Source organism: Allobosea sp. P2_A10, assembly GCF_056405115.1.
Genome location: NZ_JBFUCS010000002.1, coordinates 55,047 through 109,906, shown reverse-complemented (window position 1 = coordinate 109,906; position 54,860 = coordinate 55,047). Strand labels below are relative to the sequence as shown.

The following is a 54,860-nucleotide window of genomic DNA, read 5'->3' as shown; positions in this document are numbered from 1 at the left end:
GGCGGTCATGGCCAGCCAGAGCGCATAGGGCTTGCCGCCGAGGAAGCGGACACGCGGATTGGCCCGCACGATCGCCGCCGAGAGCGCTGCAACGAAGGCGTGATAGCCGGGGTCGTCGCGCTCCATGTCGGTCAGCGAGCGCCAGGACAGGTTGCCGAGCGTGATGACCTTGCCGTCGCTCAGCTGCAGCTGTGTCTTGAAACCCTTGGTCGAGATGTTGTTGGGCGCATAGAGAAAGCGAACCTGCTCGATCGCCGAGAGCCGGACCCGCTCGACCTTGCGCGTCGTGTCGATCTCCAGCGTTTCGCCATCGAGTTTGTAGGCGACCTCGAAACCGATCGGTTTCGGGCGCTGGCGCCAGGAGGGCAGGGGCGTGTCGTCTTCAGGAGGTCGCTGCATGCGGCAGCCTTAGCGGCTTGCCCGGTACTTGTCGCGGGCCGTGAAATCCGCGCTTCAGCGTGTCGCCAAGAGGGGGCCGACGAGACAGCCATGAGTGCGATGAACGATGCCGGCGAGGCCTTACTGACCTTGCTGAAGGCACAAGAAGATTATCTCCTCAGCGCGGATCATCGAGCCTCGCCCGAAAAGGTCGCTGCATTGCTGGCCGATGATTTCGTCGAATTCGCCCGATCCGGTGGCGTCTATGACCGCGACCAGACGATCGCCGCTCTCGCCTCGGAAACTGCGGGTTCTATTAGGCGGGCGTTTGATTTTCAGGTCAGCATGCTTGGCGATGCGGCCGCGCTTCTGACCTATCGGTCTTCACGGCAATCAGCGTCTGGTGCGCGGGAGCAGCACTCGCTGCGGAGCTCGATCTGGGTGCGAGTTCACGGGCACTGGCGGATGCGCTTCCACCAGGGCACGCCGATCCGCTAGCCGATCGGGCAATGGGCTGTCCGGGCTGATCAGCGGATTACCGAGCAGGCGTCGATGGCAGTTCGTGCCACATTCAGGTCTTGGAGCTTTCCATTTTTTCCGACAGCCAGACTTTGATCAGGGATTGATAAGGGACATCGCGTTTGTTGGCCGCGATCTTGATTCCTTCCAGAAGCGAGTTCGGCAGCCGGATCGAGATCGAGGTCGATGATGGCTTCAGATTTGGCAGCCTGACCGGCTTCGCCTTGCTCCAATCGATGTAGTCGGTCGAATCATGGGCTTCCCGGAAGGCGCGCTCTTCCGCCTCGCTTCGAAAGGTAGGCATAGGCTTAAGCGCTTTGGTCATAGATCACGCGCTCCTTACGGCTCATATCGCGGGCGGAAATCACTCTGATCAATGTCTCGTCGCCTCTCAGCGTGAAAGTGACCTGAAGACGTCGGCCGTCATTGGCGCGACCCAATGCATGCAGCCTGTTCTCGGCCAGGCTGTGGCGATCGTCCGACGCCAGCACGAGCGGCTCGTTGAAGAAAATCTGCTCGGCTTCGGATTGGCTGACATCATGGGCATCGGCGCTCTTGCGACTGTTTCCGTGGTCCCAATCAAATCCGGTGATGCGATCAAGATCGATCATGGATGTATATTCTCATAGTATACGCCTCGCAAGGCGATACGTCTCTGCGCCGACAGCCGGTCGCAATCCTGTCTCAGCGCGCCAGCACCTTCATCGCGCCGTCGAGTCCGTCGAGCGTCAGCGGGAACATCCGCCCGCCCATCAACCCGCCGATCTGGCGGATCGACTGGGTGTAGCTCCAGAGGTGCTGCTGCACCGGATTGAGCCAGACCGATTTCTGGAAGCGCCCGGTCAGCCGCTCCATCCAGACCGACCCGGCCTCCTCGTTCCAGTGCTCGACCGAGCCTCCGGCCATCGCGACCTCGTAAGGGCTCATCGAGGCGTCGCCGACGAAGACCACGCGATAATCGGCTGGGTAAGTGCGCAGGATGTCCCAGGTCGGGATGACCTGATCGTGTCGGCGGCGGTTCTCGCGCCAGACCCGCTCATAGGGGCAGTTATGGAAGTAGAAATGCTCGAAATGCTTGAACTCGGCCCGCGCCGCCGAGAACAGCTCCTCGGCCAGTTCGATATGCCAGTCCATCGAGCCGCCGACATCGAGGAACAGGAGCACCTTCACGGCATTGCGCCGCTCGGGCCGCAGCTTCACGTCGAGATAGCCGTGCCGCGCCGTCTCGGAGATGGTCGTGTCGAGGTCGAGTTCCTCGGCCGCGCCGGTGCGGGCGAATTTGCGCAGGCGGCGTAGCGCAATCCGCAGATTTCGGACGCCGAGTTCGCGGGTGTCGTCGAAATCCTTGAACTCGCGCTTGTCCCAGACCTTCACCGCGCGGAAATTGCGGTTCTTGTCCTGGCCGATACGGACGCCTTCGGGATTGTAGCCATGGGCGCCATAGGGCGAGGTCCCGGCGGTGCCGATCCATTTCGAGCCGCCCTGGTGGCGGCCTTTCTGCTCTTCCAGGCGCTGCTTCAACGTCTCCCAGAGCTTGTCCCAGCCGAGCGCCTCGATCTGGGCTTTTTCTTCCGGCGTCAGATATTTTTCGGCGAGCTTGCGCAGCCATTCCTCGGGAATGCCGGTCTGCTCGATCGCCTGGCCGAGCGTCTCCATGCCCTTGAAGACCTTGGCGAAGACGGTGTCGAAACGGTCGAGATGGCGCTCGTCTTTTACGAGGCAGGTGCGCGCCAGATAGTAGAACTCGTCGACGCGGTGCTCGGCGAGATCGGCCTCGACGCCTTCGAGCAGCGCGAGATATTCCCGCAGCGTGACGGGAACTTTGGCGGCTCGCAGGTCGGTGAAAAGGCGGAGGAACATCGCTCTACTGTGGCGCGTCCGCTCCGCCGGTCAAGCAGCACCGGCGCAAAGGCCAGATGCTGCTTGAAGGCGTGCTGCTTGAAAGCGGGCATCCCCGGTCAGGGGAGGCAGGATCAGGCGACGGCGTCGGCCAGATCCTTGGTGACCTTGAACTTGACGACGGTCTTGGCCGGAACCTTGATCATCGCGCCGGTCGAGGGGTTGCGGGCCTCGCGAGCCTCGCGCTTGGCGGCCGAGAGCTTGCCAACGCCGCCGAGCGTGACGTCGTCGCCGGACTTCAGTGTCTTGGCGACAACAGCGCCGAGCGAGGCGAGAACCGCCGAAACGTCGGTCTTGGCCTTGCCGGTCTCGTCGGCGATGGCGGCAATCAATTCATTCTTGGTCATGAAATCCTCCTTATGAAGGCTGTTGGATAGTAACACGCGACGATCAGGCGTTTCAGCTCTGCCGCATCTCCACAACCGCTGGTATCGCGGGAATGATTCGCGTGAACACGCCAAGTGGCACGGTTGTCGCGCAAACACGACCACCGTGGCCGTAGATACGCACAGAATTCAGCTTCGTTCCGTGCAGGCGCGCGGTAAAATGCCGTCTCCGCAGCGGCGCGGACGTGGCGATTGACAAAACGCGAGCAGTTATTTCAAGCTTAAAATAATTCGGCTGGAGTGGGATTGAGCGCATGAAGGTCATCATCGTCGGCGGCGGAATCGGGGGCCTGACGCTTGCCCTGATGCTGCATGCGCGCGGCATCGCGGCGACCGTCTACGAGCAATCAGGCGAGATCCGCGAGGTCGGCGTGGGCATCAACACGCTGCCGCATGCGATCAAGGAACTGGCCGATCTCGGGCTGCTGCCGGCTCTGGACGCGGTCGCGATCCGCACCCGCGAACTCGTCTACATGAACCGCTTCGGCCAGACCGTCTGGCGCGAGCCGCGCGGCATCCATGCCGGCCTGGCCGTGCCGCAATTCTCGATCCATCGCGGCCGCCTGCAGGGCGTGATCCGCGACGCGGTCGTCGCGCGGCTTGGGGCCGATGCGTTGCGCACCGGCCGCAGGCTGCTCGGGTTCTCGCAGGATGAGGGCGGCGTCACCGCTCATTTCAGCGATTCACGTCGCGGCGAGGCCGGCGAGACGGCGCGCGGCGACGTGCTGATCGCCGCCGATGGCATCCACTCGGCGGTGCGCAGTCACTTCTTTCCCGATCAGGGCCCGCCGCGCTGGAACGGCGTGCAGATGTGGCGCGGCGCCTGCGACTGGCCGAATTTCCTCGACGGCGAAAGCATGATCATCGCCGGCGGGATGAAGGGCAAACTGGTGTTGTACCCGATCGCGCCGGGCGCGACGCCGGGCACGCGGCTGACCAACTGGGTCGTCAACATCCGTACCGGCGATCCCGCGAAGCCGCCGCCGAAGGAGGCCTGGTCGAAGCCCGGCCGGCTCGAGGACGTGCTGCCCTTTGCGCGCCGCTTCACCATTCCCGGCGTCGATATCCTCGCGCTGATCCAGGCGACGCCGGGTTTCTGGGACTATCCGATGTGCGACCGCGACCCGCTGCCGCGCTGGACCCATGGCCGCGTCACGCTGCTCGGCGACGCCGCCCATCCGATGTATCCGGTCGGCTCGAACGGGGCCTCGCAGGCGATCCTCGATGCGCGCTGCCTCGCCGATCTGCTGCTGCGCGCCGACCATCCGCGCCAGGCGCTTGCCGCCTATGAGGCGGTCCGCCTCCCGGCGACCGCCGAGATCGTCGCGATGAACCGGCTCGGCGGCCCCGAGCGCGTCATCGACGCGGTCGAGGAACTCGCTCCCAACGGCTTCGACGATGTCGAGCGTGTCCTGAGCTACGCCAAACGCGAGGCGATCGCAAAGGCCTATGCCGGGAAGGCCGGCTTCTCGGCCGAGCAACTGGCGAAGCGCGGCTGAGCCGGCTCAGCCGGCTTCGGTGAGTTGCCGGATACGGCTCTTCAGACGGGCATTGTCCTGTTCGCAATGCTTCAGCCGGCGCGCCATGTCGAGCGGCACGACCTCGCCGGATGAGCCGCCCTGCGTCTCGAATACGATCCCGACAAGCTGCCCTTTGCGCCAGCAGACGCGGGCATTGTAGGAACGCTGGCGCTGCTGGATCTCCAGATCGAAGCCGCTCGGCAGCGCGACCGCGTCAGACAGCACCAGCAGTGCACCCGCGTCGGACATGTTGCGGACGAGACAGTCGAGCGTCGAGCGCTTCTGGTTGAAACTCACGACCCCGCCCAAAAGGGTGCGCGAACGCGGGGCTTTTCGACGTTCTTCGATCATTGTAAGGCCTGTTTGCCGCTCGTGCGTTGCAAATTGCAATCTGGAGGCGGTTATCGCCTGTTTCCGGAGAGGGCGCAGCCTTAAGCTTTCATCAAGGTTAACAGGTCGCAAACGCAGGATCATCGCCGCCGTTCGACGCGCGCGATGACCGGCGCATGCCCTGATTGCAGCGCGCGGACGTGAACGCCGGAGGTTCGATTCGGGACCGGACGGAGAGCTTATCCAGCGGCCTTGGCCAACCGTTCCGCCCTGAGCGCACGAGCCAGATCAAACGAAATCGGCTCCGGGGGAGCACTTTCCGCTTCGCTCATGAAGGCGACGCCGACATCGTCGCCATGGCGCCAGCACTGGCGGACGCGGACACTCTCGCCCCGGCTGGCGATATCGAGCTCGAAGGTCTTGGGTAAGGCGATCCAGTCGCTCATGCGCACCAGCGCGCCGGTCTCCGACCAGTTGCGCACGGTGCAGTCGAGCACCGACTGGCGTCCGTTGAAGACGACGCTCGCGCCCTGATAGATTCGGTTGCGCGGCGTTTGACGACGTTCGATCCTCATGGCGCGGCTCCCTGTCAGGCGTTCGAAGCGCGTTCTGCGTCTGTACGGCCTGTCTCAGGATGGCACGTCGGCCGCTCCCGCGCATCATGAAGCGTGGCTTAGCCTTAACGCCGGGGCAGCCGCTGGCCGAAGCCGACGCGACGATGTAGGTCTTGACCTGTCGTAACGGCAGCCTTCGCTCGCGCGAGCCGATCCGCGTCTTGCGTCATCGCAGCGATGAGCCGTCGACCGGCCAGGGGAGGCCACGATGAAAGCCTTGATGCTGATCGCAATCGTTCTCGGTGGCGTCTCCACCGCGCAGGCCCAAAACGCCGGCGACTGGGTGCTGGCCCGCTACAGGAACGGCAACTACTGGTTCCCGGGCGTGCTCCAGAGCGTGTCGGGCGATCGCCTGACCATCGCCTATGACGATGGCGACCGCGAAACCCTGCATGTCAGCGCCGTCAGGCCCTACAACTGGCGGATCGGCAGCCGCGTCCAGTGCAATTTCCGCGGCGGCGGCCAGTGGTATTCCGGCCGTATCAGCGCGCTCGGCGGCAGTTCGCTGTCGATCAACTATGACGACGGCGATTTCGAGCGGACGAGCACCGGCCGCTGTCGCTCGAGCTGAATGGCAGCATCGCCGGCTGTCACGCGCCTTCGGGCGGCGGCGGCAGGAAATCGACCTCGTGCCGGGCCGAGAGCGCCACGACCTCGGCCGGATTCTGCTGCGCCATCGAATGGATGCCCCAGAACAGATCGTAGAGCCGCCCCGTCGGCGCGACCCAAAACAGGCACTTCACCGTGGCGTCGCTCTTGTTGAACAGGCCGTGCGGCACATTGCGCGGCAGGCGCACGAGATCGCCGGCGGTCGCCACGCTCTCCTGACCGTCGAGCACGAGGTCGAGCCGGCCTTCGAGCATGTAGACGAACTCGTCCTGCGTCGGGTGGATATGCGGCGGCACGAAGGTGCCGGGCGGGAAGGTCGCATGCCAGGAAAACGAATCCTCGCTCAGCGACTTCGGCACATAGGTCTGGCCGAGGATGTTCCAGGAGATGGCGTCGAGGCCGTCATTGGCCTTGGTCACGCCGGCTGTCAGCGGCTTCATGGTCTCTGTCTCCCCTTTAGAAGTGCAGGAAGCGGTCTTTGACCGCGGTGTCGCTGCGCAGATCGTCGCTGTTGCCGCGCCAGACGACGCGGCCCTTTTCCAGCACGATATGCCGGTCGGCGAACTTCACCAGCGCATCGACGTTCTTGTCGATCACCAGAATGGATTCGCCCTCGGCCTTCAGCGCCGCCAGGCAGGACCAGATTTCCTGCCGGATGATCGGGGCCAGTCCCTCGGTCGCCTCGTCGAGGATGGTCAGCTTGGGGTTCGTCATCAGCGCGCGGCCGATCGCAAGCATCTGCTGTTCGCCGCCCGAGAGCTGGTTGCCGCGATTGGCGCGACGCTCCTTCAGGCGCGGAAAGAAATCGTAGATCCGCGCGATGTCCCAGCGGGGCTTGCCGAAGCGGCTGGCGGAGGTGGCGATCAGATTCTCCTCCACGCTCAGCGTCGGGAAGATCATCCGGCCCTCGGGAACGAGCCCGATACCGGCTTGCGCGATGCGGAAGGGAGCAGCGCCGGTCAGATCGGTCCCCGCCACGCTGATGCGTCCGGCCTTGGCGGGGATCAGCCCCATTATGGCGCGCACCGTCGTGGTTTTGCCCATGCCGTTGCGGCCGAGCAGCGTCACGACCTCACCTTGCCCGATCGCAAGATCGATCCCGAACAGGATCTGCGCCTCGCCATAGCCGGCATCCAGCCCCTCGACGGACAGCATGGTCAGCCCTCCTCGCCGAGATAAGCTTCGCGCACGGCGGGGTCTGCCCGCACCGTCGCCGGATCGCCCGACGCGATGACGCGGCCATAGACCAGCACGGTGACGGTGTCGGCGAGCGCGAAGACGGCCTCCATGTCGTGCTCGACCAGCAGCATCGCGTAACGGCCCTTGAGGCTCCTGAGCAGGCCGATCAGGCGCTCGCCCTCCTCGCGGCCGACGCCGGCCAGCGGTTCGTCGAGCAGGATCGCGGCCGGCTCCAGCGTCAGCGCCATGGCGATTTCGAGCGCGCGCTTCTCGCCATGCGAAAGCCGGCCGGCAAGTACATGAGCGCGCCCGGTCAGGCCGACGGATTCGAGCGCGGCCCAGGCCGGGCGGTTCAGCGCCTCGTCGCGGGCGGCGTTGCGGAAGAGCGCGAGCGGATGCTTCGCCCGCGCCTGCACGCTCAGCGCGACGTTCTCCAGAACCGAGAGCGAGGCGATCGTCGAGGTGATCTGGAAGGTCCGGGCAAGCCCTACGCTGGCGCGCTTCTCCGGTGTAAAGCGGGTGATATCCTCTCCGCGAAAGCTCACGCTGCCGGCGTCGGGCGTCAGCATGCCGGATATCTGATGCACGAGAGTGGTCTTGCCTGCGCCATTGGGGCCGATCAGCGCATGCAGTTCGCCGGGCGCGACCGACAATGTCACTCCATCGGTGACCTTCAGCGCGCCGAAGGCCTTGGCGAGGCGTGACAGCGCCAGCACCGGCTCAGTCATGGCGGCCGCCGAGCTTCGTCATGATGCCGACGATGCCGCCGCGCGTGAACAGCACGAACAGCACGATCATCGGCCCGAAGATCACGCGCCAGTGCTCGGTGAAGCCCGAAAGCACCTCCTCGGCGAAGAGATAGGCCAGCGCGCCGATGATTGCGCCGTGCAGGGAGCCGACGCCGCCGAGCACGACCATGAAGATCAGTTCGCCCGAGCGCTGCCAGGACATGAAGGCCGGGCTGACGAACTCGGTCTGGTTGGCGAGCAGGAAGCCCGACAACCCCGCGATCATGCCGGAGATGACATAGGCGAGCAGGCGGATGCGGCCGACATCGAAGCCCGTGACGGTGACGCGCGTCGCGTTCTCGCGCGCCGCCCGCAGCGCGCGGCCGAAGCGCGAAGCGACGATGACGCTGATCAGCGCATAGCAGGCGACGAGCATCGCCAGCACGACGTAATAGAAACTCGTGCGGGTGGCGAACACCTTGAAGCCGAGAAGAGTGCTGCGGTCGGCCAACGTCAGCCCGTCATCGCCGCCATAGGCCGAGAGCGCCTGCGCGAGGAAGAACGCCATCTGCCCGAAGGCGAGCGTGATCATGATGAAGGCGACGCCCTTGGTCCTGAGCGAGACCGCGCCCGTCACCGCCGCAAACAGCGCACACAGCGCCAGGATGGCTGGCAGCGCCAGCAGCGCCTCGACATGGCCCTCGGTGATCAGGATGCCGGTGACATAGGCGCCGATGCCGATGAAGGCGGCGTGGCCGAATGAGACCAGCCCGCCGACGCCCAGGATCAGGTCGAGCGAGAGCGCCGCGATGGCGAAGATCATCGCCCGCGTCACCAGCGTCAGCCAATGCGAGGGCAGCCCAAGCGAGGTCGCAAGCGGCATTGCCGCGAGCGCCAGGAACAGCGCGATCGCGATGACCGGCCTGCGGCGCGGCGGCGCGGCGGGCAGCGTCGCGTCGGTGAGGACAGGCGTCGCGCTCATGCCCGGCCCTTGGCCGGCAGCAGGCCCTCGGGCCGCACGAACAGCACCATCGCCATGACGAGGTAGATCAGCATGGAGGACAGCGCAGCGCCTGTCGCCCGGGCAGAGGGTGCGCTCATGAACAGGCGCAGCAGGTCGTTCATGAAGGAGCGGCCGAGCGTGTCGACGAGGCCGACGATCAGGGCCCCGACGAAGGCGCCCCGGATCGAGCCGATGCCGCCGACGACGATGACGACGAAAGCGAGGATCAAAACCGTGTCGCCCATGCCGGGTTCGACCGAAAGGATCGGCGCGGCCATCGCGCCGGCAAAACCCGCCAGCATCGTCCCGAAGGCGAAGACGATCATGAACAGCTTGCGAATGTCGACGCCGAGCGCCGAGACCATGGACGCGTTGGACGCGCCCGCCCGCAGCAGCATGCCGGTGCGGGTCTTCTCGACGATGAACCAGAGCAGGCCGCCGACAGCCAGCCCCGAGCCGATCAGCGCGAAGCGATAGACCGGGTAGAGGATGCCGTCCATCAGCGGAACCGAGCCGGACAGGAACACCGGAACCGGGACCGAGAGCGGGGCCGCGCCCCATATCATCTTGACGCCCTGGTTGAGCAGCAGGATCAGCCCGAAGGTCGCCAGCACCTGGTCGAGATGGTCGCGCTCATAGAGATGGCGGAAGACCAGGAATTCCAGCGCGAGCCCGATCAGAAGCGCCGCCGCCAGCGCCAGCGCCAGCCCCAGCACGAAATTGCCAGTCAGCCCGACGAAGGTCACGGMGAGATACGCCCCGAGCATGTACTGCACGCCATGGGCCAGGTTGATGAAGTCCATCACGCCGAACACGAGCGTCAGCCCCGCCGCGACCAGGAACAGCAGGATGCCGAACTGGAGCCCGTTGAGAACCTGGACGATGAGGAGGCTGGTGGTCATGAAACGGAGGGCTCGCTCTGCCTACGCGGCCACGCTCCGCCGTCATCCCGGACGCAGCGAAGCGGAGATCCGGGATCCATCCTAGAGCGCGGCGGTGCCTTACGATGGAACCCGGATCGGCGCGGCTTCCGCCGCTTGTCCGGGATGACGACGTCTTTGGAACGTGTCCTTATTTCAGCCCGCAATCCTTGGCGTGCGGATCGGCATAGTCCGTGAACACCTTCTGGGCGATCTCGGTCTGGAACTTGCCGTCGGCGCGCTTGGCGACCTTGACCAGGTAGAAGTCCTGGATCGGGAAGCCGTTGGTGTTGAACTTGAACTTGCCACGCAGCGAGGTGAAGTCGGCCTTCTTGATCGCGGCGCGCAGCTTGTCCTTGTCGCCCGTGCCGCCGGCGGCTTTGACGGCCGAGTCGATCAGCATTGCGGCGTCATAGGCCTGCTGGGCGTAGGAGCCGGGCACGATCTTGTAGGCCGCCTCATAGGCCGCGACGAAAGTCTTGGTCTGCGGGTTGTCCATGTTGGGGGCCCAGGTCATGCCGCCATACATGCCGACCGCCGCGTCCTGCTGCGCCGGCAGCGTCGATTCATCGACGGTGAAGGCCGAGAGGAACGGGATCTTGCCGGTTAGCCCTGCCTGCGACCACTGCTTGACGAAGTTGACGCCCAGCCCGCCCGGAAGGAAGGCGAAGACGACGTCCGGCTTGGCCGCGGCGATCTTGGCGAGGTCCGCCGAGAAATCGAGCGAGGTCAGCGGCGCATAGACCTCGTCGACGATTTCGCCCTTGAAGTAGTTCTTGAAGCCGGCGAGCGAATCCTTGCCGGCCTGGTAGTTCGGCGCGATGATATAGGCCTTCTTGTACCCCTGATCCTGCGCGTATTTGCCCAGCACCTCATGGACCTGATCGTTCTGGTAGGAGGTCACGAAGAAATTCTGGTTGCAGGCCTTGCCGGCCATGGTCGAGGGGCCGGCATTGGGCGAGATCAGGAAGGCGCCGGAATCCAGCACCGGCTTGGCGATCGCGCCGAGGATGTTGGAGAACACCGGCCCGACCACGAAATCGACCTTGCCGCTCTCGATGAACGTGCGGACCTTGCCGACCGCGACATCGGGCTTCAGCTCGTCGTCGATCACGGTGATCTGCACCGGCACGCCGCCGAGCTTGCCGCCGTTCTTGTCGACCGCGAGCTGGAAGCCGTCGCGGACCTGCTGTCCGAGCGCGGCGGCGGGGCCGGTCAGCACGGAGACGACGCCGATCTTCATCGGCTCCTGGGCCTGCGCGGCGGTCACGGCAGCGAGCGCGACGAGGCCCGCGCCGAGGCAAAGCGGGCTCGCGCCCAGCGAAAAGATGGATTTGGCTGTCATGTCATGTCCTCCCGGGACGAACGAGAAAGCGGTTGCGCGGCAGGGGTCCCTCAACCTCCTGGAGCCGTGCGGCGAGGGCATATTGTTTCAAGCTTAAAATATCTGCAAGGGGGTTCTTGTGGATGGGTTCTCAACCCTTCGATCAACCCCAACGTCATCCCGGACAAGCGGCGAAGCCGCGCCGATCCGGGATCCATCGCAACGCGCGCCGGCAATCTGCGATGGATCCCGGATATTCGCTTCGCTACGTCCGGGATGACGGAGAGGGTGTCATCATGGCCGATTTGAACTCACGCCTGCACGCCGTCGATGTACCAGTCCATCTTGGACATCATCTCGTCGGAGGCCTTTTCGCCGGCTTTCACGCGGACCTCGCCCTTGAGGTCCTTGAGTTCGCCGGTGAAGGGGTGGAGCGTGCCCGCCGCAATGCCCTTCATGACCTCGTCGGCGGCAGCCTTGGCGGCCGGCGTCACCGCGTCGTTATAGGGAGCGATCTTGACGAAGCCGTCCTTGATGCCGCCCCAGACGTCGCCGGACTTCCAGCTGCCGTCCATCGCTGCCTTGACGCGGGCGATGTAGTATCCCGACCAGTCGTCGACGATCGCCGAGAGATGCGCCTTGGGCGCGAAGGCCTTCATGTCGGAGGCCTGTCCGAAGGCGAAGACGCCGCGCTGCTCGGCGGCCTGCAGGGCCGCGGCGGAATCGGTGTGCTGGGTGATCATGTCGCAGCCCTGGTCGATCAGCGCCTTGGCGGCGTCGGCCTCCTTGGCAGGGTCGTACCAGGTCGAGGCCCAGATCACCTTGGTCTTGAAATTGGGGTTCACCTTCTTCGCGGCCAGCGTGAAGGCATTGATGCCCATCACCACCTCGGGGATCGGGAAGGAGGCGATGTAGCCGGCGGTGCCGGATTTCGACATATGCCCGGCGATCGTTCCGATCACGGCACGCCCCTCATAGAAGCGGGCATTGTAGGTCGCGACGTTGTCGGCGCGCTGATAGCCGGTCGCATGCTCGAAATGGATTTTCGGGAACTGCTTGGCGACCTGGATGGTCGGGTTCATGAAGCCAAACGAGGTCGTGAAGATGATCTGGTTGCCGGCCTGCGCGAGCTGCCGGATCGCGCGCGCGGCGTCGGGGCCCTCGGCGACGTTCTCGATGAAGCTCGTCTTGATCTTGGCGCCGAACTCCTTCTCCAGCGCCTTGCGGCCCTGATCATGCGTCCAGGTCCAGCCGTGGTCGCCGACCGGGCCGACATAGATGAAGCCTACGCCGAGCGGGGCCTGCGCCGAGGCGCTGCCGATCAGCGGCAGGGCGGCGGCGGCCGCGCCCGCGCCGAAATTGAATCTGCGGCGGGTGATGATGGAGGTCATGGTTCTGGTCTCCCCGTTTATGGTTGGCGGCGTCACGACGCCGAGAAGGGTTTGCCGAGGCAGGCCGGCGCATCGAGCCGGCCGCTCTTTCGTCCAAGCGACATCATGGTCAGAACCGCGATCGTCGCAAGATAGGGGGCCATCGCCAGCACCTCGGGAGAGAGCCAGGTCACGCCGGCGGCCTTGGCCTGAAGCTCCAGCGTCATCACCGCGCCGAACAGATAGGCCCCGAGCAGGAGCCGCCCGGGCTTCCAGGCCGCGAAGACGACGAGCGCGAGCGCGATCCAGCCTCTGCCGGCAGTGAGCCGGTCGGCCCACATCGGCGTCAGCGCCAGCGAGAAATAGGCCCCGCCCAGCCCCGCCAATGCGCCGCCGAAGCCGATCGCGGCATAGCGGATGCCAATGACAGGATAGCCGATGGCATGGGCCGAGCCGTCATTCTCGCCGACCGCGCGCAAGATCAGGCCGGCGCGCGTCTTGCGTAGGAACAGGCTGACGGCCAGCACCAGCGCCAGCGAGAGATAGACCACGACGTCGTGGCCGAAGATCGCGCGACCCAGCGGATCGGTGGAAAGCGCCTCCGGAAACACCGGCCCGAGCCGCGTGATCGTGCGCCCGACGAAGCCGGCCCCGATCAGCGAAGAGGCGCCGATGCCGAAGATCGTCAGAGCCAGACCCGTCGCGACCTGATTGGCTGTCAGCGACAGCGTCAGAACGGCGAAGACCATCGCGGTCGCGATGCCGGCAATCAGCGCCGCGATGAGGCCGAGCGCGGTGCTGCCGGTGCTGTAGGCGACGGCGAAACCCGCGACCGCGCCGCACAGCATCATGCCCTCGACGCCGAGATTGAGGACCCCGGCCTTCTCCGTGACCAGTTCCCCCAGCGCCGCCAGCAGGATCGGCGTCGAGGCGGCGACCAGCGTCATGAAGATCGAGACGAGGATGGCGCTGGTCATCGCCGTTCTACTCGCTTTGCCGTGCCCCATCTTATAAAGCGCGCCGTCATTCCGGACGCAGCGAAGCGGAGATCCGGGATCCATCGTAGAGCGCCGTCGTGCCCTATGATGGATCCCGGATCGGCGCGGCTGACGCCGCTTGTCCGGGATGACGGCGGTGTGGTGCGTAGGTCGAGGCAGACGGAGAACGCGCTCATGCCGCCCGCACCTTCCAGCCGATGCGGTACTTCACCAGCACATCGGTCGCGAGCAGCACGAACAGCAGCAGCGCCTGGAACATCCCGGTCGCCGCCTGCGGCAGCTTGACCGTCGTTTGCGCGACCTCGCCGCCGACATAGGTCGCCGCCAGCACGACGCCGCCGAAGACGATGCCGAGCGGGTTCAGCCGGCCCAGAAACGCGACGATGATCGCGGTGAAGCCATAGCCGGTCGGGAATTGCGGCGTGAGTTGGCCGAAGGGACCTGCCGCCTCGAACAGCCCGGCAAGGCCGGCAAGCCCGCCGCCGGCCAGCAGCGAGGCCCAGGTCACGGCATCCGCGCTGAAGCCGCCATGGCGCGCGGCGGCAGGCGCGAGACCGACGACCTTCACGGCATAGCCCGCCGTGGTCTTCTCCATCATCAACCAGGCGATGACCGCGATGACGACGGCCATGGGAATGCCAAGATGGACGAGCGAGCCCTCAGTCATGGCCGGCAGGGTCTGGTCTGCGGTGAACATGCGCGTCTGCGGGAAATTGAAGCCGTCCGGGTCCTTCCATGGACCGCGCACGAGGTAGTACAGCACCTGCACCGCGACATAGGTCAGCATCAGGCTGGTCAGGATCTCGCTGACCTGGAGTTTGACACGCAGGAAGGCGGGGATGGCCGCCCAGGCCATGCCGCCGAGCACGCCTGCGATCGCCATGGCCGGCAAAATCCACCAGCCGGTCATGCCGTAGGTCGCCAGCGCGACGCCGGTGCCCGCGACCGCGCCCATGACGTATTGCCCCTCAGCCCCGATATTCCAGACATTGGCGCGAAAGCCGATCGCGAGGCCTAGCGCGATCATGACGAGCGGCGCGGCCTTGACGCCGAGATCGGGCCAGCGCTGCGGTTCGAGGAAGGGCGTCAGGAAGATGTCGCGGACCGCGTGGAAGCCGTCATAGCCCATCGCCGTGAAGACGATCATGCCGATCAGCATGGTCAGCGCGACCGCGATCAGCGGGCTCGCATAGAGCATCGCGGTACTCGGCTCGCGCCGGCGGCGCCATTCAAGCATGGGCATTGGCCTCCGCAGGCTGATGCTCGCCATGGACGCCGCCCATCATCAGGCCGATCTCGTCGATGCCGAGCGTCGCGACGTCGCGCGGGGCCGAGAGCCTGCCCTCGTTGATGACGCAGAGCCGGTCGGCCAGCTCCAGCAATTCGTCGAGGTCCTGCGAGATCACCACCACGGCAGAACCTTTGGCCGCGAGGTCGACCAGTTCCTGCCGGATCGCGGCTGCCGCGCCGGCGTCGACCCCCCAGGTCGGCTGGCAGACCACGAGCACCGCTGGCGTCTGGCCGATCTCGCGACCCATGATGAACTTCTGCAGGTTGCCGCCCGACAGCGAGCGTGCGAGCGCGCCCGGCCCGGTGGTGCGGACATCGAAGCGCTGGATCACACTCGTCGCGAAACGTGCGACATCGCCCTTCGCGATAAAGCCGAGCGGGGCCAGCGGCAGGCGGTGGCGGGCTGTCAGCACGGCGTTGTCGGCCAGCGAGAAATCCGGCACGGCGGCATGGCCGTTGCGCTCCTCGGGCACGCAGGCAAGGCCAAGCGCCCGGCGTTGGCCCGCCCCTTCCAGCCCGATCGGCTTGCCGTCGAGCCGGATCGCGTGCGCCTCATGGCTAAGCCGCTCCCCCGACAGCGCGGTCAGAAGTTCGCTCTGGCCGTTGCCCGCGACGCCGGCGATGCCGAGAATCTCGCCGGCGCGCGCCGCGAAGGTCACATCCTCCAGATCAGTGCCGAAGGGCGGTTCGCCTGCAAGCGTAAGCCCCTTGATCTCTAGCCGGACCGCGCCCTGGCCTCCGCCGGGCTTGCGCTCGATCTGGCGCAGCTCCGCGCCGATCATCAGCTCGGCCATCCGCTTGGTCGTCTCGACCTTGGGATCGCAGGTCGCGACCACCTTGCCGCCCCGCAGGATGGTGGCGGCCTCGCACAGCGCTTTGATTTCATGTAGTTTGTGCGAGATGTAGAGGATCGCGCAGCCCTCGGACGCGATCTGGCGCAGCGTCAGAAACAGCTTCTCGACCTCCTGCGGCGTCAGCACCGAGGTCGGTTCGTCCATGATCAGCAGCTGCGGCTTCTGCAGCAGGCAGCGCACGATCTCGATGCGCTGGCGCTCGCCGACCGAGAGCGTGTGAACCTCGCGCTCGGGGTCGAGCGGCAGCGAATAGCTGTCGAGGATCGCGGCGACGCGGGCTTTCAGCTCGTCGCGGTCGACCGCCTCGTCGAGACCGAGCGCGATGTTCTCGATCACCGTCATCGCGTCGAACAGCGAGAAGTGCTGGAAGACCATGCCGATGCCGAGTTTTCGCGCGGCCTTGGGGGAGGGTATCGCGACGGGCTTTCCGTCCCAGGTGATCGTGCCCTCGTCAGCCTGCTGCACGCCGTAGATGATCTTGACCAGCGTCGACTTGCCGGCGCCGTTCTCGCCCAGCAGCGCGTGGATTTCGCCTGGCCTGACGCTGAGGCTGATGTCCTCGTTGGCCTTCACGCCGGGAAAGCTCTTGGAGATATGCGCGAGCGCCAGCCGGGGCGGGTTCACCGAACGGTCCCTGCTTGAGAGGCGAGCCTGCTCCCACTCACAGCCCTCATCCTGAGGAGCGCCGCAGGCGCGTCTCGAAGGATGCTCCAGAGGTCTCCGGTACGAACTGGAGCATCCTTCGAGACGCCGCTGACGCGGCTCATCAGGATGAGGGCTGTGGGTGGGAGTGTCGCCGTGCTCATCGGGAATCTTCGATCTGTCGGACGGGGATCGCCTTGCGCTCGCCTAGCAAGCTCCGCACCAGCTCGGCTGCCGTCAAGGTGGCGATGATCTCCGGGCGCTTGTCGTCCACATCCCCGCCGCCGATCGGGCAGATCAGCTGGGCCAGCGCCTGGCGCCGCCCGCCGGCGCGCAGAAAACCCGACTCGAAGCGGGCCCGCTTGGTCGCCGAGCCGATCATGCCGACATAGGCCGCATCGCCACGCGCAAGGGCGGCTTCGGTCAGGCGATAGTCGAGCGCGTGGCTGTGGCTGAGGATGACGAAGGCCGAGCCGTTGCGCGCTGCCGCGACCGCTTCCACGGGATCGGCCATCCGGATGCAGGTGACGGAGGCGGGCAGGCTGTCGAGCACACCGTCACGATCGTCGATCAGTGTGATCGCGAAGGGCAGGAGGCTGAGCGCCTGCGCCAGAGCGCGGCCGGTATGGCCGGCGCCGAAAATCAGTACGGTTGGCCTGGCCGCCGCTTCGGCCTGCTCCCGGGCGCGCAGCATCGCGAGATCGGCCTGCGTCGCGCGCTTGAGCGCAACCTGCACCCGCCCGCCGCAGCACTGCCCCATCTGCGGCCCGAGCGGGATGTCGAGGACGCGCTCCCTTTCGCCGCCGGCGAGCATCGCGCGGGCGATATCGAGGCAATGGAACTCGAGTTGCCCCCCGCCGATCGTGCCGGCGGCGTCGCTGGAGCTGACGGCCATTGTCGCGCCGGTTTCGCGTGGCGTGGAGCCTTCGGCGCGTGTCACTGCGACGAGAATGGCACCGTCGGCGAGATGTCGGCCGAGGAAGAGGGCCTGCGTCATGACGCCTCCGCCCGCACCCGCTCGACCGCCGCGAGCACGCGCTCGGGCGTCGCCGGCGCATCGAGCCTCGGGCAGATGCGATGCCCGCCGACGCTTGCGACCGCGTCCGACAGCGCATGCAACACCGAGATCGCCAGCATCAGCGGCGGTTCGCCCACCGCCTTGGAGCGGTGGATCGTCGGCTCGCGGTTGGGCGCATTCTCGAGCAGGTCGACATTGAAGATACGCGGCCGGTCGGAGGCGACCGGGATTTTGTAGGTCGAGGGCGCATGCGTCTTCAGCACGCCCTTTTCGTCCCAGACCAGCTCCTCCGTGGTCAGCCAGCCCATGCCCTGGACGAAGCCGCCCTCGATCTGGCCCTTGTCGATCGCCGGATTCAGCGATGTTCCGCAATCATGCAGGATGTCGACGCGCTCGACCTTGTACTCACCAGTCAGCGTGTCGATCGCGACTTCGGCTGCCGCCGCGCCATACGCGAAATAATAAAATGGGTGGCCACGCCCGCTCTTGCGATCCCAGTGGATTTTTGGCGTGGCGTAGAAACCCGTCGCCGAAAGCTGGGTGCGGGCCATGTAGGCGGCCGCGACCAGCTCCGCGAAGCTCATCTCCAGCGTGCCGACCCGAACGCGGCCTTGCAAGAAGGCGACCTCGCTCTCCGTGACGCCCCACTTCTTCGCGGCAAACCCGGCAAGCCTCGCCTTGATCGTCTCGCAGGCGTCGAGCGCGGCCATGCCGTTGAGGTCTGAGCCCGAGGAGGCGGCGGTCGCCGAGGTGTTGGGCACCTTGCCCGTGGTGGTCGCGGTGATCTTGACCTTGTCGAGTCCGATCCCGAAGGCGTTGGCCGCGACCTGCGCGACCTTGACGTAGAGGCCCTGGCCCATCTCGGTGCCGCCATGGTTCAGCATCACCGTGCCGTCGGTGTAGACATGCACCAGCGCGCCGGCCTGATTGTACCAGGTCGCGGTGAAGGAGATGCCGAACTTGACCGGCGTCAGCGCGATGCCGCGTTTGACGATGGGGCTTTTCGCATTTGCCTCCCGGATAGCGGCCTGCCTCGCGCGATAGTCGCAGCGCCGCTCGAGCTCCGCCATCACCTCGCCGGCAATCATGTCCTCGACGCGCTGGTGATAGGGCGTGACGTCCCGGCCCGCGCCGCCATAGAGGTTGCGCCTGCGCACCTCCAGCGGATCCAGCCCGGTCGCGAACGCCACCTCCTCGATGAAGCGTTCGGCCCCGACCATGCCTTGCGGCCCGCCGAAGCCGCGAAAGGCGGTGTTGGAGACCGTGTTGGTGCGCAATGGCTCCGAGCGGCCGCGCACCGCCGGGTAGAAATAGCAATTGTCCATGTGGAACAGCGCGCGGTCCGTCACCGGCCCCGACAGATCGGCATTCCAGCCACAGCGCGCGCCATAGACCGCGTCGACCGCCAGGATATGGCCGTCATCGTCGAAGCCGATCTCGTAATCGCAGATGAAATCATGGCGTTTGCCGGTGATGACCATGTCATCGTCGCGGTCCGGCCTGAGCTTGACCGGGCGCTTCAGCTTGCGCGCCGCCAGCGCCGCGACCACCGCAAACAGGTTCGACTGCGTCTCCTTGCCGCCAAAGCCGCCGCCCATGCGCCTGATCTCGACGGTCACCGCATGCGAGCCGACGCCGAGCACGGCGGCGACCATGTGCTGGACTTCGGAAGGATGCTGCGTCGAGGAGAACACCAGCATGTCCTCGTCCTCGCCGGGAACGGCGAGCGCGATCTGGCTCTCCAGATAGAAATGGTCCTGCCCGCCGATCTCCATCGTCCCCTTGAGCCGGCGCGGGCTTGCCGCCATCGCGCCGGCGACATCGCCGCGTTCGAGCTTCAGGGGCTCGGTGACGAGGTCGCCGCCGGCAGCACGCGCTGCGGCGACGTCGAGCAGTGGCTTTGCCTCCTCATAGGTCGCCTTCGCCAGCAGCGCGGCACGGCGTGCCTGGTCGCGCGTCGTGGCGACGACGGCGAACATGGGCTGGCCGTGATGCAGGATCGTCTGCGTCGCGAATACCGGCTCGTCATGGCGATGCGTCGAGGAGATGTCGTTGGCGCCGGGAATGTCGGCGGCGGTCAAGACCGCGAGCACGCCGGGCGCGGCGGCGACAGCGTCGAGATCGAGCGAGACGAGCCTGCCATGCGCGATTCCACTTAGCCCGATATAGGCGTGGACGAGCCCGGCCGGCTCGGCGATGTCGTCGATATAGACGGCCTCGCCGGCGACATGCTTCCCGGCGGAATCATGCGCGACTGTGCTGCCGACGAGGCCGGCCATGCYTTCCGGTTCGAGCCGCTTGCGCGCGTCAGCCATGACCGGCCTCCGCCAGCAGGCCGGCGACGCGGGTCTCGACATCGGCCTGCGTCGTCTCGATCAGGAAACGCCGCAGCAGATTGCCGGCGACCTTGAGCCGATACCCGGCCGAGGCGCGCATGTCGGTGAGCGGCTGGAAATCGCGCGCAAGCGCTGCGATGGCCGAGGCGACCGCGGCCTCGTCCCATGACGCGCCGATCAGCGTCGCTTCCGCCGCCTTGGCGCGCTTGGGCGTGCCGGCCATGCCGCCGAAGGCGAGGCGTGCCTCGACGATTGTTCCGCCCGCATCGCGGCGCAGGAAAAACGCGGCGCAGACGGCGGAAATGTCCTCGTCGAAGCGCTTCGAGATTTTCGAGATGTGGAACAGCGCATCTTCCGGCAATTTCGGCACGAGGACCGCCTCGACGAATTCGTCCGGCCGCCTGTCCTGTTTGCGGTAATCGAGGAAGAAGGCTTCCAGCGCGATCTCGCGGCGTTCGTCTCCGCGACGCAGCACTAGCCGCGCCCCCAGCGCGATCAGCGCGGGCGGCAGATCGCCGATCGGCGAGCCGTTGGCGATGTTGCCGCCGATCGTGCCGGCATTGCGCACCTGCTCGCCGCCGAAGCGGCGCATCAGCTCGTCGAGCTGCGGCGACAGGGCTGCCAGCGCCGTACGAACGTCGATGTGGTTGACCATCGCGCCGAGGCGCAGATGGCCGCCCACGTCGGAGATATCGCGAAGCTCCGCGATGCGGCCAAGATAGATCACCGTCGCCGGCTGCTGCATGCCCTTGGTCACCCACAAGCCGACATCGGTCGCGCCGGCGACGAGCGTGGCGTCGGGGTTCGCGATCACGAGGTCGGCCAAGGCCGCGACACTGGCCGGCGCGAGGAAGCGGCGCGCGCCGTCGCTGAGCGCGAGCGTGTCCTCGTCGGCGAAGGCGCCGAGTTGTCCGGTGATGTCCGCCACTGCCGATGCAAAGCGATCATGCGCCCGCTCGCCATGCTGATACATCGCCTGCGCCGCCTTGATGATCGGCTCGTAGCCGGTGCAGCGGCAGAGATTGCCGGCGAGCGCATCCTCGATGCGCGCGACGGATGGCGCATCTTCGTTGAGCCAGAGTGCAAACAGCGACATCACAAATCCCGGCGTGCAGAAGCCGCATTGCGAGCCGTGATGCTCGACCATCGCCTGCTGCACGGGATGCAGCGCGCCGTCCGCGCCCTTGAGATGCTCGACCGTGAGCAGGTGGCAGCCATCCAGCGTCGGCAGGAAACGGATGCAGGCGTTGATCGCCTCGTAGCGAAGCCCGCCCCGGTCGAGCCGCCCGACGACGACGGTGCAGGCCCCGCAATCGCCTTCGGCGCAGCCTTCCTTGCTGCCGGTCATGCGCTGGTCGAGCCTGAGCCAGTCGAGCAGCGTCAGCGTCGGATCGCAGGACGCGATCTCGACCAGCCTGTCGCCGAAGAGAAAACGCAGGACGCTACGCATGAGACGAGCGACTCGCCATGCCCACGCCAGCCACCGCCGTCATTCCGGACAAGCGGCGCAGCCGCGCCGATCCGGAATCCATCGTAAGGCGCTGTCGGCGCTCTACGATGGATTCCGGGTCTCCGCTGCGCTGCGCCCGGAATGACGGCAGCGGTTCCAGCGCAAGAGCATCAGGTCGGACTAGGGCATTCATCCAGATCATGCCCGCAGATTAGGCACGTTCCAGGCTTGGCCGGAAGCGCTGATTTGGTGCAGATATGGCGTGAATTTGGGCCGGAGCCGGAAAGCCGTGAGCGATATGAAAGCCTTGCGCGGTCGCCTGCTCTGGTTCGTGGGCGATCCCGAAACGGATGGCGACGCCGCGCATCGCTTCATCGAGGACGGGCTTCTGGTGATCGAGAACGGCCTGATCGCGGCCGTGGGCGAGGCTGACGCTCTCCTTGCCATGTTACCGTCCGGGACGGAGATCATCGACCACCAGCCGCATCTCATCATGCCAGGCTTCATCGACGCGCATCTGCACATGCCGCAGACGCAGGTGATCGCTTCCTATGGCGCGCAATTGATGGACTGGCTCAATAAATACACCTTCGTCGAGGAGCAGCGCTGTGCGCAGCAGGGCCATCCCGAAAAGCTCGCCGCCTTCCTGCTCGACACGCTGCTGGCCAACGGCACGACGACGGCGGTCGCCTATTGCTCGGTCCATCCGCAATCGGCTGAGGCGCTGTTTGCGGAATCCGAGCGGCGCAACACCCGCATGCTCGCCGGCAAGGTCATGATGGACCGCAACGCCCCGCTCGCGCTGACCGATACTGCCGAGTCGGGCTATGCGCAGAGCAAGGCGCTGATCGAGCGCTGGCATGGCCGGGGCCGGCAGCGTTACGTCATCAGCCCGCGTTTCGCGATCACCTCGACGCCGGAGCAGCTTGCGGCGGCGGGCAGGCTCGCAGCCGAGCATCCCGACTGCCACATCCAGACGCATATCAACGAGAACAAAGCCGAGATCGCCTTCACGGCTGAGCTTTATCCCGATGCGAAGGACTATGCCGGGGTCTACGAGGACGCCGGCCTGTTGCGGCATAACAGCCTCCTGGGCCACTGCATTCATATGACCGGCCGCGAGTGGCGCGCTTTCGCGCAGGCCGGTGCGGTTGCGGTGTTCTGCCCGACCTCGAACCTCTTTCTCGGCTCGGGGCTGTTCGACTGGGCGCGTGCTCGGGCCGAGGGTGTGCGCGTCGCAGTCGCAACCGATATTGGCGGCGGCACCTCCTATTCGATGCTGCGCACCATGGCCGAGGCCTACAAGGTGCTGCAGCTTCAGGGGCAATCGCTCTCGGCTTTTGCGGCGCTGCACGCCATCACACGCGGCAATGCGGTTGCGCTCGGGCTCGACCATCTGATCGGTTCGCTGGAGCCGGGCCATGAGGCCGATGTCGTGGTGCTCGACCCCGCCGCGGTTCCGGCGATGGCGCACCGTCTGGAGACGGCGCGCGATCTGGCCGAGGAACTCTTCGTGCTGGTCACGCTCGGCGACGAGCGCAACGTCACCGCGACCTATGTGATGGGGGAGCGCAGGGTCGAGGCGTGTTCAACAAAATAAAAGTTTGTTGAACACGAGCTCTGCGCGTCGCGCGCTTTGACTAGCCCAGCACGCCACCCTTGCGCGCAAAATCGAGATAAATCTCACGCAGCCTGAGCGCCGAGGGTCCCGGCGCGCCGTTGTGGATCGTGTGCCCGTCGATCTGGACCACCGGCATGACGAAGCTGTTGGCCGAGGTGATGAAGGCTTCCTCCGCATCCAGCACTTCGCTCAGGGTGAAGGCGCGTTCCTCGAAGGTGAAGCCGGTCTCGGTGAGAAAGGCCAGCAGCGCCTTGCGGGTGATGCCCGGCAGCACCTTGTTGGAGAGCGGGCGCGAGATCAGTGTCTTGCCCTTGACGATCCATGCGGTCGAGGACGCGCCTTCGGTGACGACGTCGTCCTCCAGCATCCAGGTCTCGGCCGCGCCGCTTTCGGCGGCGAACTGCTTAGCCAGCACCTGCGCCAGCAGCGCCACGCTCTTGATGTCGCGCCGCGCCCAGCGGATGTCGGGGCAGGTCACGACCTTGATCCCGGTCTTCGCGGCAGGCGCATCGCTGAGATTGCGCGCCTGGGTGAACATCACCAGCGTCGGCTTGATGTCCTTGGGGAAGGCGAAGTCGCGGTCGGCCGCGCCGCGCGTCACCTGCAGGTAGACGCCGCCTTCCTCGACCTTGTTGCGCGCGATCAGCTCCTCGTGAATCGCGACAAGCTCGGCGGTCGACCAGGGCAGCGCCAGGCTGATCTCGCCGCAGGAGCGGGCGAGCCTTGCCAGATGCGCCTCGCAATCGACGAGCTTGCCGCCGAGCACCGCCGAAACCTCGTAGATGCCGTCCGCGAAGATGAAGCCGCGGTCGAAGATCGAGATGCGGGCGTCTTCCTCGGGGAGGTATTCGCCATTGACGTAGACGATGCGGCTCATGGGTGCGGGCTCGTTGTCGGATGGGGCAGGACGGGGAGGGCTTTCTTCCTAGCCGAGCCGCCGCGATGAGGCGAGCCCCGAAGCCGGCTTGCGGATGAGCGCGGCACGCAACACTGTCGCGGCCTCGTTCGATGGGGATTCGCCATGACAGCCGCGCCCGACCGCATGCCGCCTCTCGCCGAGGCCGACCAGACGCCAGAACAGCGCAAGGCCGCGGAAGTCTTCAAGACGATCCGCGACCAGCCGGTGTTCGGCCCGTTCGTGCCGCTGCATCGCAGCCCGGACCTGATGCTGCGGCTCGCCCCGGTCGGTGATTTCATGCGCAAGGAGCTCTGCTTCGGCGTCAGGCTGGCGGAGATCGCGATCCTGTTCACGGCGCGGCGCTACGACCAGCCGGTCGAATGGGCGATCCATAGCGCCATCGCGGCCAAGGCTGGTCTGCCCGGGCACGTCATCGCGGCTTTGAGCGAGGACCGGCGACCCGACGACATGACCGACGACGAGGCGCTGATCTGGAACGCTGTCGCCGAGATCGATCGCGCCAGACGTCTCTCCGACACGACCTACGCCGCCTTGTCTTCCCGCTTCGGCGAGAAGGGCGTCGTCGAGCTCGCGGCGCTGATGGGCTACTACCAGTTGCTCGCCACCGTGATGAACTGCGCCCGGACGGCTGCGCCGGCCGGGCCGGAATTGCCGCCCGTGCGGTGAAACTCCTGTGCCGGGGCGCTACGCGCTGCAGGCTGGCCAAGCCCTGCGCCACGCCCTAGCTTCGCCGATGGGAAACGAAGCCGGACGAGCAGAGCCGCACACCAAGCGCGCCATGTCCGGCAAGGGAGGATATCGGATCATGACGGATAGGGGATTTCGCCGCCGCGAGGTCGTGCTCGGCCTTGCGGCGATGGCGGCCGCGCCGACGCGCGCGGAAGCGCAAAGTGGCTTGGTCAAGCTGGTCGCGCCATTTCCGCCCGGCGGTTCGGTCGATGCGATCTCGCGGTTGCTCCAGCCCGGTCTGCAGCAGCGGCTCGGCGGCACGGTGCTGGTCGAGAACCGGCCGGGCGGCTCGGGCTCGATCGGAGCGAACGCCGTCGCCAAATCGCCGCCCGACGGCCAGGCCTGGCTCGTCGTCTTCGACACCCATGCGGTCAATCCCGCGCTGCTGCCGAGCATGCCCTTCGACTCCGTCAAGGATCTCGATCCGGTCGAGTTGATCGGCACCGCGCCGATGGTGCTCGCCTGCCACCCGTCGCGCCCGTTCAAGACGCTGGCCGATGTGCTGGCCGCCGCCAAGGCTGCGCCGGGCAAGCTGACCTATGCGACGATCGGCAATGGCAGCCTCGGGCATCTCGCCATGGTGCTTCTCGGCAAGCGCGCTGGCGTTGAACTGACCCATGTGCCCTATCGCGGCGGCGGGCCTGCCATGAACGACGCCGTAGGCGGCCATGTCGATCTGATCATCGGCTCGGCCGCGCTGGTTGCGCCGCAGGTCAGCGGCGGTTTGATCCGGCCGCTCGTCCAGACGGCGGCCAAGCGCATCAGCACGATGCCGGAGGTGCCGACCGTGGTCGAAAGCGGCTTTGACGGTTTCACGGCCGACGCCTGGTGGGGCATCTTCGCGCCGGCGGGTACGCCCAAGCCGATCGTCGACAAATTCCGCGCCGCGCTGATCGAGACGGTACGCGACCCGGCGATCAACCAGCGGCTGGTCGAGCAGCAGCAGGTCGCGATATCGCTGCAGGGCCCTGACGCCTTCCGCGGCTTCTTCGCTGAGCAGATGAAGATTTGGGGCGCGGTCGTACGCGACAACGCCATCAAGCCAGACTGAATGGAGACCGCATGAGCCGCCCGATCGTCGTCGTTCTTGACGACAGCCAGAATGTCGCCCGCGCCAGTGCCGACTGGTCGCCCTTGCAGGCGCGAGCAGACGTCCGCTTTCTGCGCGAAGCCTTTGCCAGCGAGGAAGCGGTCGCCGCTGCTCTGGCGGATGCCGAGATCATCATCCCGATGCGCGAGCGGACGCCGTTCGGAGCCTCGCTGGTCGGAAAGCTGCCGAAGCTGCGGATGCTCGCCCAGACTGGTCCCCGGACGCAGTCTCTCGATCTCGCCGCCTGCACCGCCCATGGCGTCGTCGTCAGCAACACCGGCGGCACACAGGTCGGCGCTGCGACCTCCGAACTCGCCTTCGGCCTGATCCTCGCCAATGCGCGCAGCCTGCCGCAGGCCGGCGCGCTGATGCATGGCGGCGGCTGGCATGACGGGCTGGCTCTGGGCGAGGTCGTCGCCGGCAAGCGGCTCGGCATCGTCGGACTCGGCAAGCTCGGCCAGCGCGTCGCGCGTTATGCAAAGGCCTTCGACATGGAGGTCGTCGCCTGGAGCCAGAACCTGACGGCGGAGGCGGCCGAGGCCGTCGGCGTCAGGCGCGTCGAGAAGGCCGAGCTGTTTGCGACTTCGGACGTGATTTCGCTGCATCTCGTTCTCTCGGATCGCACACGCGGCATCGTCGGCGCGAGCGAGCTTGCGGCGATGAAGCCGGGCGCCTGCCTCGTCAACACGGCGCGGGGTCCGCTGGTCGATGAGGCGGCTCTGCTGGCGCGGCTCCAGACCGGCGCGATCCGCGCCGCGCTTGACGTCTACGGCCAGGAGCCTCTGCCGGCCGATCACCCGATCCGCTCGCTGTCCAACGTCGTGCTGACGCCCCATCTCGGCTATTCGGCTGCGCCGGTTTTCGCGGAATATTACGGCGAGAGCATCGAGAACATTCTTGCGTTCCTCGATGGCAAACCGATCCGGGTGATGAACCCCGACGTCCTCGCCAAAGCGGGCTGACCATCGCGCCTCAGGATGGGGGCTGGTGCTTGATGGCCGCCAGCAGGAGCCGCTTCGTATAATCCTGGCGCGGAGCCTCGAAGATAGCCTCGGTCGGGCCGCTTTCGACGACCCGGCCGTCCTTCATCACCATCACCCAGTCGGCCATGGCGCGAATGACGGCGAGGTCGTGGCTGATGAAAAGATAGGACAGCTCGTGCCGCGACTGCATGTCCTTGAGCAGCGCCACGATGCTGGCCTGCACCGTCCGGTCGAGCGCCGAGGTCGGCTCGTCCAGCACGACGAACTGGGGATGCAGGATCATGGCGCGGGCGATCGCGATGCGCTGGCGCTGGCCGCCGGAGAACTCATGCGGATAGCGGTTGCGCAGGGCAGGCTCGAGCGAGACCTCGGCAAGAGCGTGGGCGGCGCGGGCATCGCGCTGCGCCCGGCTGAGATGCGGCGCGTGCACCAGCAGACCCTCGCTGACGATCTCGCCGACGGTGAGCCTCGGCGAGAGCGAGCCGAACGGATCCTGAAAGACCACCTGCAGGCCCTTTCGCAAGGGCCGCATCGCGGCGCGATCGAGCGGGGCGAGCGAACGGTCCTCGAAACGCAAGCTGCCCGATGATGGCACCAGCTTCAGCACTGCCTTGCCGAGCGTCGACTTGCCCGAGCCGGATTCGCCGACGATGCCGATGGTCTGCCCGCGCCGGAGCACGAGATCGACGCCGTCGACGGCATGCAGCATCGCTCGCTCGCGCCTGAAGAAGCCGCGCGACAGATCATAGCTGACGCGGATGTCGCGGGCTTCCAGCAGCACCGGGGCGTCGGGCGGCGGCGCGGCCTTGCGGCCGGCGGGCTCGGCTGCGAGCAGCATTCGCGTATACGGGTGAGCAGGGGCCGAAAAGACGCGCTCGATCGCGCCGCTCTCGACGATCTCGCCGGCCTTCATGACATGGACATGGCTGGCATAGCGCCGCACCAGCCCGAGATCATGACTGATCAGGATCACCGCCATGCCCAGCCGCTGGCGAAGCTCTGCGATCAGGGCGAGAATTTCGGCTTCGATCGTGACGTCGAGCGCCGTCGTCGGCTCGTCGGCGATCAGGATGTCGGGATCGTTGGCGAGCGCCATCGCGATCATGACGCGCTGGCGCTGTCCGCCGGAGAGTTCGTGGGGATAGGATGCGAGGCGGGCTTCAGGCTGAGGTATCCGGACCAGCCTGAGCAGCTCAAGCGCCCGCGCGCGCGCCGCCTTGCGCGACAGGCCCTGATGCCGGCGCAAAGGGGCGGCGATCTGGCCGCCGATCGGGAACAGCGGGTCGAGCGAGGTCATCGGCTCCTGAAAGATCATCGCGAGCTTCCTGCCGCGATAGGCGTTCAGCGCCGCGGGCTTCATGCCCAGCAGTTCGGTTCCGCGATAGCGGATCGAGCCCGTGACCTGCCCGTTGCTGGCCAGCAGCCCCATCGCCGCCATCACGCTCTGGCTCTTGCCCGAGCCGGATTCGCCGACGATGGCGACGAATTCTCCGGGATTCACGTCGAGATCGATGTCGCGCACCGCCTCGACGATACCGTCCTGGGTGCGGAAGCTGACGCGGAGGTCGCGGATCGAGAGGATGGGCGCTTCGCCGGCCACCTCAGCGATCCCGCGGATCGAGCGCGTCGCGCAGGCCGTCGCCGAGGAAGTTCAGCGCAAACAGCGTGGTCACCAGAAAGGTCGCCGGAAAGGCCAGCATCCACCACGCGCCTTGCAGCGCGCGCGCCCCGTCCGAGATCAGCACGCCCCAGCTTGTCATCGGCTCCTGCACGCCAAGCCCCAGGAAAGACAGGAAGCTCTCCAGCAGGATGACCTTGGGCACCAGCAGGGTGACGTAGACGATGACGGGGCCGAGCGTGTTGGGGATGATGTGGCGGGCCACGATGCCGCCGGTCGAGACGCCCAGCGCTTCGGCCGCAAGCACATAGTCCTGCCGCTTGATCGAGAGCGTCTGGCCCCGCACGATGCGGGCCATGTCGAGCCATTCGATCGCGCCGACCGCCAGGAACATCAGCACGAAGTTGCGGCCGAAGAACACCACCAGCAGGATGACGAAGAAGATGAAGGGCAGGGCGTAGAGCACGTCGACGATCCGCATCATCAGCATGTCGATGCGCCCGCCGAGATAGCCCGCCGTCGCGCCATAGGCGACGCCGATCAGGAGCGCCACGCCTGTCGCCAGCAGCCCTATGGCGAGCGAGACGCGGCCGGCGATCAGCGTGCGGGTCAGGAGATCGCGGCCATTGCCATCCGTTCCGAACAGGAAGCGCAGACGCTTGATCGGCGCGTCGATCACGAGTCTGCGGCCGTCCTGCTCACTGGCGACGATTTTGGGCGCGCCGAACTGGTCGGAACGGTCGAAATAGACCAGCAGGCGCTGGTCGATGGGCCTGGCCGCGGTCAGCGTCAGGCGCACGCTGCCCGGCTCGACGGCGACATCGCTGGCCGTGGCGCGGATGCGGCTGGCGATGCGCCTGACCGCCTCGGGGATCGCCTCGGCCTTCGGATAGCTCTCGAGGCTCGCAGGCGCGCGGACATAGTCCGGATAGACCTTGTCATAGGCGTGCCCGGTCACGAGCGGGCCGACCAGGCAGGCGAGCGCGATCGCGGCGAGGACAATCAGGCTGAACTTCGCCGCGCGGTTGCGCATCAGCCGGATGCGGGCATCCTGCCAGAGCGAGCGGCCGGGCGCGGGCAGGGGAGTGAGGGTCGCGTCGCTCATGGCGTCATTCGAGCCGCACGCGCGGATCGAGCAGCGCGTAGAGAACGTCCACCAGCAGGTTGAAGACCAGCACGAAGATCGCGACGACGACGACCGTGCCCATCACCAGCGTGTAGTCGCGGTTGAGCGCGCCCTCGACGAAATAACGGCCGATGCCGGGGATCGAGAAGATCGTCTCGACGACCACCGAGCCGGTCAGGAGCGCGGCGGCCGTGGGGCCGAGATAGGAGACGACCGGCAGCGCCGACGCCCGCAGCGCATGCAGCGCGACGGTCGTATTCGACAGCCCCAGCGCCCGCAGCGTCCGGATATGGTTGGCGCGCAAAGTCTCGATCATGGCCGCGCGGGTCATCCATGCGATCACCGCGATCTGCGGCAGGGCGAGCGTCAGGATCGGCAGGATGGTGTTGCGAAAGGCGCCGCCATTCCAGCCGCCGACCGGCAGCCAGGCGAGCGTGAGGCCGAAGACGATCTGCAGCACCGGCGCGACGACGAAATTCGGGATGGTGATACCTGCCGCCGCAAAGCCCATCACGGCATGGTCGGCGCCGCCGTTCTGGCGGAAGGCTGCGAGCGTTCCCAGCGGCCCGCCCACCAGCAGCGCCAGCGCCAGCGCCGATGCGCCCAGTCGCATCGAGACCGGCAGCCCTTGGGCGAACAATTCGCTGATCGAGAAATCGCGAAAGTAGAAGGATGGACCGAAATCGCCACGCAACAGCGCGCCAAGATAGGTCAGGTATTGCCGGTAGAGCGGCTGTTCTAGCTGGTAGATGCGCCGCAGATTCTCCATCACCTTCGCTTCGAGCGGCCGTTCGAGGTCGAACGGCCCGCCCGGCGCCACGCGCATCAGCACGAAGGACAGTGTGACGACGACGAAAAGGGTGGGGATCGCGGTTGCGAGGCGGCGCAGGATGAAGGGAAGCATCAGCGGCACGCCTTGCCCGAGATGGTCGGGTCAAGCCCGACCATGACGCGCCCTTCGATCAAGGCTTCAGGCTCAGAAACCGTGTCGGGATCGCGCCGCGCAAGTTCTGCTGGAAGCCCATGAGCTTGGGCGAGACCAGGTTCTTGGTCGAATAATACAGCACCGGAATCCACGGAATTTCCGCTGCGAGAATGCTGTCGGCCTCGCGCAGGATCGCGGCGCGCTTGGCGAGGTCGGTCTCGTTCTCGCCCGCCTTCAGCAACGCATCGAATTGCGGGTTGTTGTACTTGCCCGAGTTGAAGCCGGTGTTGTCGCTCAGGAACAGGAACAGGAAGTTCTGCGGATCGGAATAGTCGCCGATCCAGCCATAGCGGGCGATGTCGAAATCGCCACCGTCGCGCAGGAATGCGAAATGCGTCTTGCCGTCGGTGTTGATGAAGGAGGTCTCGACGCCGATCGCTTTCCACTGTTCGGCGATGGCGATCATGGTGCGGCGGTTGTTGTCGGTGGTGTTGTAGCGGAGTTGCACCCGCAGCGGCACGCCGGGACCGAAGCCGGCGGACGCCAGGAGGCGCTTCGCCTCGTCCTCGCGGTCGAGTGGCGAGGCGTTCTTGAAATCGGCCTCGGCGCGCTCGCCGTAATTGCCGATATTGGGCGGGATCACGCCATAGGCCGGCAACATCGTGCCGCCCCAGATCTCGTCGGCGATGAATTCGCGGTCGATCACCAGCGACAGCGCGCGGCGCACGCGCTGGTCGTTGAACGGTGCTTTGGCCGTGTTGATGATCAGGAAATAGGTGCCCAGATAAGGCGCGACCTTGACCTGGTCGCCGAGCTTCTCGCGCAACTGCTTGATCTGGTCTGCCGGAATATCGGTCGTCATGTGCAGTTCGCCGGCCTGGAAGCGGCGGGCGGCGGCGGCAAGATCCGACGAGGGGTAGTAGATCACCGTGTCGATCTGGACATGGGCCGCGTCGTGGAAGGCCTTGTTGCGGTCGAGCCGGATATGCGAGTTCGGCACGAACTCCTTCAGCACATAGGCGCCGTTCGAGACCCAGTTCTCCGGCTTGACGAAATCCTTGCCGAATTTCTCCACCGATGCCGGATGGACCGGCAAACCGGTCTGGTGCGTCAGCAGTTCGAGGAAGTAGGGCGTCGGCCGTTCCAGCGTGATTTCGAGCGTCGTGTCGTCGATGGCCTTCACGCCGAGATCGTCGAGTTTCGAGTTGGCGGCGGCCTTGTTGATCTTCTCTGCATTCAGGATCGGATAGAGGATGTTGGCGTATTTCGCGCCGGTCTCCGGGTTGATCATCCGCCGCAGCGAGAAGACGAAGTCGCCAGCCTTGACCGGGTCGCCATTCGACCATTTGGCGTTGCCGCGCAGTTTGAAGAGATAGGTCTTGCCGTCGGGGCTCATCGTCCAGCTCTCGGCGACGCCGGGCACGACTTCGCCGCGCATGTTGTGGATCACCAGCCCTTCCGAGAGATCGCGCAGGAGATGTGCCTCGGTGACCGTGGAGGTCTTCGCGGCGTCCAGCGTCTCGGGGTCGCCGTCATTGCCGCGATGGAACACGACTTGCGCGAATGCTGCTCCGGCCATCGAAAGCGACAGCAGCACGGCGATCAGGACGGCCGCGGCGCGGCGCGTGATCTCGATCATGGAAGCCTCCCCTGGCGATGGCCGACTCTGCGGCGCACAGGCATCGTTGCGAGAGTAGAGCCCGGCTTCAAGCGCATGCCAAGGCGGAAAAATGCGCGGTTACCAGCCGATTGCGCAGGGTTGCAGACGGACGCCGCCGCTCAGTTCGGCAGCACCGATCTGTCGTTCTCGAAGGCGATGACGCAGTCGCTCGCGCCCTTGGCGCATTGGCGCAGCGCACCCTCGCGCGCATCGATCAGGGTATTGGCCCCGAACCAATAGCGGAAATTCTTCTTCGACCGGCTGACTGCCATCGCCTTTTCGCCGGGTGCGGAAAAATAGCGTTCGAAGGTGTCGGCGCGCGTCGTCAGACCGAGCCTGGCGTAGCTCGCGCGCGCCGTCGCGGGGGACCATGTCGGCAGCCCCCAGGCGCGCAGCGAGGCGTCCATTTCGCGCAGCCAGATATAGCGCGCCGGCCCGTTGCGAAAAATCAGGTGGCCGCTCGGTTTGATCTCGGGCAGCTCGACGAAGCGCACGTCGCCGCCGGCGTCGAGCGCAGCCGAGCGCATCCTGTCGACGAGGCCGGGCGGGAATAGATCGTCGTTCCTGGCGTAGATCCAGAGCTGCGGTGCGGCGCCCGCGACCTGCCAGCCCTTGACCGAGGCGACGAGGGCATCGCGGCCCTTCTCGGTACAGACTTCGAGAGCAAGGCCGCCGGCCACGTTGACGACGCCGCGCAGACCTTCCGGCTTCCGGTAGGCCAGCGCCATCACCGCGGCGCCGCCAGCCGACTCGCCGATCGCGATAGCGCGGGCGGGATCGACGTCCGGACGTTGCTGCAATGCCTTCAGCGCGCCGTCGAGTTCGTCGGCATCATTGCCGAAGCGCAGGCCGAGATCGAGGTCGTCGCAGGAGGACGAGGCTGGGAAGGGTCCGTCGGACTGGCCGAAGCCGCGTCGCATCACCACCGCCGCGATCCAGCCGCGCCGTGCCAGATCGCGCGCCACGCTGGCATACGAGATGGCGCGCAGATCGCCCATGCTGATCGTGCTGGCGGCCTTGCCATGGGTGATCAGCGCAAGGGGCAGCCGGCCAGCAGCGGCTTCCGGCCGGACGATCAGCGTCTCCAGCCTGACATCGCGCCCGCCGATTTTCGTCCGCAGAAAGCCGTTTTCCTCGCGCAGCGGCTCCTGTGCCCACACCGGCGTGAGGTCGCCCAGCAGGATCAGGCAAAGCGCGACAAGGCGCAGTGCAAATGACAGGGATCGCTCTCTCGGGACGTTCATGCCGGAATGATGGCAGAGCCGCCCCGGGGACCGCAATGGCGCGCTCAGGCGCTCGCCGTCGCAGCCCGCTCCTGCGCCTCCACCACCGCGACCGCCGTCATGTTGACCACGCCGCGCGCGGTCGCCGATCCGGTCAGGATATGGGCGGGCCTGGCCGCGCCGATCAGGATCGGCCCGACGGGCAGCGCATCGGCCAGAACCTTGGCGAACTGGTAGGCGATGTTGGCGGCGTCGAGATTGGGGAAGATCAGCACGTTCGCCACGCCTTTCAGCCGTGACGACGGCAGCACGCGCTCGCGCACCATCGCCACGAGCGCGGTGTCGGCCTCCATCTCGCCGTCGCATTCAAGCTCCGGCGCACGCTCGCGGATCAGGCCGAGCGCCTTGCGCATCTTGAGCGAGGACGGCGTGTCGGCCGCGCCGAAATCCGAATGCGACAGCAGCGCGATCTTGGGCTCGATGCCGAAGCGCGAGACGTGGCTCGCCGCCAGCACCGTCATGTCGGCGATTTCCTCGGCGCTTGGGTTGGACTTTACATGGGTGTCGGCAAGGAAGAACGCGCCCTTGTTGGTCACGATCAGGGTCATCGCCGAGATGTCGCAGACGCCGGGCTGGAGGCCGATGATGTCCTTGATATGCCGAAGCCGCGACAGGAAGCGCCCCTCGAGGCCGGCGATCATCGCGTCGGCCTCGCCGCGCGCCACCGCTAGCGCCGCGATGACGGTGTTGTTGGTGCGCACCAGCGAGCGCGCGGCCTCGGGCGTGACGCCGCGCCGTCCGGCGATGTCGAGATAGGTTTGGACGTAATCGCGATAGCGCGGGTCGTCTTCCGGGTTGATCAGCTCGAAATCCTTGCCCGGCCGGATCGACAGGCCGAAGCGCTTGACGCGGGTCTCGATCACGCTCGGACGGCCGATCAGGATCGGGATCGCCAGACCCTCCTCCAGCGCGACCTGGGCGGCGCGCAGCACGCGCTCATCCTCGCCTTCGGCATAGATCACGCGCTTGGGGTCGGCCTTCGCCTTGGCGAAGAGCGGCTTCATGATGAAGCCCGAGCGGAAGATGAAGCGCGACAGGTCCTCGCGATAGGCCTCGATGTCGATCAGCGGCTTGCGCGCCACGCCGGTCGCCATGGCGGCTTCCGCGACGGCCGGGGCGATGCGCAGGATCAGGCGGGGATCGAACGGGTTGGGGATCAGCGAGGTCGCTCCAAAGGTCGAGGCCTCGCCGCCATAGGCGCGCGCCGCGATGTCCGACGTCGCCTCGCGGGCGAGCGCCGCGATGGCTCTGACAGCTGCGAGCTTCATCGCCTCGTTGATCGTGGTCGCCTGCACGTCGAGCGCGCCGCGGAAGATGTAGGGGAAGCAGAGGACGTTGTTGACCTGGTTGGGATAGTCCGAGCGCCCGGTGCAGATCATCGCGTCGGGACGCACGGCGAGTGCATCCTCTGGTGTGATCTCGGGATTCGGGTTGGCCAGCGCCAGGATCAGCGGCTTCTCCGCCATCTGCTTGGCCATCTCGGGCTTGAGCACGCCCGCGGCCGAGAGGCCAAGAAAGATGTCGGCTCCACCGATCACATCGTTGAGCGTCCGCGCATCGGTCTCCTGCGCGTAGATCTCCTTCCAGCGATCCATCAGCGTGTTGCGGCCCTTGTGGACCACGCCTTCGAGATCGGTGACCCAAATGTTCTCGCGCTTGGCCCCGAGCGAAACCAGCAGGTTGAGGCAGGCGAGCGCGGCCGCGCCAGCGCCCGAGACGACGATCTTGACGTTGCCGATATGCTTGCCGGAAAGGTCGAGCCCGTTCAGAACGGCGGCCGAGACGATGATCGCCGTGCCGTGCTGGTCGTCATGGAAGACCGGGATTTGCATCCGGGCCTTGAGCTGCTCCTCGATCTCGAAGCATTCGGGACCCTTGATGTCCTCGAGATTGATGCCGCCGAAGGTCGGCTCCAGCGCCGCGACGACCTCGACGAATTTTTCGATGTTCTTCTGCTCGACCTCGATGTCGAAGCAGTCGATCCCGGCGAATTTTTTGAACAGGACCGCCTTGCCCTCCATCACCGGCTTGGAGGCGAGCGGCCCGATGTCGCCGAGACCCAGCACGGCGGTGCCGTTGGTGATGACCGCGACGAGGTTCTGGCGCGAGGTCAGCTCGGCCGCCTGGCCGGGATCGTCGACGATCGCCTCGCAGGCGGCCGCCACGCCCGGCGAATAGGCGAGCGCGAGGTCGCGCTGGTTGCCGAGCGGTTTGGTCGCCTGGATCTCGATCTTACCGGGGCGGGGAAGGCGATGGTAGACCAGCGCGCCTGAACGCAGATCCGCCGACAAGGTGCTCTTAGCCATCCCCACGCTTCCTTCGCGCCGCCAACCCAAGGGCAACGAGGTCGCGCGTTAAGCGCCGGGCGTCAAGCGCCCGCGCGGCGAAGCGCCTGCGGCGCGCGGAAAACAGCGCGCTGGTATTGCCTCTTCAGCCTGATGAAATGCAAGCGGAGGTCGCCATGCGACCAAGCTGAACCGCCGCTTAACAGATTCGGCATTCCCGAAAAATAAGGGCTTCGAGGCCCGGTTGCGCGCTGAACCGGCCTCCCCACATGCCTGCCGCCGTCCTGTTGGCCGGCTATTCTCGGGAGGGGATCATGGAAGCAACGCGATCTGCGTTCGACGAAGTCGTCACGCTGCGACAGGCCAAGCAACTCATCCAGTGCATGGCCCATGAGCAGAGCTTCCTGCTGCTTTCTGCGCCGGGGCTGGGCAAGTCCGAGCTGGTCTACGAAGCGGCGCGCGAGGCTGGCTTGCCCTGCCGGTCGCTGCTCGGCACCCAGATCGCGCCCGAGGATGTCAGCGGTATTCCGCGCATCGTCGGCGAGCGCTCGGTGTTCTGCCCGCCGCGCGTGCTGCTGCCCGAGAAGCCCGAGCCGTTCTGCCTGTTTCTCGACGAACTGCCGGCCTGCTCGCCCGATGTCCAGAAGGCGTTCTATTCGCTGCTGCTCGAACGCCGGCTCGGCGAGCATGCGTTGCCGAAGGGCACCTGGGTCGTCGCCGCCGGCAACCGCCTGCAGGATCGAGCGCTGGTGCGCGCCATGAGTTCGGCGCTGGTCAACCGCGTCACCATCCTGCAATTGCGGGTCGATGTCGCCGAATGGCTGGCATGGGCGCAGCGCGCCGGCGTGAGAAGCGAGATCCGCAGTTTCATCTCGACGATCCCCGATGCGCTGATGCGGCCGGTGCCGGCCGAGCCGATGCCGTTCTCGACGCCGCGCGCCTGGTCGCTTTTGTCACGCGCGCTCGACATGGCGCAGAAGGCCGGGCTGCTGAGCAACGAGACCCGGCGCGCGCTGGCCTTCGGCCGGCTCTCGCCGGAAGACGCCGTCGTGTTCTGCGCGCTGGCGGAGGATTCGATCGGCGCGGTCCGTCCGCTGGAGGAGTATCTGCGCAAGCCCGAGCTTCTGCCCAGGGGCGATTCCGCGCGCTGGTTCATCCTCGACTGCATCCGCCAGTTCGTCCGCGACGGCCGTGCTGTCGATATCAGGCCGCAGGCGATCAACCGCTTTTTGCGCGCGCTGTCGCCGGAGCATCAGCTCCTTGTGCTGAACGACATGGTCGAGATCTGGGGTGCGCTCGGGGCCGACCGCGCCATGTACGATCTCCTGCGCAAGGTCACCTCGACATGAGCGCGGTTCCAGACAACGACGCCGCCGGGCGGGCCACCCGCGCCCGCATCATGAAGGGCTTGCGGCTGGTGACCGCGCCGTTCCCGCACCTGGCCGGTCTTGCGGCGGCAGTGCGGGTCGAGATCGATGCGCGCGTGCCGACCATGGGCGTCTTCGCCTCGGGCCGGATGCTGGTGAACCCCGATTTCACCGCGAGACTGTCGGCCGACGATCTCGTCTTCGTGCTCGCGCATGAACTCCTGCATCTGGCGCTGCGCACCCATGACCGGGCGCGCGGCAGCGCCACGCTCGAGTTCAACTACGCGCATGACTACATCATCAACGACATGCTCAGGCATGCGCTGGGCACGACGACGATTCCCGCGGGCGGGCTCGACATGCCAGGTGCGCGCGAGAAATCGGCCGAGGAGATCGTGCTCGACATGCGCCGCTCCGGCCACTTCATGACCTCGCGGACGCAGGTCTGGGAGGGCAGGGTCGCGACCGTCGAGCAGGTGCTCGGCGCAGGCCGGCAGGCGCCCGACGGCACGATGGGCGACGCGCTCGACGCCAGGCGCGAACTCGAACTCTTCCCCGAGGACAGCGCCGACCAGGTCGAGCGCGCCCGGGCTATCCGCGATCTCGCGGGGCGCGGCATGGCGCTCGCCAAAGCGATGGGCGCGATGCGCGGGCAGGGCGAAGGGACCGGCGGCTCGCAGCAGAACGTCACGGCGCGGCGCGGCCTCTACAACACGCCCTGGCATGTCGCGCTGCAGACCTGGCTCGAAGGCGTCGCGCCGGGCGAGCGCACCTATACCCGCGCCTCGCGGCGGGGAGGCGAGCAGAGCGACGTCGTGATGCCCGGCCGAAAGCGCTATTCCTGGATGCTCAACGTCATCCTCGACACCAGCGCCTCGATGAGCGACGAAATCCCGCTCGCGCTCGGCGCCATCGCCGATTTCTGCGACAGGACCGGCGTCGACGAAATCCGCGTGGTCCAGTGCGACACGGTCGTCACCTCCGACGAAACCCTCTCGCCGGCAGCCCTCGCCGAATACGAGATCAGCGGCTATGGCGGCAGCGACCTGACGCCGGCGCTTGCCGCGCTCGCCGACGACCCGCGCGTGAGCGCCGCGATCGTCATCACCGACGGCGACATCTCCTATCCGGCTGAAGCTATGCCCTATGCGGTGCTGTGGGCGCTGCCGAATCCGTCCTCGACCTTCCAGCCGCCCTATGGGCGGGTCGTCACCATGCAGCCGGGAGACAAGTCATGAAAGTCGTTCAGGATCTGATCGCCTATTTCGACAAGCGCGGAAAACTGTCGCGTCGGCAGCTCAAAAAGCTGCTCGATCAGAATTCGGTCGCGTCGGACGCGCCGCCGAACATGCATGGCCTCTGCGAAAAAATCGGCGCGGTCTATTATTTCCGGATCACGGGCGTGACCGAGGGCCAGCTCTGGGGCACCGACATCTACAGCGGCGATTCGGCGCTGGGCGCTGCTGCCGTGCATATGGGCCTGCTGAAGCCCGGCGCGAACGGCGTGTTCCGGGTGACGGTGGTGACGCCGCCGGACGAGTTTCCCGGCACCGAGCGGAACGGGGTCACCAGCACGCAGTATGGGAAGTACCAGTACGCTTGGGAGCTGTCGGCGATTTGATGTGGTGCTCGCACGCGAATGCGGGCGCTGACATGAACCCGGACGCCCTCTTTCCAGACAGAAGAGCCTATGTCATGATCGACATATGCCGGCGACGTTGTTGATCGATGACAAGATCGTCTTGCCGGACGGCTGCATTGTGCAGGTCCGGGTTTGGCTGTTGCCGCAGGCCAATCCGGAGCGGCCACATCGGTTGAAATACTCGCTATTCTACGGCCGGCCTGGAGAGCGCATCGTCGGCTACGACAACGAACAGGGCAAAGGCGACCATCGCCATTATAGGGATACCGAGGAGCCTTACGTCTTCAGAACGCTCGAAGCATTGCTGATCGATTTCGAAGCGGATGTCGCCGCGGAAAGGAGACGCCATGAATGAATTCAAGATCCGCGTCGATAGCGCCGACGGTTTCTTCACGCGTGCGCGTCAGGCGGCAAAGCGCATCGATTCCGGCGACTATGGCGTGCAGGAGTTCGGGCTTAGTTTCACAACGCCCGAACTCTTGTTCGAACTGCTGAATGCCAATCGCTGGCAGTTGCTCTCGGTGTTGCGGAGGCATGGTCCCTGGTCGATCAGAGCGCTCGCCGGTGCGTTGGCTCGCGACTACAAGGCGGTTCACACCGATGTCACCAAGCTCATCGAAGCAGGCCTCATCGAGCGCGACGAGCGGGGGGTGATCAGCGTTCCCTGGACGAAAATCACAGCGGAACTCGGCGAGGAAGCCGCCTGACTATTTGCCTCAAAACGCCTTGAACGTGATGATCGTATGCGTGTCCGCGATCTCGGGGATCGACTGAACTTTCTGCGCGACGAAATGGCCGATGTCGACATCGGCGGCGATATGGAACTTGGCCAGGATGTCGTAATTGCCGGCCGTCGAGTAGATTTCCGATGCGATCTCGCGGTCGGCGAGTTCGCTGGCGACCTCATAGGTCTTGCCGAGCTTGCATTTGATCTCGACGAAGAAGGTCTGCATCGCGGCGCTCCGAAACTCTCAGGGTCTCTCGATAGGGCCTGCGACGGGGCGAAATCAAGCGCCGGCTAGCGCGGCGATCCGGCGCGTCATGCCGTTTTCGGGGTCGGTCAATCCGGCGAGCACGGTGAAGTGGTTGGCCCCCGCGATCTCCTCATAGCGCGTCTGGACGCCCTCCAGCCCCCAGACATCGACGATACGCCGGCTCTGCTTGAGGTATTCCTCGCTCTCGGCGCCGCCGACGACGGCGTCCATCACGAGCCGCGAGGGGGCGGGCCAGAACAACGGGCTCTCGCGCTCGGCCGATTCCATCGTCAGCCGCAGCGGCCCGTTGATGCTGGTCTCGGTCAGTGGCTTCAGATTGTAGAGACCGGAAATGCCGTAGGCCGCCGGGACGGCATGCTCCGGCAGGTCGGGATCGACATTGCGCCAGTCCGTGGCGAGCAGGCAGGCCGCGAGATGTCCGCCGGCCGAATGCCCGGCCGCGACCACCGGCAGGTTGAAGCGCCGCCACAGCGCGGCCGCGGCCTGCTGCATCTCCCAGACGATATGGCCGAGCTCGACCTGCGGGCAGAGATCATAGCCGACGACCGCGACGGGGACGCCGAGCCGGTTCAGGCCGCGCGCCATATGGGAAAAGAAGCTCGGGTCGAGCGCCTGCCAGTAGCCGCCATGGATGAACATCACGATGGCGTTGCCGCGCGCCGTCTCCGGCTTGAACAGATCGTAGCGCTGGCGCTCGCTCTCGCCATAGGAGACGCCGAGCTCGCTGACGGCTTCGGCGCGATAGATCGCCGCGTCCATGGCCCAGCCTGCGATTAGGCCGGGATGCTCCGGCACACGAGCGCGGTTGTTGTATTCGGTTTCGTAATCCGGGGACATTCTTCGCTCTGTCTTGCTTCGCTCTGTTTTGCTTGCTTGGATTGAACGCGACGGAAGCTCGCTGCATGACAGGCGAGACAAGTTTGCGCTATCGCTTTTGACAGGTCGAGCGCCAAACGGCACAAGGCGGCGCGCCCTGACGCATGGCGCGGCCGAGCCGGAGATCGCCATGGAAAACCCTGTCCTCGCCGAAGTCACGCGCGGAAACACCGTGGAATCGCGCCATCGCGGCTCTGTCGTGGTGGTCGATGCAGATGGCGGCGTGGTCTTCTCGGCCGGCGATGTCGCAAAGCCGGTCTTCCCGCGCTCGGCGGTCAAGGCGATCCAGGCGCTGCCCTTGTTCGAGAGTGGCGCAGCCGATCGCTATGGCCTGAGCGAGCCCGAGATCGCGCTCGCCGTCGCCTCCCATTCCGGCGAGCCCGCCCATGCAGCGACCTCTCTTGCGATGTTGAAGAAAGCCGGCCGCGACGCCGGCTGCCTCGAATGCGGCGCGCATTGGCCGATGAACGAGGCGGCCGCTCGCGCCATGTCGAAAGCGGGCCAGGAGCCGAGCGCTTTGAACAACAACTGCTCGGGCAAGCATGCGGGCTTTGTCTGCCTCGCCTGCGGGCTGGACGAGGACCCGGCCGGCTACGTCAAGGCCGGGCATGCCGTGCAGCAGGCCGTGCGCGGTGCGCTGGAGGATGTCACGGGCGCAGCCCATTCGAGCGAGGCCATGGGCACCGATGGTTGCTCGATCCCGAGCTACGCCGTGCCGCTGAGCGCGCTTGCGCTCGGATTCGCCCGGATTGGCACAGGACACGGCTTCGGGCCCGAGCGCGCCAGGGCGGCCGCACGCATCCGCAAGGCCGTGGCGGCGCATCCTTTCATGGTCGCCGGCACCGGCCGGTTCGACACCCGCGCCATGGAACTGCTGCGCGAGCGCATTTTCATCAAGACCGGGGCCGAGGGCGTCTATTGCGGCGCTCTGCCGGAGCTCGGCTACGGCATCGCGCTGAAATGCGACGATGGGGCGGGGCGTGCGGCCGAGGTCGTGATGGCGGCGCTGATCGCGCGCTTCCTGCCGATGAACGAGGCGGAAAGCACAGCCTTCGCGCCGCTACGCGAAAGTGTTCTGAAGAACTGGAACGGCATCGAGGTCGGGCGGGTGAGGGCGGCCGGGGTGTGACCTTCACCCCACCGCGTTGTTCTCGACCCGCACTCCCGCCGCGCGTGCATCGGCAAGCCGGGTCAAGTCGCCGGTCACGGCCTTGCCGTACTCCGTTCCCACGACAGCGCCACGCCTGGCCTCGGCGATGACGTTGTTGGCGATCAGGGCGTTGCGCTCTTTCGGTACGAGCGAGACCGAGATGCCGATGCCGGTCTTGCGGACCATGTTGCCGGTGGCGACGAGGTTGCGCATGCCCCAGGACCAGCCGAGCGAGATGCCGGTTTCGCTGGCATTCTCGATGACGTTGCCGGTTACCGCAGCTTCGGCCTCGACATGCACACCGATGCCGCCGACGAGTTCCCGGCCCTTCGGCGCAAGACCCTTCTGGGCGTTGCGGACGATGTTGTTGGCGAAGACCGAGAGCCTGCCGCCATGGTCGAGATTGGTGATGTTGGCCCCTTGGGCGCAGTCCTCGACCAGGTTGTTGGCGATGATTGCGCCCTCGAAGGCGAACTCGGAATAGAGTCCGACCTCGCCGCAGCGCCGGCCTTGATTGCCAAGGATCTGCACGCCCGAGCCGGAATTGTTGCGGATGAAGGTCAGCGCACAGTCGCGCAATGTGTTACCCTCGATGATGACGCCGCCGGCCTTGTAGAGGCTGATGCCGTTGCCGTTCGGCCCGTCGCCGCCGGCATCCGAGCGGATGCGGTTGATCCGGTTGCCGCGCACCACCGACTGGTCGTCACCGGCTTGAGTGCGCCACAGCTGAATGCCGTTATTGCCGCAATCCTCGATCTGGTTCTGCTCGACGGAGAGCCCGCGCGAATCCAGCGAGAACAGCGCCGCGTCGCGCATGCTGCGGAAACGGCTTTGCTGGATGCGTCCGGCGCTGCGGTTCAGCATCACGCCGACCGAGCCGGCATTGGCGAATTCGCAATCGGCGAGGGTAAGGTCGAGAACCTCGTCGGCCACGAGCAGCCCGCTGCGCTGCGTCGGGCGAAGGTCGAGGCCATCCAGCAGGATGCCCGACAGCGCGGCGCGCTTGATCTTGCGGGCGGCAAGCATCGGCCCTGCCTGCGCGGCGACGAGATGCGTCGCGGCGGGAACCCCGATGAGCCGCGCGCCCTCGGGCAGGACAACATTGGCAATGCGATAGCGACCGGGTGCCAGCACGAGCGGCGCATCGCGTTTGGCCGCTTCGAGCAAGGCGTTCTGGAGCAGCTTCGACTGGTCGTCGGCCGAACCGGCGCGCAGGCCGAACTGCGCGGCCTCCAGACCCCATTGGCCGAGCGGCGTTGTGATGGTCCCACGCAAGGCGGTCTGGGCCAGAGCGGCGGGCGCGGAGGTCGCGACTGTGCCGAAAAGGGTCGCCGCCAGCGCGCCGCGTCTGGAAAGAGCCATTTGAAGCCTCCGTGAAGACGAGAGGTTTCAAATGGCGTGCCGGGATTCCTGTGCCGTTTTGAGATGGGCGGCGCGGCCCTCGCGCGCGAGTGCGGCGCCCATCTCCGACAGTGCGGCAACGAGCGCCTCACGTCCCGGGCGGAAGCCGGCGATCTGCCGCGTGGGGCGCAGTCCGGGGTCCGGGCGCAGCCACGGCACATGGATGAAGATCACGGGAACGCCGCTGCCTCGGGTCGCGGCCAAGGCCGCCGCATAGCAGGCGTCGCAGAGATAGCGGCCGGCCGATGGCGACAGGCGCGCGCGGATGCCGTTCTGTCTGAGCATCGCCAGAGCCATCCTGGCGCTGGCGGTCGTCCGCGCGGGCAATGGGCCGCTGGCTGCCTCGGGCGCTCCCGGCGTCGCGCCGGACACGTCCGGATGGAGCCGGCTGGCGTTGCCGCGCGCGAAAAGCTCGACCCTGACGAAGCGGGCACGCGCCGCCAGGCCCAGCATCAGGATCGCGCGCGGCCGCCCGGTCTCGATCTGCGCCCGCAAGGTCGGCAGCCCGCCCGCATAGCTGGTTTCAAGCACCAGCGCCCCGGCATCGAGCCCCGCGCGAGCCAGTCGGCGTGCCACGGCCCGCGCCAGCCGCGTCGTCGGGTTGACCCTGACATGGGGAAACGTACCAAACCCGGTGACGAGGATATCCATCGGCGTCTCCTCACAACCCCAGGGCTTTGGCGATCTCGTCGGCCGCCAGCGTCGGCGCGGTCTCGCCGGCGGCGACGGCCGATTCCAACGCCGGCGTGCGCGCCTTCAGAGCGGGATCATGCCGGAGCTTCGCCTGAAGCCTGTCCTGCACCATTGCCCACATCCATTTCACGTCCTGCCGCCGCCGCTTCTCGGAGATCAGCCCCTTCGCCTGATGGCGCGTGCGATGATCCTCGACCTTGGCCCAGAGCGTGTCGAGCCCCGCGCCGGTCAAGCCCGATATGGTGACCACAGGCGGCGACCAGAGCGGCGAGGCGGGCGCCAGAATGTGCAGCGCCGCCTGATACTGGGCGGCGGCCGCCCGCGCGGCGAGCGCGCCCGCGCCATCGGCCTTGTTGACCGCGATCATGTCGGCGAGCTCGATGATGCCCTTCTTGATGCCCTGCAACTCGTCGCCGGCATTGGGCAGCATCAGCACGAGGAAGAAATCGGTCAGGTCGGCGACGGCCGTCTCCGATTGGCCGACGCCGACCGTCTCGACCAGGATGACGTCGAAACCCGCGGCCTCGCAGAGCAGCATCGTCTCGCGCGTCTTGGCGGCGACGCCGCCGAGCGTTCCCGACGAGGGCGAGGGCCGGATATACGCATTGGCGTCGACCGCCAGCCTGGCCATCCGGGTTTTGTCGCCGAGGATCGAGCCGCCGGTGCGTGTCGAGGACGGGTCCACCGCCAGCACCGCGACCTTGTGCCCTCTGCCCGTGAGAAAGCTGCCGAGCGCGTCGATCATGGTCGATTTGYCGACGCCGGGCACGCCGGTGATGCCGACGCGGATCGCCCCGCCCGTCTTCGGCAGCAGGTGCTGGATCAGGGCTTGCGCCTGCTCGCGATGGTCCGCGCGGCGCGATTCAGCCAGCGTGATCGCGCGCGCCAGCGCCGCCCGCTCGCCGGTGAGGATCGCGTCGCCMATGGCGCTGGTGACGGCGGAAGGATCGGCCATGCCCGTCCCGTAGCAAGGCTTGGGCCTGCCAGACAAGGCGGCGATCCTGTCGTCACTGTGTCACGCAGGCATCTTGATCATCGCGGCGTTCGGTGAGAGCAATCCGGGATGATGCGTGCGGTGTTGTCGTTTCGGTTGTTTCTGGTGCTTCTGCTCGCGCCCGTGGCCTTGTCCGCCTGCGGCGGGCAGCCGCGCAATTTGGTGGTGTCCTTAGCCAAGCAGGGCGATGCTGCCGCGACGATCCGCATCTTCGTCGCCACGACACGCGCCTCGTCCAGCGAGCCGGAGTATTTCAGCGGCGAGAGGGGGCCGAAACTCGCCTTCGCCAGCATCGACATCACCGTACCGCGCGCCCACAAATCAGGCGAGCTCGAACTGCCGGATATCGGTGCCGCCGCCGACACGGCAAGGCAATTCGCGGTCTCCGAAATCCGCCGTCTCGACCTGCCGCCGATCGTCGCGGAGGTGAAGCGCGAGATCCAGCGACGCCCCGCCTCCGAGCGCGACGTGCTGGTCTTCGTTCACGGCTACAACACCAATTTCGCCGATGCGGCCTATCGCTTCGCCCAGATCGTCTACGACTCCGGTTTCAAGGGCGTGCCGGTGCTGTTCACCTGGCCGTCACGCGGGCAGCTGCTGCAATATCCCTATGATCGCGAAAGCGCGTTCTACTCGCGCGATTTCCTCGAACTCAACCTGCGCGCCATCTCGCGCGATCTCGGCACCACGCGGATCGACATCCTCGCCCATTCGATGGGAACGATGCTGACGCTGGAGGCCGTGAGGCAGGCCGCGATTCGCGGAGACGGCGATTTCGGCGGCAAGCTGCGCGATATCATCCTGGCCGCGCCCGATGTCGATCTCGACGTGTTCAGGACGCAGATGCGCCAGATCAAGCGGCCGGTCACGGTCTTCGTTTCGGCGGACGATCGCGCGCTCGCCTTCTCGCGGCGGTTCGCGGGCGACAAGACCCGCCTCGGCGCGATCTCTGCCAAGGATACCGAGATCGTCGCCGATCTGGCGAAGCTCGGCGCAAACATCATCGACCTGTCGGAAATCTCGACCAGCGACCGGCTGAACCACGCCAAGTTCGCCTCCTCCGCCAAGGTCGTGCAACTGATCGGGCGTCGCCTGGAGGCCGACAAGGGCATCAATTTCGCCGGCCCCCAGCTTGGCGACAAAGTCGGGGATATCGCAGGTGGTCTGGTCGGTGCCGTGGGCTCGACGGTCGGTCTCGTCGTCGCGGCGCCGATCGCGATCATCAGCCCGTAGCGCCATCGCCGCATTATGGCCGCGTTAGGCTGGCCTTAAGGCATGGCTGGCCTTTTGGGCCGACTCTCGCATCATCTGGAAGAATAAACGCCATGCCACGTTCGCGGCACGCCTCGCTTTGCCGCCGCTCGGCGCTGCTGGGACTGCTTTCCACCACGCTTGCCGCCTGTGCGCAGACGGAAGCCGCGGTCTCGCCCTTCTCAGAGCCGACGCGGGCGGACGCCTCCGCGCTCGGCAAGGAGCCGACCCTGCTGGTCGCGACCACGCGCAAGCCGGTTCCCGGTGGCCAGCCCTTTTTCGGTTCCGATCGCGGCCCGGGGCTGACCTTCGCCGAGGCCAGGCTCTCGCCACCCGGACGCGGCATCGCCGGCCGGGTGTCCTCGGCCGTGAGCGGCGACTGGGCGGTGCTGGGCCTCGACCGGCGCACGACCATGGGCGCGGCGCGCAGCTTCGGCGAGGCCGCGACCGGCCGCGACGTGCTGCTCTATGTCCATGGCTACAACGAGACTTTCGAATCGGCCGCCCGCACGGCCGGGCAGCTCTCGCATGCGCTGGAATTCCAGGGCCGCACGGCGCTGTTCAGCTGGCCTTCCGGCGGCGGCCTGCTCGATTATGGCTATGACCGCGAAAGCGCGCTCTGGTCGCGCGACGGCTTCGTGCAGGCGCTGCGGGCGCTGGTCAACAATCCGACGGTCGGACGGATCCACATCGTCGCCCATTCGATGGGCACCTTCCTGACGCTGGAGGCGCTGCGCGAACTGCGCAACGAAGCCGACGTCTCTTCGCGCATCGGCGCGGTCGTCTTCGCTTCCCCGGATATCGACATCGACGCCTTCGAGCAGATCGTTTCCAGGCTGGGGGCGCTGGCGCAGCGCATGACCTTGATTATCGACCCCGGCGACCGGGCGCTCGCCGTCTCCGCGCGTATTGCCGGCGGCGTCGCTCGCGCCGGCGCGGCCGAACGTTCGCGGCTGGAGGCGCTTGGCGTGCGCGTGGCGGATACGTCGGGGCGCGGCTGGAGCATGCTGCGCCATGATCTCTTCCTCTCCGATGGCGAGGTCACGCTGGTCGTGAAGCGCGCGATGGAGCGCGCCGGCGCGGCCTAGTCTTGCAGGAGCCCGCCATGCCGGCGCAGGATCGCGCCGGGCGCGCAACGGATCGGGACGAGGCCAAGATGACGACGCGATATGCGATGGCGATGATCTTTGCAGGCCTGTTGGTCGGCCCTGCCGCTTCCGCCCATGACCTGACGCCGTTCCAGGAGGCGGGGCGAGGTCATGTCCTGCATGAGGACATCTCGCCATCCGGCGCCGAGACGATCAATATCGAGACCTATGTTCCCCAGGCCTGCGCCGCGAAGGCGTGCCCGCTGGTGTTCTCGATCCACGGCCTGAACCGCAACGCCGAGGGCGCGCGCGACAACTGGATCGATGCCGCCGATCGCTACGGCCTGCTGATCGCCGCGCCGCATTTCGACAAGGAGCGTTTCCCGACGCGGCTGTTCCAGCAGGGTGGGGTGCGCAACGAGCCCGATCGCGCGAAATGGATCTATTCGGTGCTCGAACGCTTCTTCGACAAGGCGCAGAAGAGCGGCCGGGTCTCAGGCGCGACCTATACGCTCTTCGGCCATTCCGCCGGCGCGCAGTTCGTGCATCGCATGGTCATCCTGATGCCCGAAGCGCGCTTCTCGACGGCCGTCTCAGCCAATGCCGGCTATTACATGTTGCCGGTCGGAAAAGAGGCTGCCGGCGGCTTCAGCTTCCCTTATTCGCTCGACGGCACGCCCGAGACGGATGCGACGCTCGCTGCCGCTTTCGGCAGGCCGATGCTGATCATGCTCGGCGATCAGGATATCGACCCCAACCATCCCCAGCTCAACAAGAGCAAGGGCGCGGAAGCGCAGGGTCCCAACCGCTTCACCCGCGGCCAGCATTTCGTCGCGGTCGCGGCCACCGAGGCCAAGCGGCTCGGTGTCGTCAGCCGCTGGCGCGAGATCACCGTGCCCGGCGCGGCCCACGAGCAGCGCAAAATGGCCAGCGCTGCGGCGCAGGCGCTGTTTGGCGGGAAATGACCCGCGACCGCACGCCCCCACACAGCCCTCATCCTGAGGAGCGAGCAAAGCTCGCGTCTCGAAGGATGCTCCAGTTCGCTCCGGAGCCTTCTGGAGCATCCTTCGAGACGCCGCATTGCGGCTCCTCAGGATGAGGGCTCGCTAAAGGGGCATTACAGCGCCGGCAATCCGTTGCGCTTCTTGATGATGGCCAGCGCGAAATTGGATTCCACCGACTGGATGCATTTCAGCCGTGTCACCTTCTGCTTCAGGAAGCGCTCATAGCCCTCGATGCCGTCGGTCAGCACGCGCAGATGGTAGTCCTGGCTGCCGGTCATCAGATAGCACTCGGTGACCTCGCTCCAGCTCTCGACCGCCTTCTCGAACTCGGCGATGTTCTCCTGCGTCTGCTGCGAAAGCCGCACCGAGACGAAGACGCTGAACGGCAGGCCATAGGCTTTCGGATCGACGATGGCCGCATAGCCCCTGATGACGCCAGTCTCCTCCAGCCGCTTCAGCCGGCGCAGGCATGGCGTCGGCGACAGGCCGACCTTTTCCGACAGATCCTGATTGGTGATGCGGCCATCCTCCTGCAAAACGGCGAGCATCCGGCGGTCGACGGAATCGAGCATAGGCTGCTCCAGATTGACAGAATATTGGCGGGAAGCTGCATCGATCGCTTTTAGGGCAATGATGATCGGCCATGCAATGCTGCAGCCGAGAGAGTAGTCTGGCAGCGACGCGCCACCAGCCGGCGATGCCGCCGCAGGGAGACATCAGCGATGACCAACGACAGCTATCACAAGGACCGGATCGCCAACCGCAAGCTCCATCCGGAAACGCTGATGATGGGCTTCGGCTACTCGCCGGCGATGTCTGAGGGCTCGCTGAAGCCGCCGATCTTCCTGACCTCGACCTTCGTTTTCGAGAACGCCCAGCAGGGCAAGGACTTCTTCGACCTGACCTCGGGCCGCCGCCGGCCAAAACCCGGCGAGAAGTCGGGGCTGGTCTATTCGCGCTTCAACCACCCCAACATGGAAATCCTCGAGGATCGCCTGGCGATCTGGGACGAGGCGGAGAAATGCGCCGTCTTCGCCAGCGGCATGGCCGCGATCGCCACGACCTGCTTCGCGTTCCTGCGCCCCGGCGACACAGTCATCCATTCGCGCCCACTCTATGGCGGCACCGAGACGCTGCTGAAGAACCAGATGGGCGCCTTCGGCGTCACGCCCTTCGGCTTCACCGACGGGCTCGACATCGCCCAGATGCGCGAAACCGCCAGGGCCGCCTCCGCCAATGGGCGCGTCGGCATGATCCTGGTCGAAACGCCGGCCAACCCGACCAATGGTCTGGTCGATCTCGCGGCCTGCGCGATGATCGCCGACGAACTTGAGAAGTCGCAGGGTCATCGCCCGCCCGTCGTCGTCGACAACACCATGCTCGGCCCGAAATACCAGAAGCCGCTGAAGCAGGGCGCCGACCTTTCCCTGCTCTCGCTGACGAAATATGTCGGCGGCCACTCAGATCTCGTCGGCGGCTCGATCAGCGGTTCCGACGCGCTGGTGCGGCAGGTCAAGGGCTGGCGCGGATCGCTCGGGACCCAGCTCGACCCCAACTCCTGCTGGATGCTGATGCGCTCGCTGGAGACGCTCGACATCCGCATGAGCCGCGCCAACGAAAACGCCAAGCTCGTCGCGGACTATCTCTCGACCCATCCGAAGGTCGCCAAGGTCCATTATCTCGGCGATCTCAAGGACGGCGACCCGCGCAAGGCCGTGTTCGACCGGCAGTGCACGGCTGCGGGATCGACCTTCGCCTTCGACGTCGTCGGTGGCGAAAAGGAGGCTTTCGCCGTGCTGGACAATCTCCAGATCATGAAACTCGCGGTCAGCCTCGGCGGCACCGAGACGCTGGTCTCGCACCCTGCCGCGATGACGCATTCGGGCGTGGCGCGCGAACTGCGTGAGGAGATCGGCCTGACCGACGCGCTGATCCGCATCTCGGTCGGCATCGAGAACATCGAGGACCTGATCTCGGATCTGGCGCAGGCCTTCGAGGCCGTCTGAACGAGGCTGCCGCGACTGCAGCGGCTCAAAAACCGCTGCAGCTCGTCTCCTGCAAGGCGCAGATGCGGTCCACCCAGGACCGGAAACGGCCTTGGGGCAGGCCTGCCTTAGCGGCGGGCGCGATATCGAGCGACTGCTCCGCTTCCATCTCGGCGGGCAGCGGTCCGTATTCGACCAACGCCCATGATCCGCTGCAGCCGATCAACCGGGCGGCATCGCGGAGGCGCTCATCGTCGAGCGGGGCGCCGGAGATGTTCTTGAAAATCACTTCGGCGGCTGGCTTGGGCTGCGCACGGCCCTCCGTGGCCTGCGTCTTGACCGTAAGCTTCTGGCCGCTCACCCATCCTGTTCCCGCATACATCGTGCGCGCCTTGGCCCCAGTCAGGCTGGTGTTGTCGCGCGCATTCCTGATCTTGAACCAACCCTTTGCGCCCGCGACGATCTCGACCTCGGCCATCACCGGGATGTCCGGGTAGCTCTTGCTCATGCTGATGGGCAGCAGCCGACCGACGATCGCGGCATTCGTTCCAGGGCCTGACCGGACATTCAGCCCCTTTGGATCGGTTTCCGTGACGAAGGCGCCAAACGAGCAGGCGGTCTCGCCGACGGGCGCTTCGATCGGCCGCGCTTGCGCGAGAACCTGACAGCCGAACAGGGCAGACAGCAGCAATGTCAGGGCAGCGCGGCCAAGGCTACCCGCGCTCGGCCGCCATTGGCGCTCATGGCGCGGCATTGACGAGAACGTAGAAGAACGATTCCGGATGTCCCACCGTTTTCAGGAAGGCGTCGTATCGATTGTAGGGGATCGTCTGGCAGCCGGCGGAATAGGTGTCGGGGTTTTTCTTGTCGATCTCGGTGCCGCCGCGATGGATGAACATCGAGATGCCCGCGCCGATCCGGTCGATCCGCGAGTCGTCGTCCTGCGTGAAGCGACCATCGCCGTTCGTGTCGCGTTCGACGACCTGCCTGAAACTGCTCAACGCCGGCCCCTTATGCCCTTTTGGCAGCACCCAGAAGGCTCTCGCCTTGAGATGCCCGCCGGGCTTCTCGTAGTAATGATAGGTGCTCTCGATCAACCTCCCGGCGTCCTTGATGCCGTCTTTGTTGATGTCCTCGCCTTCGATCTTGTTGAAATCGACCTTGCGGTAGCGTTTGTCCTTGCCGTTCGAGGCGCGCTGCGAGTATTGCGCGCCCGGCTCGGTGCAGATCGGAAAGATCGTGAACATGCCCGACCGCCCGATCTTGCGCATCACCACCAGGATATCGTCATAGGAGCCTTCGCCATTATGGGCGAGCGTGCTGCTCTCGTTGCGCAACGAGAGGAGTGAAACGATGCCGGCCTTGAAATAGATTCGCGCGTTCTGGCTGGCATAGCGCCAGAAAATCGCGGCGAAGACGTCGAACTGCTGTTTTCGTGTTGCGTACGGCATTAGATGGCCGCTTGGCCTTGCCGTTATCGTGGCTTCGACCCGCTCGCGAATCGCGTGGTTGCCGGGCCGCTGCAAAGCAGCGCTGCTGTGCTTGTTCAGGCGCATCAGAACGTTGGCCCAAAGACCGCTCTGCAGGTCTGTCGGCAGATCCTCCGCAATGGCAAGCCAAGCCGCGCAATCGATCGAGCCGGGTCGGCACAGCGCCAGGTGCAACTGCCGGCCGAAAGCGGCGAGATCGAGCGGGTGCCCTAGCAACCAGTCGGGCGGACCGTTATGCACGACGCCGCCGGCGCTTTTGGTTTTTGCAGCCGGCGCGACGCTGGTCGATACCGGCTTGGCGCTGGCTGTCGGCGTGCTCGTCGGCGGCGCGGCCGCCCGCGCGAGTCGCTTGGCATCGGGCTTGATGATCCAGGATGGCTGCCCGCGCCCGCCGATCTTGAGCTCAGGGCTCGCCATGCGATCGCTCCATTATATTATAACGTCGGCCTGCATATCATATGGCGGGCCGGCGAGCCGAAACGGTTTTGCTGGCGACGAGCGCAAGATAACCATGCGTCGCAGGGGCGCACAAGTCCGTTGGCTGCGCCTGATCTGCGTTGAAGCTTAGTGGATTCTTCGCTGGCGCTGTTCACGTCTCGCCCAGGCTCGCGTCGTCGTTACGCGCTAGAAGCCCAGCCGCCCCCAGCCCGGAAGCTTGAGCGCGGGGTGGCGCAGATCGAAGCCGGCGACGAGGCCGAGCAGGTTGACCTCAACGCCCTCGACCCAGCCGAGCGTGATCCCGGCTAGCCCATACAGCGAAGCCTGCACGCCGGTGCGGCTCGGTGTCAGCCCGGCAAACAGCCCGTCATCGCGAAAATCCTTGCCGATTGCGGTCGGCGGCAGCGCCTGCCCGAGTTCGGGCACCTCCGCCAGCACATGCTGGACGAAGCTGTTGGAGTTCGGGCCGGGCCAGGCGAGATAGGTGCCAGGCGAGACATAGGCATAGGACGCAACGGCTGCGCGGATGCGCGGGATCAGACGCTCGGCCTCCGCGCCGCGAATTTCGGCGACGGGTTCGGGGACATTGCCGAACCAGCGGCCATCGGCCTCGCGATGGTTGACGCGTACCGGCGTGCCCCAGCCGACGACGTCGAAGCGGGTATAGGCGCTCGCGCCCTTCTCCTTCACCACCACCCAGGAGTGATGCGCGAAGACGCCGCGCCAGCGCCCGACGCGGGCGGCGAAGACATGAACGGTGGCCTCTGGCTCGATCGCCGCCGCCGGCAACAGCTTCGCGCTCGACCAGTCGGCCCCGCGCCAGTCGTCGGCGAGCGGCTGCAAAGACCACCACGCCGCATGGGTGGCGACGGGCAGCAGGAAGAGCAGCGAAAACAGCAGGAGGAAGCGGCGGGTGAAGCGCATGTCTGAGCATATGTGGCGGCGTTGTTGCATCGCAAGACGGGAGGGCTTCGCGGCGCGCGGTCGCGCTGTCACGAAATCGGGTTGAGGCGCGCGATCAAGCTGCTAGCCTTCGCGCTGTTGCCAAGGGGGAGTCGAGACGCAGATGACGATGCGCGGATGGGCGAAAGCGGTGCTTTCCGGTGCAGCGCTTGGGCTTGCGCTGCTGGGCGGCTGCGCAGCCAGCGCGCAGAACAAGGAACTGCGCATCTACAACTGGTCCGATTATGTCGACCCCGAGGTGCTCGACGCCTTCAAGAAGGAAACCGGGACCACGGTCGTCTACGACACCTTCGACCAGATGGAGACGGTCGAGACCAAGCTGCTCGCCGGCAAGACCGGCTACGACCTGATCGTGGTCACCGCCTCGTTCCTGCCGCGCCATATCCCGCTTGGCCTCTATGCGCCGATCGACGCCGCCAAGGTCCCCAACCTCAAAAATGGCTGGCCCGAGATCCAGGGGCGGCTGGCGAAATACGATCCCGGCAACAAATACGCCGTCAATTACATGTGGGGCACCACGGGCATCGGCTACAACGTCGCCAAGATCAGGGAGCGGCTGGGCGCCGACGCCGTGATCGACAGCTGGAAGATCATCTTCGAGCCGGATCAGCTCAAAAAGCTTTCCAATTGCGGCGTGCATGTTCTCGACGCGGTCGAGGAGATGTTTCCGGCCGCGCTGCGCTATCTCGGCCTGAACCCCGATTCCAAGGTCGAGGCCGACCTGAACAAGGCCGGCGAACTGCTGCGCAAGACCCGGCCGCATATCCAGAAATTCGACTCGTCGGAATACATCAACGCGCTCGCCAACGGCGATATCTGCCTCGCGGTCGGCTATTCCGGCGATGTGCTGCAGGCCAGAAAGCGGGCGGACGAGGCCAAGAACAAGGTCGAGATCGCCTACGCCATTCCCAAGGAGGGCGCGCTGATGTGGTTCGATTCCTTCGTCATTCCGAAGGACGCTGCCAACCCGGCCGCGGCGCTCGCCTTCATCGACTTCGTCAACCGCCCGGCCATGGCGGCGAAGAACTCCGATTTCATCCAGTACGCCAATGGCAATCTCGCCTCGCAAGCCCTGCTCTCGGCCTCCGTGCGCGGCAATCCCGGCATCTATCCGCCCGAGAGCGTAATGGCGCGGCTCTACACGATTACGCCTTACGACCAGAAGTCGCAGCGGCTGGTCAACCGGCTCTGGACCCGCGTCAAGACCGGCAAGTGAGGCAGGGGACGGGGCAGGGGACGGGCGCGATGCGCAAGCCTTCGCCCGGCGGCGTGCGCCGTGCCTTTCAACCCTGGAACGATCCTGCCGTAGTTCCGCTTGTCGAATTCCGCGGCGTGACCAAGCACTTCGGTGCGGTCACTGCGATCGAGAACCTGTCGCTGTCGCTCTACCCGCGCGAATTCTTCGCGCTGCTGGGGCCGTCCGGCTGCGGCAAGACCACGCTGATGCGGATGCTGGCCGGTTTCGAGCAACCCGACGAGGGGCAGATCATGCTCGACGGCGTCGACATCACCGCCATTCCGCCGCATCGGCGGCCGATCAACATGATGTTCCAGTCCTACGCGCTGTTTCCGCATCTGAACGTTGCCGACAATGTCGGCTACGGCCTGAAGCGCGAGGGCCTGCCGCGCGCCGAGGTGGCCGACCGCACGGCCGAGATGCTGGCGCTGGTGAAGCTCGGCGGCCTCGAAAGGCGCAGGCCGGATCAGTTGTCTGGTGGCCAGCGCCAGCGCGTCGCTCTCGCCCGCGCTCTCGCCAAACGCCCCCGGCTCCTGCTGCTCGACGAACCGATGGCCGCGCTCGACCGCAAGCTGCGCGAGGCCACGCAGTTCGAGCTCATGGACCTGCAGAGCAGGCTCGGCACGACCTTCATGGTCGTGACCCATGACCAGGACGAGGCCATGATCATGGCCGACAGG

Annotated in this window: 55 protein-coding genes (2 of these 55 cut by a window edge); 19 read left to right on the top strand and 36 right to left on the bottom strand. The window is 66.2% G+C overall.

Going from position 1 to position 54,860, the window contains the following annotated elements; all coding sequences use genetic code 11:
* Positions 1–399, bottom strand: partial view of a hypothetical protein gene (locus AC1DZY_RS04655; RefSeq protein ID WP_476818909.1) — the 5' portion only. It extends 204 nt beyond the left edge of the window; the window shows 399 of its 603 coding nt (coding positions 1–399); the start codon lies at positions 397–399; its stop codon lies beyond the left edge, outside the window.
* A gap of 90 nt (positions 400–489) precedes the next feature.
* On the opposite strand from AC1DZY_RS04655, the gene AC1DZY_RS04650 reads away from it, so the two are divergent.
* Entirely contained in the window at positions 490–876 is a 387-nt protein-coding gene (locus tag AC1DZY_RS04650) for a nuclear transport factor 2 family protein (protein ID WP_476818908.1), read from the top strand.
* Between the two features lie 73 nt (positions 877–949).
* On the opposite strand, the gene AC1DZY_RS04645 is transcribed toward AC1DZY_RS04650, so the two are convergent.
* The 4 genes from AC1DZY_RS04645 to AC1DZY_RS04630 all read right to left on the bottom strand — a co-directional run bounded on the left by AC1DZY_RS04645 (position 950) and on the right by AC1DZY_RS04630 (position 3,179).
* Positions 950–1,222, bottom strand: a complete 273-nt coding sequence (locus tag AC1DZY_RS04645) for a BrnA antitoxin family protein (protein WP_476818907.1) — start codon at positions 1,220–1,222, stop codon at positions 950–952.
* A complete protein-coding gene (locus AC1DZY_RS04640; protein ID WP_476818906.1) occupies positions 1,206–1,508 on the bottom strand; it encodes a BrnT family toxin in 303 nt (100 codons plus the stop codon). Before AC1DZY_RS04640 ends, AC1DZY_RS04645 begins: the two co-directional genes overlap by 17 nt.
* A 73-nt stretch (positions 1,509–1,581) precedes the next feature.
* Complete coding sequence (locus AC1DZY_RS04635) at positions 1,582–2,757, bottom strand: vWA domain-containing protein (protein ID WP_476818905.1); 1,176 nt, start codon at positions 2,755–2,757, stop codon at positions 1,582–1,584.
* Between the two features lie 113 nt (positions 2,758–2,870).
* Positions 2,871–3,179 carry an HU family DNA-binding protein gene (locus AC1DZY_RS04630; RefSeq protein ID WP_476818904.1) on the bottom strand — a complete coding sequence of 103 codons (309 nt, stop codon included), beginning with the start codon at positions 3,177–3,179 and terminating at the stop codon, positions 2,871–2,873.
* 257 nt (positions 3,180–3,436) lie between these two features.
* On the opposite strand from AC1DZY_RS04630, the gene AC1DZY_RS04625 reads away from it, so the two are divergent.
* Positions 3,437–4,681 (top strand): flavin-dependent oxidoreductase, encoded by a 1,245-nt coding sequence (locus tag AC1DZY_RS04625; RefSeq protein ID WP_476818903.1) that lies wholly within the window; start codon positions 3,437–3,439, stop codon positions 4,679–4,681.
* A 6-nt stretch (positions 4,682–4,687) separates the two neighbouring features.
* Here the strand turns inward: AC1DZY_RS04625 and AC1DZY_RS04620 are convergent, their stop codons facing one another.
* Positions 4,688–5,176: a PilZ domain-containing protein gene (locus AC1DZY_RS04620; protein WP_476818902.1), complete on the bottom strand. Its 489-nt coding sequence runs from the start codon at positions 5,174–5,176 to the stop codon at positions 4,688–4,690.
* A 95-nt stretch (positions 5,177–5,271) separates the two neighbouring features.
* Positions 5,272–5,607 (bottom strand): PilZ domain-containing protein, encoded by a 336-nt coding sequence (locus tag AC1DZY_RS04615; RefSeq protein ID WP_476818901.1) that lies wholly within the window; start codon positions 5,605–5,607, stop codon positions 5,272–5,274.
* Positions 5,608–5,854: 247 nt separating this feature from the next.
* Here AC1DZY_RS04615 and AC1DZY_RS04610 point away from each other — a divergent pair, with 247 nt between their 5' ends.
* On the top strand, positions 5,855–6,217 hold the full coding sequence (locus tag AC1DZY_RS04610) for a tudor domain-containing protein (protein ID WP_476818900.1): 363 nt from the start codon (positions 5,855–5,857) through the stop codon (positions 6,215–6,217).
* Between the two features lie 19 nt (positions 6,218–6,236).
* Here the strand turns inward: AC1DZY_RS04610 and AC1DZY_RS04605 are convergent, their stop codons facing one another.
* From AC1DZY_RS04605 to xdhA, 13 genes are all read right to left on the bottom strand, one after another.
* On the bottom strand, positions 6,237–6,695 hold the full coding sequence (locus AC1DZY_RS04605; protein WP_476818899.1) for a cupin domain-containing protein: 459 nt from the start codon (positions 6,693–6,695) through the stop codon (positions 6,237–6,239).
* Positions 6,696–6,711: 16 nt separating this feature from the next.
* Positions 6,712–7,410: an ABC transporter ATP-binding protein gene (locus AC1DZY_RS04600; RefSeq protein ID WP_476818898.1), complete on the bottom strand. Its 699-nt coding sequence runs from the start codon at positions 7,408–7,410 to the stop codon at positions 6,712–6,714.
* A gap of 2 nt (positions 7,411–7,412) precedes the next feature.
* Positions 7,413–8,162 (bottom strand): ABC transporter ATP-binding protein, encoded by a 750-nt coding sequence (locus tag AC1DZY_RS04595; RefSeq protein WP_476818897.1) that lies wholly within the window; start codon positions 8,160–8,162, stop codon positions 7,413–7,415.
* Positions 8,155–9,144: a branched-chain amino acid ABC transporter permease gene (locus tag AC1DZY_RS04590; RefSeq protein WP_476818896.1), complete on the bottom strand. Its 990-nt coding sequence runs from the start codon at positions 9,142–9,144 to the stop codon at positions 8,155–8,157. Before AC1DZY_RS04590 ends, AC1DZY_RS04595 begins: the two co-directional genes overlap by 8 nt.
* Positions 9,141–10,067 carry a branched-chain amino acid ABC transporter permease gene (locus AC1DZY_RS04585; protein ID WP_476818895.1) on the bottom strand — a complete coding sequence of 309 codons (927 nt, stop codon included), beginning with the start codon at positions 10,065–10,067 and terminating at the stop codon, positions 9,141–9,143. The genes AC1DZY_RS04590 and AC1DZY_RS04585 overlap by 4 nt, the downstream gene beginning before the upstream one ends.
* Before the next feature lie 169 nt (positions 10,068–10,236).
* Positions 10,237–11,430 (bottom strand): ABC transporter substrate-binding protein, encoded by a 1,194-nt coding sequence (locus AC1DZY_RS04580; protein WP_476818894.1) that lies wholly within the window; start codon positions 11,428–11,430, stop codon positions 10,237–10,239.
* Positions 11,431–11,720: 290 nt separating this feature from the next.
* A complete protein-coding gene (locus AC1DZY_RS04575) occupies positions 11,721–12,800 on the bottom strand; it encodes a BMP family ABC transporter substrate-binding protein (RefSeq protein ID WP_476818893.1) in 1,080 nt (359 codons plus the stop codon).
* Positions 12,801–12,832: 32 nt separating this feature from the next.
* Positions 12,833–13,756, bottom strand: a complete 924-nt coding sequence (locus tag AC1DZY_RS04570) for an ABC transporter permease (RefSeq protein WP_476818892.1) — start codon at positions 13,754–13,756, stop codon at positions 12,833–12,835.
* A 193-nt stretch (positions 13,757–13,949) separates the two neighbouring features.
* Positions 13,950–15,014, bottom strand: a complete 1,065-nt coding sequence (locus AC1DZY_RS04565) for an ABC transporter permease (RefSeq protein WP_476818891.1) — start codon at positions 15,012–15,014, stop codon at positions 13,950–13,952.
* The gene (locus tag AC1DZY_RS04560) at positions 15,007–16,545 is read right to left on the bottom strand and encodes an ABC transporter ATP-binding protein (RefSeq protein ID WP_476818890.1); all 1,539 of its coding nucleotides are present in this window, start codon (positions 16,543–16,545) and stop codon (positions 15,007–15,009) included. The genes AC1DZY_RS04565 and AC1DZY_RS04560 overlap by 8 nt, the downstream gene beginning before the upstream one ends.
* Before the next feature lie 178 nt (positions 16,546–16,723).
* Complete coding sequence (gene xdhC, locus AC1DZY_RS04555; protein ID WP_476818889.1) at positions 16,724–17,560, bottom strand: xanthine dehydrogenase accessory protein XdhC; 837 nt, start codon at positions 17,558–17,560, stop codon at positions 16,724–16,726.
* The gene (xdhB, locus tag AC1DZY_RS04550; protein ID WP_476818888.1) at positions 17,557–19,896 is read right to left on the bottom strand and encodes a xanthine dehydrogenase molybdopterin binding subunit; all 2,340 of its coding nucleotides are present in this window, start codon (positions 19,894–19,896) and stop codon (positions 17,557–17,559) included. Before xdhB ends, xdhC begins: the two co-directional genes overlap by 4 nt.
* The gene (gene xdhA, locus AC1DZY_RS04545) at positions 19,889–21,367 is read right to left on the bottom strand and encodes a xanthine dehydrogenase small subunit (protein ID WP_476818887.1); all 1,479 of its coding nucleotides are present in this window, start codon (positions 21,365–21,367) and stop codon (positions 19,889–19,891) included. The genes xdhB and xdhA overlap by 8 nt, the downstream gene beginning before the upstream one ends.
* 298 nt (positions 21,368–21,665) lie before the next feature.
* Between xdhA and guaD the strand changes: the two genes are divergently transcribed.
* Complete coding sequence (guaD, locus tag AC1DZY_RS04540; RefSeq protein WP_476819158.1) at positions 21,666–22,967, top strand: guanine deaminase; 1,302 nt, start codon at positions 21,666–21,668, stop codon at positions 22,965–22,967.
* Positions 22,968–23,007: 40 nt separating this feature from the next.
* Here guaD and AC1DZY_RS04535 read toward each other — a convergent pair whose 3' ends face one another.
* Positions 23,008–23,865 carry a D-amino-acid transaminase gene (locus AC1DZY_RS04535; RefSeq protein ID WP_476818886.1) on the bottom strand — a complete coding sequence of 286 codons (858 nt, stop codon included), beginning with the start codon at positions 23,863–23,865 and terminating at the stop codon, positions 23,008–23,010.
* A 144-nt stretch (positions 23,866–24,009) separates the two neighbouring features.
* On the opposite strand from AC1DZY_RS04535, the gene AC1DZY_RS04530 reads away from it, so the two are divergent.
* The 3 genes from AC1DZY_RS04530 to AC1DZY_RS04520 all read left to right on the top strand — a co-directional run bounded on the left by AC1DZY_RS04530 (position 24,010) and on the right by AC1DZY_RS04520 (position 26,688).
* Positions 24,010–24,573, top strand: coding sequence for a carboxymuconolactone decarboxylase family protein (locus tag AC1DZY_RS04530; RefSeq protein ID WP_476818885.1), 564 nt, complete (start codon positions 24,010–24,012; stop codon positions 24,571–24,573).
* A gap of 139 nt (positions 24,574–24,712) precedes the next feature.
* On the top strand, positions 24,713–25,687 hold the full coding sequence (locus tag AC1DZY_RS04525) for a tripartite tricarboxylate transporter substrate binding protein (RefSeq protein WP_476818884.1): 975 nt from the start codon (positions 24,713–24,715) through the stop codon (positions 25,685–25,687).
* A gap of 11 nt (positions 25,688–25,698) precedes the next feature.
* The gene (locus AC1DZY_RS04520; RefSeq protein ID WP_476818883.1) at positions 25,699–26,688 is read left to right on the top strand and encodes a D-2-hydroxyacid dehydrogenase family protein; all 990 of its coding nucleotides are present in this window, start codon (positions 25,699–25,701) and stop codon (positions 26,686–26,688) included.
* A gap of 10 nt (positions 26,689–26,698) precedes the next feature.
* Here AC1DZY_RS04520 and AC1DZY_RS04515 read toward each other — a convergent pair whose 3' ends face one another.
* The 6 genes from AC1DZY_RS04515 to AC1DZY_RS04490 form a co-directional block, all read right to left on the bottom strand.
* Complete coding sequence (locus tag AC1DZY_RS04515; protein WP_476818882.1) at positions 26,699–28,309, bottom strand: ABC transporter ATP-binding protein; 1,611 nt, start codon at positions 28,307–28,309, stop codon at positions 26,699–26,701.
* A 1-nt stretch (position 28,310) separates the two neighbouring features.
* Positions 28,311–29,432 (bottom strand): ABC transporter permease subunit, encoded by a 1,122-nt coding sequence (locus AC1DZY_RS04510; protein ID WP_476818881.1) that lies wholly within the window; start codon positions 29,430–29,432, stop codon positions 28,311–28,313.
* Between the two features lie 4 nt (positions 29,433–29,436).
* Entirely contained in the window at positions 29,437–30,357 is a 921-nt protein-coding gene (locus AC1DZY_RS04505; RefSeq protein WP_476818880.1) for an ABC transporter permease subunit, read from the bottom strand.
* 58 nt (positions 30,358–30,415) lie between these two features.
* Positions 30,416–32,017, bottom strand: coding sequence for a peptide ABC transporter substrate-binding protein (locus tag AC1DZY_RS04500; protein ID WP_476818879.1), 1,602 nt, complete (start codon positions 32,015–32,017; stop codon positions 30,416–30,418).
* Positions 32,018–32,157: 140 nt separating this feature from the next.
* Complete coding sequence (locus AC1DZY_RS04495) at positions 32,158–33,282, bottom strand: dienelactone hydrolase family protein (RefSeq protein WP_476818878.1); 1,125 nt, start codon at positions 33,280–33,282, stop codon at positions 32,158–32,160.
* Positions 33,283–33,326: 44 nt separating this feature from the next.
* Positions 33,327–35,627 carry an NADP-dependent malic enzyme gene (locus tag AC1DZY_RS04490; RefSeq protein WP_476818877.1) on the bottom strand — a complete coding sequence of 767 codons (2,301 nt, stop codon included), beginning with the start codon at positions 35,625–35,627 and terminating at the stop codon, positions 33,327–33,329.
* A gap of 293 nt (positions 35,628–35,920) precedes the next feature.
* Between AC1DZY_RS04490 and AC1DZY_RS04485 the strand changes: the two genes are divergently transcribed.
* The 5 genes from AC1DZY_RS04485 (at position 35,921) to AC1DZY_RS04465 (ending at position 39,322) form a co-directional block, all read left to right on the top strand.
* Positions 35,921–36,955 (top strand): AAA family ATPase, encoded by a 1,035-nt coding sequence (locus AC1DZY_RS04485; RefSeq protein ID WP_476818876.1) that lies wholly within the window; start codon positions 35,921–35,923, stop codon positions 36,953–36,955.
* On the top strand, positions 36,952–38,211 hold the full coding sequence (locus tag AC1DZY_RS04480) for a vWA domain-containing protein (RefSeq protein WP_476818875.1): 1,260 nt from the start codon (positions 36,952–36,954) through the stop codon (positions 38,209–38,211). Before AC1DZY_RS04485 ends, AC1DZY_RS04480 begins: the two co-directional genes overlap by 4 nt.
* Positions 38,208–38,594 (top strand): LCCL domain-containing protein, encoded by a 387-nt coding sequence (locus AC1DZY_RS04475; RefSeq protein WP_476818874.1) that lies wholly within the window; start codon positions 38,208–38,210, stop codon positions 38,592–38,594. The genes AC1DZY_RS04480 and AC1DZY_RS04475 overlap by 4 nt, the downstream gene beginning before the upstream one ends.
* Positions 38,595–38,679: 85 nt before the next feature.
* Positions 38,680–38,970 (top strand): toxin-antitoxin system TumE family protein, encoded by a 291-nt coding sequence (locus AC1DZY_RS04470; RefSeq protein WP_476818873.1) that lies wholly within the window; start codon positions 38,680–38,682, stop codon positions 38,968–38,970.
* Positions 38,963–39,322 (top strand): HVO_A0114 family putative DNA-binding protein, encoded by a 360-nt coding sequence (locus AC1DZY_RS04465; protein ID WP_476818872.1) that lies wholly within the window; start codon positions 38,963–38,965, stop codon positions 39,320–39,322. Before AC1DZY_RS04470 ends, AC1DZY_RS04465 begins: the two co-directional genes overlap by 8 nt.
* 9 nt (positions 39,323–39,331) lie before the next feature.
* On the opposite strand, the gene AC1DZY_RS04460 is transcribed toward AC1DZY_RS04465, so the two are convergent.
* On the bottom strand, positions 39,332–39,568 hold the full coding sequence (locus AC1DZY_RS04460; protein ID WP_476818871.1) for an Lrp/AsnC ligand binding domain-containing protein: 237 nt from the start codon (positions 39,566–39,568) through the stop codon (positions 39,332–39,334).
* Between the two features lie 54 nt (positions 39,569–39,622).
* Positions 39,623–40,447: an alpha/beta hydrolase gene (locus AC1DZY_RS04455; protein ID WP_476818870.1), complete on the bottom strand. Its 825-nt coding sequence runs from the start codon at positions 40,445–40,447 to the stop codon at positions 39,623–39,625.
* A 169-nt stretch (positions 40,448–40,616) separates the two neighbouring features.
* On the opposite strand from AC1DZY_RS04455, the gene AC1DZY_RS04450 reads away from it, so the two are divergent.
* On the top strand, positions 40,617–41,615 hold the full coding sequence (locus AC1DZY_RS04450) for an asparaginase (RefSeq protein WP_476818869.1): 999 nt from the start codon (positions 40,617–40,619) through the stop codon (positions 41,613–41,615).
* Between the two features lie 3 nt (positions 41,616–41,618).
* Here AC1DZY_RS04450 and AC1DZY_RS04445 read toward each other — a convergent pair whose 3' ends face one another.
* Genes AC1DZY_RS04445 through meaB form a run of 3 tightly spaced genes read right to left on the bottom strand, consistent with a single transcriptional unit; the run spans position 41,619 to position 44,685 of the window.
* A complete protein-coding gene (locus tag AC1DZY_RS04445; RefSeq protein WP_476818868.1) occupies positions 41,619–42,998 on the bottom strand; it encodes a TIGR03808 family TAT-translocated repetitive protein in 1,380 nt (459 codons plus the stop codon).
* A 27-nt stretch (positions 42,999–43,025) separates the two neighbouring features.
* On the bottom strand, positions 43,026–43,688 hold the full coding sequence (locus AC1DZY_RS04440; protein WP_476818867.1) for a pyroglutamyl-peptidase I family protein: 663 nt from the start codon (positions 43,686–43,688) through the stop codon (positions 43,026–43,028).
* Between the two features lie 10 nt (positions 43,689–43,698).
* On the bottom strand, positions 43,699–44,685 hold the full coding sequence (gene meaB, locus AC1DZY_RS04435; RefSeq protein ID WP_476818866.1) for a methylmalonyl Co-A mutase-associated GTPase MeaB: 987 nt from the start codon (positions 44,683–44,685) through the stop codon (positions 43,699–43,701).
* Positions 44,686–44,889: 204 nt separating this feature from the next.
* Between meaB and AC1DZY_RS04430 the strand changes: the two genes are divergently transcribed.
* From AC1DZY_RS04430 to AC1DZY_RS04420, 3 genes are all read left to right on the top strand, one after another.
* The gene (locus AC1DZY_RS04430) at positions 44,890–45,957 is read left to right on the top strand and encodes an alpha/beta hydrolase (RefSeq protein ID WP_476818865.1); all 1,068 of its coding nucleotides are present in this window, start codon (positions 44,890–44,892) and stop codon (positions 45,955–45,957) included.
* A gap of 92 nt (positions 45,958–46,049) precedes the next feature.
* Positions 46,050–47,063, top strand: coding sequence for an alpha/beta hydrolase (locus tag AC1DZY_RS04425; protein ID WP_476818864.1), 1,014 nt, complete (start codon positions 46,050–46,052; stop codon positions 47,061–47,063).
* Positions 47,064–47,131: 68 nt separating this feature from the next.
* Positions 47,132–48,028 carry an alpha/beta hydrolase family protein gene (locus tag AC1DZY_RS04420; RefSeq protein ID WP_476818863.1) on the top strand — a complete coding sequence of 299 codons (897 nt, stop codon included), beginning with the start codon at positions 47,132–47,134 and terminating at the stop codon, positions 48,026–48,028.
* 152 nt (positions 48,029–48,180) lie between these two features.
* Here the strand turns inward: AC1DZY_RS04420 and AC1DZY_RS04415 are convergent, their stop codons facing one another.
* Positions 48,181–48,639, bottom strand: a complete 459-nt coding sequence (locus tag AC1DZY_RS04415) for an Lrp/AsnC family transcriptional regulator (RefSeq protein ID WP_476818862.1) — start codon at positions 48,637–48,639, stop codon at positions 48,181–48,183.
* Between the two features lie 150 nt (positions 48,640–48,789).
* On the opposite strand from AC1DZY_RS04415, the gene AC1DZY_RS04410 reads away from it, so the two are divergent.
* Positions 48,790–50,073 carry a cystathionine gamma-synthase family protein gene (locus AC1DZY_RS04410; RefSeq protein ID WP_476818861.1) on the top strand — a complete coding sequence of 428 codons (1,284 nt, stop codon included), beginning with the start codon at positions 48,790–48,792 and terminating at the stop codon, positions 50,071–50,073.
* A 25-nt stretch (positions 50,074–50,098) separates the two neighbouring features.
* On the opposite strand, the gene AC1DZY_RS04405 is transcribed toward AC1DZY_RS04410, so the two are convergent.
* The 3 genes from AC1DZY_RS04405 to AC1DZY_RS04395 all read right to left on the bottom strand — a co-directional run bounded on the left by AC1DZY_RS04405 (position 50,099) and on the right by AC1DZY_RS04395 (position 52,904).
* Positions 50,099–50,530, bottom strand: coding sequence for an SH3 domain-containing protein (locus tag AC1DZY_RS04405; RefSeq protein WP_476818860.1), 432 nt, complete (start codon positions 50,528–50,530; stop codon positions 50,099–50,101).
* A 262-nt stretch (positions 50,531–50,792) separates the two neighbouring features.
* The gene (locus tag AC1DZY_RS04400) at positions 50,793–51,959 is read right to left on the bottom strand and encodes a hypothetical protein (RefSeq protein ID WP_476818859.1); all 1,167 of its coding nucleotides are present in this window, start codon (positions 51,957–51,959) and stop codon (positions 50,793–50,795) included.
* A gap of 207 nt (positions 51,960–52,166) precedes the next feature.
* A complete protein-coding gene (locus tag AC1DZY_RS04395) occupies positions 52,167–52,904 on the bottom strand; it encodes a DUF3750 domain-containing protein (protein ID WP_476818858.1) in 738 nt (245 codons plus the stop codon).
* 142 nt (positions 52,905–53,046) lie between these two features.
* Between AC1DZY_RS04395 and AC1DZY_RS04390 the strand changes: the two genes are divergently transcribed.
* Together AC1DZY_RS04390 and AC1DZY_RS04385 are read left to right on the top strand one after the other, a co-directional pair.
* Positions 53,047–54,159 (top strand): polyamine ABC transporter substrate-binding protein, encoded by a 1,113-nt coding sequence (locus AC1DZY_RS04390; RefSeq protein WP_476818857.1) that lies wholly within the window; start codon positions 53,047–53,049, stop codon positions 54,157–54,159.
* A 29-nt stretch (positions 54,160–54,188) separates the two neighbouring features.
* Positions 54,189–54,860 carry the 5' portion of an ABC transporter ATP-binding protein gene (locus AC1DZY_RS04385; RefSeq protein WP_476818856.1) on the top strand. Its footprint extends 483 nt past the window's final position, so only the first 672 of its 1,155 coding nucleotides appear in the window; the start codon lies at positions 54,189–54,191; its stop codon lies off the right edge, out of view.

Bases quoted from the DNA above. Each gene is read 5' to 3' on its own strand.
- AC1DZY_RS04475 (WP_476818874.1), top strand. From the start codon at position 38,208: ATGAAAGTCGTTCAGGATCTGATCGCCTATTTCGACAAGCGCGGAAAA.
- xdhC (WP_476818889.1), bottom strand. From the start codon at position 17,560: ATGACGCAGGCCCTCTTCCTCGGCCGACATCTCGCCGACGGTGCCATT.
- AC1DZY_RS04470 (WP_476818873.1), top strand. From the start codon at position 38,680: ATGCCGGCGACGTTGTTGATCGATGACAAGATCGTCTTGCCGGACGGC.
- AC1DZY_RS04425 (WP_476818864.1), top strand. From the start codon at position 46,050: ATGCCACGTTCGCGGCACGCCTCGCTTTGCCGCCGCTCGGCGCTGCTG.
- AC1DZY_RS04395 (WP_476818858.1), bottom strand. From the start codon at position 52,904: ATGCGCTTCACCCGCCGCTTCCTCCTGCTGTTTTCGCTGCTCTTCCTG.
- AC1DZY_RS04565 (WP_476818891.1), bottom strand. From the start codon at position 15,014: ATGCTTGAATGGCGCCGCCGGCGCGAGCCGAGTACCGCGATGCTCTAT.
- AC1DZY_RS04390 (WP_476818857.1), top strand. From the start codon at position 53,047: ATGACGATGCGCGGATGGGCGAAAGCGGTGCTTTCCGGTGCAGCGCTT.
- AC1DZY_RS04575 (WP_476818893.1), bottom strand. From the start codon at position 12,800: ATGACCTCCATCATCACCCGCCGCAGATTCAATTTCGGCGCGGGCGCG.
- AC1DZY_RS04495 (WP_476818878.1), bottom strand. From the start codon at position 33,282: ATGAACGTCCCGAGAGAGCGATCCCTGTCATTTGCACTGCGCCTTGTC.
- AC1DZY_RS04535 (WP_476818886.1), bottom strand. From the start codon at position 23,865: ATGAGCCGCATCGTCTACGTCAATGGCGAATACCTCCCCGAGGAAGAC.
- AC1DZY_RS04420 (WP_476818863.1), top strand. From the start codon at position 47,132: ATGACGACGCGATATGCGATGGCGATGATCTTTGCAGGCCTGTTGGTC.
- AC1DZY_RS04490 (WP_476818877.1), bottom strand. From the start codon at position 35,627: ATGGCTAAGAGCACCTTGTCGGCGGATCTGCGTTCAGGCGCGCTGGTC.
- AC1DZY_RS04450 (WP_476818869.1), top strand. From the start codon at position 40,617: ATGGAAAACCCTGTCCTCGCCGAAGTCACGCGCGGAAACACCGTGGAA.
- AC1DZY_RS04510 (WP_476818881.1), bottom strand. From the start codon at position 29,432: ATGAGCGACGCGACCCTCACTCCCCTGCCCGCGCCCGGCCGCTCGCTC.
- AC1DZY_RS04525 (WP_476818884.1), top strand. From the start codon at position 24,713: ATGACGGATAGGGGATTTCGCCGCCGCGAGGTCGTGCTCGGCCTTGCG.
- AC1DZY_RS04610 (WP_476818900.1), top strand. From the start codon at position 5,855: ATGAAAGCCTTGATGCTGATCGCAATCGTTCTCGGTGGCGTCTCCACC.
- AC1DZY_RS04645 (WP_476818907.1), bottom strand. From the start codon at position 1,222: ATGACCAAAGCGCTTAAGCCTATGCCTACCTTTCGAAGCGAGGCGGAA.
- AC1DZY_RS04405 (WP_476818860.1), bottom strand. From the start codon at position 50,530: ATGGCCGAGGTCGAGATCGTCGCGGGCGCAAAGGGTTGGTTCAAGATC.
- AC1DZY_RS04500 (WP_476818879.1), bottom strand. From the start codon at position 32,017: ATGATCGAGATCACGCGCCGCGCCGCGGCCGTCCTGATCGCCGTGCTG.
- AC1DZY_RS04410 (WP_476818861.1), top strand. From the start codon at position 48,790: ATGACCAACGACAGCTATCACAAGGACCGGATCGCCAACCGCAAGCTC.
- xdhA (WP_476818887.1), bottom strand. From the start codon at position 21,367: ATGCGTAGCGTCCTGCGTTTTCTCTTCGGCGACAGGCTGGTCGAGATC.
- AC1DZY_RS04590 (WP_476818896.1), bottom strand. From the start codon at position 9,144: ATGAGCGCGACGCCTGTCCTCACCGACGCGACGCTGCCCGCCGCGCCG.
- AC1DZY_RS04595 (WP_476818897.1), bottom strand. From the start codon at position 8,162: ATGACTGAGCCGGTGCTGGCGCTGTCACGCCTCGCCAAGGCCTTCGGC.
- AC1DZY_RS04415 (WP_476818862.1), bottom strand. From the start codon at position 48,639: ATGCTCGATTCCGTCGACCGCCGGATGCTCGCCGTTTTGCAGGAGGAT.
- AC1DZY_RS04635 (WP_476818905.1), bottom strand. From the start codon at position 2,757: ATGTTCCTCCGCCTTTTCACCGACCTGCGAGCCGCCAAAGTTCCCGTC.
- AC1DZY_RS04485 (WP_476818876.1), top strand. From the start codon at position 35,921: ATGGAAGCAACGCGATCTGCGTTCGACGAAGTCGTCACGCTGCGACAG.
- AC1DZY_RS04650 (WP_476818908.1), top strand. From the start codon at position 490: ATGAGTGCGATGAACGATGCCGGCGAGGCCTTACTGACCTTGCTGAAG.
- AC1DZY_RS04455 (WP_476818870.1), bottom strand. From the start codon at position 40,447: ATGTCCCCGGATTACGAAACCGAATACAACAACCGCGCTCGTGTGCCG.
- AC1DZY_RS04625 (WP_476818903.1), top strand. From the start codon at position 3,437: ATGAAGGTCATCATCGTCGGCGGCGGAATCGGGGGCCTGACGCTTGCC.
- AC1DZY_RS04520 (WP_476818883.1), top strand. From the start codon at position 25,699: ATGAGCCGCCCGATCGTCGTCGTTCTTGACGACAGCCAGAATGTCGCC.
- AC1DZY_RS04460 (WP_476818871.1), bottom strand. From the start codon at position 39,568: ATGCAGACCTTCTTCGTCGAGATCAAATGCAAGCTCGGCAAGACCTAT.
- AC1DZY_RS04480 (WP_476818875.1), top strand. From the start codon at position 36,952: ATGAGCGCGGTTCCAGACAACGACGCCGCCGGGCGGGCCACCCGCGCC.
- guaD (WP_476819158.1), top strand. From the start codon at position 21,666: ATGAAAGCCTTGCGCGGTCGCCTGCTCTGGTTCGTGGGCGATCCCGAA.
- AC1DZY_RS04640 (WP_476818906.1), bottom strand. From the start codon at position 1,508: ATGATCGATCTTGATCGCATCACCGGATTTGATTGGGACCACGGAAAC.
- AC1DZY_RS04505 (WP_476818880.1), bottom strand. From the start codon at position 30,357: ATGCTTCCCTTCATCCTGCGCCGCCTCGCAACCGCGATCCCCACCCTT.
- AC1DZY_RS04440 (WP_476818867.1), bottom strand. From the start codon at position 43,688: ATGGATATCCTCGTCACCGGGTTTGGTACGTTTCCCCATGTCAGGGTC.
- AC1DZY_RS04620 (WP_476818902.1), bottom strand. From the start codon at position 5,176: ATGATCCTGCGTTTGCGACCTGTTAACCTTGATGAAAGCTTAAGGCTG.
- AC1DZY_RS04605 (WP_476818899.1), bottom strand. From the start codon at position 6,695: ATGAAGCCGCTGACAGCCGGCGTGACCAAGGCCAATGACGGCCTCGAC.
- AC1DZY_RS04600 (WP_476818898.1), bottom strand. From the start codon at position 7,410: ATGCTGTCCGTCGAGGGGCTGGATGCCGGCTATGGCGAGGCGCAGATC.
- AC1DZY_RS04615 (WP_476818901.1), bottom strand. From the start codon at position 5,607: ATGAGGATCGAACGTCGTCAAACGCCGCGCAACCGAATCTATCAGGGC.
- AC1DZY_RS04445 (WP_476818868.1), bottom strand. From the start codon at position 42,998: ATGGCTCTTTCCAGACGCGGCGCGCTGGCGGCGACCCTTTTCGGCACA.
- AC1DZY_RS04465 (WP_476818872.1), top strand. From the start codon at position 38,963: ATGAATGAATTCAAGATCCGCGTCGATAGCGCCGACGGTTTCTTCACG.
- AC1DZY_RS04400 (WP_476818859.1), bottom strand. From the start codon at position 51,959: ATGGCGAGCCCTGAGCTCAAGATCGGCGGGCGCGGGCAGCCATCCTGG.
- AC1DZY_RS04580 (WP_476818894.1), bottom strand. From the start codon at position 11,430: ATGACAGCCAAATCCATCTTTTCGCTGGGCGCGAGCCCGCTTTGCCTC.
- AC1DZY_RS04530 (WP_476818885.1), top strand. From the start codon at position 24,010: ATGACAGCCGCGCCCGACCGCATGCCGCCTCTCGCCGAGGCCGACCAG.
- AC1DZY_RS04570 (WP_476818892.1), bottom strand. From the start codon at position 13,756: ATGACCAGCGCCATCCTCGTCTCGATCTTCATGACGCTGGTCGCCGCC.